Below are 43877 nucleotides of genomic sequence, written 5' to 3' on the forward strand. Positions count from 1 at the left end.
CTGAAGATCGTCACCAAGCGCCAGCCTACCCCTCAGGAGATCGAGGACATGCTGTTCGCCTTCACTATCGCCAAGCACGTGAAGTCCAACGCCATCGTCTTCGCCAAGGACGGCCAGACCGCCGGCATCGGCGCCGGCCAGATGAACCGACGCGACAGCGCCCGCATCGCCGCCATCCGCGCGGCGGAGGCCGCCGAGACGGCGGGGCTGAAGCAGAGCCTGGCCCTGGGTTCGGCCTGCGCCTCCGAAGCCTTCTTCCCCTTCCCCGACGGCCTGATCCAGGCGGCCGAAGCGGGCGCCACGGCGGTGATCCAGCCGGGCGGTTCGATGGGCGACGCGGCGGTGATCGAAGCGGCCGACGCGCACGGCCTGACCAAGCCGAAGTAGGGGGCGGGGCCACCTCCCCCAGCGGGGGAGGTGCGCGTTTTCCTAGTGCCGGAACACCCGCACGCCGGTGAAGGCCATGGTCACCCCGGCCGCATCGGCGGCGGCGATGACCTCGGCGTCGCGGATTGAGCCGCCGGGCTGGATCACCGCCGTGGCCCCGGCTTCCGCCGCTTGGATCAGGCCGTCGGCGAAGGGGAAGAAGGCTTCCGAGGCGCAGGCCGAACCCTGGGCCAGGCTCTGGGGCAGGCCGGCGGTTTCAGCGGCTTCCGCCGCGCGGATGGCGGCGATGCGGGCCGAGTCGCGACGATTCATCTGGCCGGCCCCGATGCCGGCGGTCTGGCCGTCCTTGGCGAAGACGATGGCGTTGGACTTCACGTGCTTGGCGATGGTGAAGGCGAACAGCATGTCGGCCACCTCGGCCTGCGTCGGCTGGCGCTGGGTGACGATCTTCAGGTCGGCGGCGGTCAGGTGTGAATTGTCCCGGCTCTGGACCAGGAAGCCGCCGGCCACCTGCTTGAAAAGGTCGCCGGTGCTCAAGGGGTCTGGCATGCCGCCGGTGATCAACAGGCGCAGGTCCTTGCGCCTCGCGAACATGGCGATGGCCTCGTCGTCGGCCCCCGGCGCCACCACCACCTCGGTGAACACCTTGACGATCTCGCGGGCCGCCTCGGCGGTCAGCCGCTGGTTCACGGCGACGATGCCGCCAAAGGCCGAGACCGGATCGCATTGCAGGGCGCGCTCATAGGCCGTCTTCAGGTCGGCGCCGAGCGCCACGCCGCAGGGATTGGCGTGCTTGATGATGGCCACGGCCGCGCGATCATGGCCCGCGAACTCGGCGACCAGCTCGATGGCCGCGTCGGTGTCGGCGATGTTGTTGTAGCTGAGCGCCTTGCCCTGCAGCTGGCGGGCGGTGGCGACGCCGATGCGCGGGTTCTCCTCGCGGTAGAAGCTCGCCGACTGATGCGGATTCTCGCCATAGCGCATGGTCTGGACCAGCGTCCCGGCGAAGGCCCGGCGGCGCGGGGCCTCATCGCCCAGTTGCTTGGCGAACCAGGTGGAGATGGCCGCGTCATAGGCCGCCGTGCGGGCATAGGCGCGGGCGGCCAGCCGCTTGCGCAGCTCCAGGCCCGTGGTCCCCTGGGTCTTCAGCTCCTCCAGCACCTCTTCGACATCGGCCAGCTCGGTGCAGACGCAGACATAGCCGTGGTTCTTGGCGGCTGAACGGATCATGGCCGGGCCGCCGATGTCGATGTTCTCGACGGCGGTCTCGAAATCGGCCCCGCCGGCGACGGTCTGCTCGAAGGGGTAGAGGTTCACATAGACCAGATCGATGCCGCCAATGCCGTGGTCGGCCATGGCCTTGGCGTGGTCGGGCGCGTCGCGGACGCCCAGGAGGCCGCCATGGACGATGGGGTGCAGGGTCTTGACCCGGCCGTCCATCATCTCGGGGAAGCCGGTCAGGTCGGAAATGTCCTTCACCGCCAGGCCGGCGGCGGCCAGGGCGGCCCGCGTGCCGCCGGTGGAGATCAGCTCGACGCCGTGGGCGGCCAGCACCTTGGCCGCCTCGATCAGGCCGGTCTTGTCGGAGACCGAGATCAGGGCGCGGCGGATCGGCGCACGGTCGGGAGCTTGCGGGAAATCGGGGGCGGCGGGCATGGCGTTCTCCTGGGAAACCAACACGGAAACGCCCAGGCGCGCGGCAGAAGACCCCGCGCTCCCCGGTGGTGTCCCACCTTCAATCGCCAGTTACGCGGATGGCGGGGGTCTAGGCCCAGCCGAGGGTCGCGTCAATGCGGCGAGGCCTCAGTGCGGCGGGGGCCAGGCCTCCGCAGCGGCGAGCTTCCAGCGCACCCGGGCGCCGGCGTCGAGCCGGGCGTGACCGCGCAGCACCACCTGGTGGGCGCGGCGGGGCTGGCCGTCCTGGAAATAGACCGAGGTCTCGACCGACACCTCCTGGGCGTCGTTGCGCAGCCACCAGCCGGTCTCCTGGCCCTCGGCGCGCAACAGCACGCTGCGGCCGTCCCGGGCCAGGCTGGCGCGGACATCCGGGTGGACGTGGAAGCGCAGGAAGAAGGGGGCGAAGCGCCGGGCGCCCTCTGCGGCGGCGGCGTCGGTCAGGGGCGTCAGCCGGTCCTCGCCGCGCAGCTCGTCGGCGCCCAGGTCCAGGAACAGCCTGCGCTCGTGGCGCAGGCGGAAGGCCTTGGCCCAACCGTCGTGGGACAGCTCGAGCCACAGCCCGCCCTCGCCCTCGTGCTTGCGTTGCTCCACGGCGTCATAGACCCGGGCCAGACGCGCGCCCAGGGCGGCGGCCTGGAAGCCGCGCAGGGGATCACCGCAGCTGGCGTCGGCGATCGACAGGGTCGAGGCGCCGTCAGCCAGGCGCAGGCCCTGGGGCGCGGCCGCGATCGGCGACCAGGCGCAGGAGGTGATCAGCCGCTTGCCGTGGGCCAGCACCTCGACGGCCAGGGGCTGGGCGCAGGCGGTGACGCTCCAGGGTCCCTCGGCCGGCGGGGCGGCGTCGGCCAGGAGCTGCAGGCTCTTGCTCTCCATCCGGTGATAGCCGTTGCGGGTGGCCGGCAGGCGACCCTGCTCGTCCTCGCTGGCCCGGGCGGCGGCGACATAGGACCGGGTCAGGGCCTCGCCCCCCTGCAGGGCCGGCAGGCCGCCGTCGGCCAGGGTGAAGAACCGCACCGCCCCGGCCAGCCGGTCCATGGCCCGCATCATCTCGTCGGGTCCGGCGACGCCGCGCTGGACCAGGGCGTCGTCCAGGGTCTGCAGGTCGAACAACAGCTCAAGCGCGGCGGCCGGACAGCGGGATGCGTGGCCGCCATCGGGCAGGACGGTGGCCTGCAGGGCGCGTTCCAGCCGGATCAGGCCCCGGTCCATCAACTGTTCCCCGGCCTCTCCCGCCAGGGCCGCGCCGGCCAGGGCCACGGAGACCGCCCGCTCGGCGGCGTGGACGGGCGCGTCCAGCGCGTCCAGCAGGCAGCGGGCCTGGCGGGCGAGATCGAGGGCGATCTGGGCCTTCTCGGCGTCGGAGGCCAGCGCGCAGATCGGATGCGCCGCGCAGGCCAGGTTGAAGACCCGCCGCTCCAGGAGCTCCGGGTCCCAGGAAAAGCCGTTCCAGCGGCCGAACACCCGGCTCCAGTCCAGCGCCAGGCGCAGGCCCTCGGCGCAGCCGGCCTGGCCGGTGGCGATCAGGTCGCCCATCCAGTCCAGCCCGTGCAGGGACTGGGCGAAGCGTTTGGAGGGGCTGGGCCGGTCCCAGGGATCGCCGCGCACCCCGGTGTCCAGGGTGACGCCGCCGAACTGGAAGCGCCCGGCCAGGACGCGACGTCCGGATTCCAGGTCGACGGGACGCGGATCATGCGGCGTGGCGGCCAGGCCGGTCGGCCGGGGACGGGTCAGCCGCCAGCGGTGCCAGGGATTGCCGGTCCATTCGCGGATCAGCTGCCGGCGCGCGCCCAGCGCCAGGGCGAGCGCGAAGGTCCCCCCGGGCAGGCGCGTCAGAGCCGGAAGCCCGCCCGCCATGGCCAGGTCCTATCCGCCGCGCAGGGCGGCGATGTTGGCGGCGTAGGCCTGCGCCCCGCCCTTGAACACGGCGGTGCCGGCGACCAGGGCCGTGGCCCCGGCGGCAATACAGAGCGGCGCGGTCTCCGGCGTCACCCCGCCATCGACCTCCAGTGGAATATCGCGGCCCGTGGCGTCGATCATCTCCCGCAGCCGGGTGATCTTGGCCAGCTGGGAGCGCATGAATTTCTGGCCGCCGAAGCCCGGATTGATCGACATCACCAGGATCAGGTCGACCTCGTCCATCATCCACTCGATCACCGAGGGCGAGGTCGAGGGATTGAACACAACGCCGGCCTTGGCGCCCAGCTCGCGGATCCGCTTAAGGGTGCGGTTCAGGTGGGGGCCGCTTTCCGGGTGGACACTGATGATGTCGGCGCCGGCCTCGGCGAAGGCTTCCAGGAACGGGTCGACCGGGGCGATCATCAGATGCACGTCCATCGGGATCGAGACGTGGGGCTTCAGCGCCTTCACGATGTCGGGGCCCAGCGTGATGTTCGGCACGAAGTGGCCGTCCATGACGTCGATATGCAGCCAGTCGGCGCCCGCCGCCTGGACGGCCCGCGCTTCCTCCCCCAGGCGCGCGAAGTCCGCCGCCAATATGGAGGGCGCGATGATCGGGGTGCGTGCGGTCATGTCTCCGGATTAACCGCGCCGCGCGCCCCGGCCAACCCCTCTATTGACCGCTGCGGTGGAAACGCACGGCATAGAAGCCGTCGCAGCCGCCTGGACGCTGGTGCGGCAGCAATCTGAGCGCGCCATTGGGCGCCAGGCTCGCCTCGGGCGCGCCGGCCTCGCCCGGCGTGGCGGGCTGAATTGTGAACTCAGGATGGCGGGCCAGGAAGCCTTCCGTCTGGGCCTCGCCCTCCTCGGGCTCCAGCGAACAGACGCAATAGACCAGCCGTCCGCCGGGCTTCACATGGCCGGCGGCGGCGTCCAGCATCCGCGACTGCACGGCGGCCAGCGAAGCGATGTCCCCCGGCCGCGCCGCCCACAGCACATCGGGATTGCGCCGGAAGGTGCCGGTGGCGGAGCAGGGGGCGTCGAGCAGCACGGCGTCGAAGGTCCTGGGATCGCCCCAGGCGCCGGCGTCGGCGACCACGGTCTCGGCGGAAAGGCTCGTGCGCTCCAGGTTCTCCTTCAGCCGCTCCAGCCGGGCGGCGGAGCGATCCAGGGCGGTGACGGTCGCCCCGGTGGCGGCCAGCTGCAGGGTCTTGCCGCCGGGCGCGGCGCAGAGGTCGAGCACGGTCTGGCCGGCCTGGGCGTCCAGCAGGCGCGCCGGGATCGCCGCGCTGGCGTCCTGCACCCACCAGGCGCCGTCATCGAAGCCCGGCCAGGCGGAGACGTCGCCGCGCAGAGCCGTACGCAGCGTGCCGCTAGGCAGGACCTCGGCCTCAAGGGCCTCGGCGAGGCCGGCGTCTGGGGCCTTGAGCGACAGGTCGGTGGCAGGCTCCTGGGAGATGATCGCGGCGATGGCGCGGGCGGTCTCCTCCCCGTGGGCGCTGCGCCAGCGGGCGAACAGCCAAGGCGGAGCCAGGGCCTCGGGGTCGCTCATGTCCGGCGGGTCGCGGGTCAGGGCGCGCAGCACGGCGTTGACCAGGCCCTTGAACGGCCGGGTCGCGGCCTGGGAGGCGGCGAGGCCGACCGTGGCGTCGACGGCGGCATAGGCCGGGGCGCCCATGGCGAAGGCCTGGGTCGCGCCCAGCCGCAGGATGTTGCGCACGGCCTCCGGCGGCGGCTTGGCCAGCTTGGCGTCCAGGGCCCGATCGATGGGGCCCAGATGGCGCAGGGTGGCCAGCGTCAGGGCGCGAGCGAAGCCGCGGTCGCGCGGCTCCAGCCCCCGGAAGGCGCCGGTGCTGGAGGCTTCCTCCAGGCCGGTGCGGCGGGCGAGCGCGGCGGTCAGCAGGTCGAGGGCGGCGCGGCGGGCGGCCAGGCCGCGGATTTCGCCGCCGTCTTCTGAGGTGTTGAGATCGGTCACCGGCGCGGCGTGCCCCCTTCGGAGCCCGGGCGCAAGCCCGCCGGCGTCGAATTCGCCCGCCAAGGTCGCGGCGACGGGGTGGAATCGGCGCGAATCCCGCGTCCCTTCCCCCTGGCCGGCTCCATGCGGAAGCCCTAGATATCAGCCATGACCGAAGAGACCCCGCCCCACGCCGCACCGGACAAGGTGCTGACCCCCGCCGCCCGCCGGGCGCTGGAGGAGGCGCAGACCCGCCGCGCCGCCGCCGCCCTGGCGGCCCCGCCGCCGGAGGAGGGCGGTCCGGCGGGGCCCGAGCCCACGCGCTTCGGCGACTGGGAACGCAAGGGCATCGCCGTCGACTTCTGAGGCGAGTGCGCCTCGCCCCTCAGGGGCGAGCAGTCGCTCCAACCCCCGCGCCCGCCTAGGATTTTGCAGAAATCCGGCGGAGTTGCGGCCCATGTCCCTGTTGAAGTCCATCCTGGCGCGGAGCCTGGCGGTTCTGGCCCTGATGTCGGCGGCCTGGGCGCCCGTGGCCGTCGCCGCCGATCTCTATGTGCCCACCTATGGTTATGCGGCCCAGCACTATGGCGCCCCGCGCGCCTGTTGCGGCGCGCCGCCCTGTTGCGCCCAGGCGGCTCCGCCCCCCTGCCGCGACCCTCGCGCCTGCGGTCCCTGCGACTGCGTCGGCGCCATCACCCTGGGTCCGGCCTTCGGCTATGACGGCGGGGTCGGCCCGATCCCGGAAGGCGGCTATGGCGGTGGCGGCTACATGGTGATGGACGGCGGCTTCGCCGGGTCCGGCGCCTCGTCCAGCGCCAGGGCCAGCGCGCGCGCCTCGGCTTCGGCGTCGGCCAGCAGCCAGGTCAGCATCCGGATGGGCGGCGGCGGACATGGCGGCCACGGCGGTGGGCATGGTTCAGGCTGTGGGTCCTGCTCAGGCCACCCCTGAGGCGCGATGTGCGACAATTCGTCCACAAGACTGCAAAGCCGCGCCGACCTGACAGCAGAGCTTGAGGCCGGGTCTTCGGTATGACCGGGTCTCGCCGCCTACAGTTTCGCCAGAATCGAGAGGTTCGCGCCCAAGACCGAAAATCGACCTCCGTATATTATGGTTCACAGGTATCTCTCGCATCACTCTACGAAGGTAGAGCCGGAAATATATCTTGAATGACCAAAAGTATGACGGGATATATAGTTATACAATACTAAGCCCGTTGCCGCGCACAACCTGCGACAAATTGGGTCGTTAAGTTCCGTTTACCACGCCTATGCGCTGCTATCCGCCAAGTTGAACCACAACAGGGGCGGACAATGCTCATGCCATACAAACGCGTCTTGTGCCTCACCGCCGGCCTCGCGCTGCTGGCCGCCACGCCCGCCGCGGCGCAATCCATCGACTATGGCTCCCTGCAGGAGCTGTTCGGCGAGGCTGTGACCACCTCGGCCACCGGCTCGCCCCAGCGCTCCACCGAGGCGCCGGTCGACATGACCATCATCTCGGCGGCCGACATCAAGCGCTCGGGCGCCACAGACATCCCCACCATCCTGTCGCGAACCGCCGGGGTCGACATCCTGCCCTTCGCGGCCGGCGCCGCCGAGATCAGCGTGCGCGGCTATGATCAGGCGCGCTCGCCCCGGATGCTGGTGCTGGTCAATGGCCGCCAGGTCTATCTCGACCACTTCGGCTACACCGACTGGCACACCCTGCCGGTGGCGCTCGAGGAGATTCGCCAGATCGAGCTGGTGCGCGGGCCCAACAGCGCCCTGTTCGGCTTCAACGCCGTCTCCGGCGTGGTCAATATCATCACCTACAACCCGAAATTCGACCAGGCCAACAGCGCCTCGGTCCAGGCCGGCGGCCTGGGCTACGCCTCGGCCAGCCTGGTCCAGACGGTGGCGATGGGCCCAGGCGTGAGCGGCCGGCTGTCGATCAGCGCCGACAAGCAGGACGAGTGGTCCAACTCCAACCCGGCGATCCTGGCGACCCAGCTCTCCAATCCCTGGGCGACGCGCGCCGCCGCCGATGTGGTCGCCGAGATCGCGCCCAGGACCGACCTGCGCATCGAGACCTCCTGGTCCAATTCCGGCCAGACCGAGATGCTGTCGAGCTATTCCTATGTCGCCCACCGGGTGAAGACCGGCTCGGTCAAGGCCACCCTGGACGCCGACACCGCCTATGGCTCCCTCCAGGCCCAGGCCTATATCAACCAGCTGGATTCCCTGGCCGCCCCCCTGCACTACAAGAACACCATCTGGGTGGCCAAGCTGCAGGACCTGCTGAAGATCGGGACCGCCCACACCGTGCGGCTGGCGCTCGAATATCGCGACAACAAGGTCAATACGACGCCGGTGGTCGGGGGCGAGGTCGGCTATACGGTCCTCGCGCCCTCGGCCATGTGGAACTGGCAGGCCAGCCAGAAGCTCGCCCTGACCGCGGCCGTGCGCCTGGACAGCCTCAAGCTCAGCCGCACCGGGACCTTTCCCGTCGGGGTCAAGGTCACCAACAACGCCGCCTGGGACAAGTCGATCGACAAGGTCAGCGCCAATCTGGGCGCGGTGGTCGCCATGACCGATGTCGACACCCTGCGGCTCACCGCCGCCCGAGGCGTCCAGGCCCCGACCCTGGTCGAACTGGGCTCGCGCCAGGTGCTGCCGACCACCGCCCCGCCCAAGGGTGTGGCGACCCTGGGCAATCCCAACCTGCAGCCGGCCCTGGTGACCAGCTATGAGATCGCCTACGAGCGCGAGCTGCCCCAGATCCGCGCCCGGGCCGGCCTCAAGGCCTTCGCCCAGACCACCGAGGACGTGAAGAGCGGGGTCTCCAAGCTGCAGATCGACATTCCGGCGACGGCCACGACCTATCCGGCCATCACCTATCTCAATATCGGCAAGTCACGGATGAAGGGCTTCGAGCTCCAGGCCAGCGGCAAGCTGGGCCAGGGGTTCCGCTGGAGCGCCGACACCACCTATGTCGACATCGAGGACAAGCCGATCGCCGGCTACAATCCGATCACGCGTCTGGCGGCCTTCGGCGAGACCAGCCCCAAATATCGCAGCAACCTGTCGCTGGGCTGGACCAACACGCGCTGGACGGTCGACACCTATGTCCACGCCGTCTCGAAGTTCAACTCCTACACCGCCACCCAGACCCTGGAACCCGTGGCCGGCTACACCTCCGTGGCCGCGCGGGTCGGCTATCAGACCGCCTCGGGACTCACCTTGGCGGTCAGCGGCCAGAACCTGCTGGATGACGGCCAGTTCCAGGCCAAGTCCACCGGCCTGGCGGCCCAGCGCCGGATCCTGTTCTCGGTGAGCCGGAGCTGGTGAGCGCCCTGGCGGGGGTTCAGGCCCCCGCCATCTCCGCGATGATCCGGCGCGCGGCGGTCTGGGGATCGTTGGCGCCGGTGATCGGCCGGCCGCAGACGATGTGCGAGGCGCCGGCCTTGATGGCGTCGGCCGGCGTCGCCGCCCGGGCCTGGTCGTTCTTGGCCGCCCAGTCGGGCCGCACGCCCGGCGTCACCACCAGGAAGTCCTTGCCGCCGATGGCCCGGGCGAGCGCCGCCTCATGCGGGCTGGCCACCACCCCGTCGCAGCCGGCGTCCAGCGCCTGGTGGATGCGGCGTTCGACCAGGGCCTTGGCGGTCGCGGCATAGCCCATCTCGACGAGGTCGGCGTCCGACAGGCTGGTCAGCACGGTCACCGCCAGGATCTTCAGGTCCGATCGCCCGCGGCCGCGCACGGCCGAGGCCATCACCTGCGGCTCGCCATGCACGGTCAAGAGGTCACAGCCGGTGTCGGCCAGCACGGCGGCGGCTCGCTGCACCGTGGTGCCGATGTCGTGCAGCTTCCAGTCCAGGAACACCTGCTTGCCTTGGGCCTTCAGCGCCCGGGCGAGCGCCATGCCGTCGGTCGCGAACAGCTCCAGCCCGACCTTGTAGAAGCTGACCGCCTCGCCCAGGGCCTCGACCACCGCGCGGGCCTCGTCCGTGGTGGGCAGATCGAGCGGCACGATCAGGCGGGGATCGGCCTTGACCGGCAGGTCGGCGACGAGGCTGGACATGGGCGGGCTCCAGGCAGGATGAGCCCGCCTCCAGCAAGAGGTCGGCGGGCGCGGCGAATTGGGCTAAGAGCGACCCATGAGCCCTCAGAACTTCGCGGTCAACTTTTTCGTCGCGCTCTTCGCCCTGATCGATCCGATCGGAAACGTGCCCCTGTTCGCGGCGGCGACGGCCGGCGTGCGCGGCAAGGATTCACGGCTGATCGCCATCTATATCGCGATCTTCGTGCTGTTCTTCCTGACCTTCTTCTACTTCACCGGCGTCAGCCTGCTGGCCTTCTTCGGCATCTCCATGCCGGCCTTCCGGATCGCCGGCGGCATCATCCTGTTCCTGCTCGGCCTCGACATGGCCCGCGAGGACTTCGTCGCCACCTTCTCCGGCGCGGGTGACGGCGAGGTCGGCGAGGGCCGGGCTCATGCGCGCAAGCGCTTCGAGCGGATGATCGTGCCCTTCGCCATGCCGCTGCTGATCGGCCCGGGCGCCATCTCCACCGTGGTGATCTACGCCAGCGAGGCCAAGGACTATGGCCTGGCCGGCGCGGCCGTGGGCCTGGGCGTCATCGCCGCCATCTCGCTGTCGGTGATGCTGTCCTTCTGGGCCAGCCCCTTGATCAGCCGGGTCATGGGCCGCATCGGCATGACCATCGTGGTGCGGGTGCTGGGCCTGATCCTCTGCGCCATGGCGGTGCAGTTCGTCATGGCCGGGATCGCCGACGCCACCCACGGGGTGATCCTGAAGAAGGCCTCGGCCCCCTATCAGGACGCGCTCTGACCCTCGCCCCGTCCCAGCGGCGCCTCGAACCGGTTATAGGGATACTGGTCGCAGATCTCGTCGGCGAAGAAGTCGTCGCGCGAGCCGGCGTCCAGGAAGCTGCGGTGCACCTCGCCCGGCACCCCCACATAGATGTAGGCGCAGCCGTCCTCGAACTGGATGGTCAGTTTGGCGCGCCCCGCGTCATAGGCGATCGCCGCGATCGAAAGGGACTCGGGTTGCATCCGGGACCTCCTGGATGGCCGTGGGTTTGAAGGAAAACGCCCGGACGCCGCAGGAAGGTTCCCGCGAGACGTCCGTTATGCGAACTTCACCATCAAGCGGCCGACACTCAAATCCAGGGCCGAAACAGGGGGAACATATGGAACCGCACTACGAAGTCGCGATCGTCACGCTTTTGGCGCTGCTTGTCTATTTCTGGATGGGGATGCGGGTGGGCGGCGCCCGTCAAAAAACCGGCATCAAGGCCCCGGCCATGACCGGCGACCCTCATCTGGAGCGAAATGTCCGGGTCCAGGCCAACACCTTGGAGTGGCTGCCCATCTTCCTGCCCAGCCTGTGGTTGTTCGCGGTGTTCTGGGATGACCGGATCGCCGCCCTCGCCGGTCTGGTCTGGATCGTCGGGCGCATCCTCTACGCCCTCGGCTATGTCGCCGATCCGGGCAAGCGCGAGCTGGGCTTCCTGGTCCAGTCCCTGGCCGTGGCCGTCCTGCTGTTCGGGGCGCTGGGCAAGATCGCCTGGACGATGGTCTCGACCGGCACCTACTGAGCAAGCCTTTCGGACGCGGCCCGGGCGGTCTATCTGGCGGGCGACATGACCGCGCCACCCGTCGATCCCGCCCGCTACGCCGCCTTTCTGGGGGTGATGGTCGTCATGGCCATCACCCCTGGACCGGCCAATGTCTTCGCCATCGCCACCGGGGCTGAAAAGGGCAAGGCTGCGGCCCTGACCGCCGTGGCGGGGATGAACGCGGCCACCCTGGTCTGGTTCTCCGCCGCCGCCCTCGGCCTGGGCGGACTGATCCTGGCCTTTCCCCGCGCCTTCCACCTGATCGCCCTGGCCGGCGCGGCCTATGTCGCCTGGCTGGGCCTGAAGACCCTGATCGCGGCCCAGAAGGGTGGCGGCGGCCTGGCCCGGCTGAGCGTCAGGCCCGGGCGTTCGGCCTTTCGCGACGGCTTCACCGTGCAGATCTCCAACCCCAAGGCGGTGCTGTTCTTCACCGCCGTCCTGCCGCCCTTCCTGGACCCGGGCCGACCCCTGCCGGCCCAGCTCCTGGCCTTCGGCTGCGCCACCATCGGCTTCGACATCATCTCGATGAGCGCCTATGGCCTGGGCGGCGCCGCCCTGGCCGATCGCATGACCGAGCCCCGGTTTCGGCGGATCTTCCAGACCGGAGTCGGGCTTCTGTTATGCGCGGCGGCGACGCTGATGGCGCTGCGCCACTAGTCGCCAGCCCTTGGCCGCACCTCCATTTTGGGGGCAACATCTTGAATAAGCGCACGAAAGACCCGATTTGGGTCCGGCCCGAAACGGGTGCGTCAAGATGTCCAGCCAAGTCTAGCCCCGGGGGGCGGACGAGAAATTCCCGCCGGCCCTACCGCGCCTGAACTTGCTTAATGCTCTAAGTCATCCGGCCGGAACGCGAGTGTTCACCAAAAACACTCCGCGCAGGATTGTCCAAAATCGTGATCATCATTGCTAACGCACCCACCATCCTCTGGTATGGCCGGCACAAATAGCTGTTTAACCGAAAGTATGGCGAGATATGGTGTCAGTAATGGAGAAACTATATTTGCTATTTGAGTGTAGAAACGTCGGGCATATTTGAATTTCGCTTTAGGTCGCGTCATGTTTCCGCTCATCGGCCTGTCATGGGCGAGGGGAACAGATGCACACTCAATTCAAGACATCGCTGACGGCGCTCGCCGCAGCGCTGGCGCTCGCGGCGCCAGGGATCGGCCACGCCGACGCGGCCAAGGACCTTGGGGTGGCGGGCCGCGCGCTCACCTTCCTGGAGAACGGTCCGACGGGGAAGGCCACGCTGGGCGTGGTGTTCGATCCGTCCAAGCCAGCCTCGGTAGCCGAGAAGAACGCGGTCATGGCCGCGATCGGCGCGGGCTACGCAGCCGGGTCCCTGACCCTGGTGGGCAAGCCGATCGAAGCCGGCGACGTGGCCGGCGCCAGCGGGGTCCAGGCCCTGTTCGTGACCGGGGGCGTGAACTACGCCGCCGTCGGCGCCGCAGCCAAGGCCAAGAAGCTGATCGCCATCGGCTCCGATCCGGCCTGCGTGCGTTCGGGCGGCTGCGCCATGGGCGTGTCGACCGATCCGAAGGTGGACATCACCGTCAACCGGGCCACGGCCGCGGCCGTGGGAGCGAGCTTCAAGGCCGCCTTCCGCATGATGATCAACGAAATCTGAGCGGGGGCCCAGACATGAACAAGACCCATCTTCTGACTGGCGTCGCCGCCAGCTTCGCGCTCATGGCCGCCATGCCGGCGGCCGCGCAATCCATCGACTACGGCTCCCTGCAGGAGCTGTTCGGCGAGGCCGTGACCACCTCGGCCACCGGTTCGCCGCAGCGCTCGACCGAAGCTCCGGCCGACATGCAGATCATCTCGGCCGATGAGATCCGCCGCTCCGGCGAGACCAGCCTGCCGGGCATCCTGCAGCGGGTCGCCGGCATCGACGTGCTGAACCACTCGGCCGGCCAGTCGGACGTCAATGTCCGTGGCTATGACCAGGTCTCCTCGCCGCGCCTGCTGGTGCTGGTCAATGGCCGTCAGGTCTATCTCGACCACTATGGCGTGACCATCTGGGCCACCATCCCGGTCCAGCTCGACGAGATCCGCCAGATCGAGGTCGTGAAGGGCCCGAACAGCGCCCTGTTCGGCTTCAACGCCGTGTCCGGCGTGGTCAATATCATCACCTACAATCCGAAGTTCGACCCCACCAACGTGGTGACCGCCCGTGGCGGGACCCTGGGCGCCAAGAGCGGCTCCCTGGTCAGCACCTTCAAGCTCGGCCAGGCCGTCTCGGCCCGCCTCACGGTGGGCGGCAGCAGCCAGGACGAGTGGGCGAGCACCCGCGCCCAGCCGACCAAGGACCAGCTTCACGATCCCCGGTCGGCCTCAGCCAATCTGGACGTCGTGGCCCAGCTCGCTGAGAAGACCGAACTGCGGATGGAGGGCTCCTGGTCCAACATCCAGGAAGACAGCCGCGCCGCCGGCGCCTCCTACTCCGTGGTCAAGATGATCACCAATTCCGAGAAGGCCACGGTCACCTCGGACACCCAGCTCGGCTCGATCCAGGCCCAGGTCTATCAGAACCAGCTGACCGCCAAATACTCCATCGCCGGCGGCATTTTCTGGAAGAACACCATCACGGTGGCCAGCCTGCAGGACCTGTTCAAGGTCGGCACGGCCCACACCTTCCGGCTGGGTGGCGAATATCGCCACAACACCTTGAATGTCGCCCCGGTCAACAAGGCCGACGTCAGCTATGACGTGGCGGCGCTGTCGGGCATGTGGAACTGGCAGGTCAATGACAAGCTGACCACCACTGCGGCCATGCGGGTCGACAAGATGTCGCTGGACCGCTCCGGGCCCTTCCTGCCCCGCGCGCCGAACGGCAATAACGCCCTTTGGAACCGCGACATCACCGCGACCAGCGCCAACGCCACGGTCGCCTGGCGGCCGACCAGCGCGGACACCTTCCGGCTGTCCTATGCCCGCGGCGTCCAGGCGCCCAGCCTGATCGAACTCGGCGGCCTCGAGCTGCCGATCGCGGCGGGTCCGATCACCCTGGACATCGTCGGCAATCCCAAGCTGCGGCCCTCGATCGTCACCAACTACGAGCTGGCCTACGACCACGACTTCGCCCCGATCAAGGCCAAGCTGGGTGTGCGCCTGTTCAACCAGGACTGGAAGGACATCAAGACCGGCATCAGCACCGGCTCGTTGGACTTCTATCCCAGCGCCACCACCAATGGCGGCTTCACCCAGATCAACGGCCTGGACTCCAAGCTGAAGGGCGCGGAAGTGACAGCCACCGGCCGGTTCACCCCCGAGCTGGGCTGGCGCGCCGACTACACCGCCACCAGCGTGAAGGACTCGCCGTTCGCGGGCATCAACACCTTCGCCCGGGGCGTCGCCTTCCAACAGACCACGCCGAAGGCGCGCGGCAATATCGGGATGGACTGGGAGCATGGGGCTTGGGAGGCTGACGCCAACCTGCACTATGTCGGCGACTACAAGTTCCAAGATGTGGTCACCAGCGCCCTGACCCCTGTGAAGGCCTATGCCAGCCTCTCGGCTCGGCTTGGCTACAAGACCGCCAACGGGATCACCCTGGCGGTCGCCGGACAGAACCTGCTGAGCGATCGTCAGAACCAGACCAGCGGTCTCGCCGCCGAGCGGCGCGTCCTGCTCTCCGTCAGCAAGGCTTGGTGACCCCCCGTCGCCTAGCCTGACCTGGAGCCGGCTCCGCAACCCCCCCTGCGGAGCCGGCTTTTCCTTCAGATCCTCAAGGGCGCGGCTGATTCGATCGGGTCGCGGGCCCAGCGGAACTCACATCCCAGCGGTTTTCGACCCCTGCGACAAACTGTCCAGAACCAGTATTGGCCCCAAGCTCAGTCATGACTTCAGGGGCTGTCCTACCCAAGTCATGCCAATTGAACCCATCGGACATGACAAATACAAATTGCGACAACGGGCGATCGATCTAGCTATTACCAAAGCAAAATCGCTCCTCACTCGCATCACGTTCCCAAACAATCACGTCACTGTTCGTGGTATGGCCGCGATCAACCCGGTATTGCCGGGATTGAGTACCTGTCTGTAGGGCGTTTATATTTGTCCAAATTGTCGCAGGCGGGCCGCTGTTAACTTACATTTACCCTTAACAAGACCATCACTTGCGTCTGTGAAGCCCAGAAGGGCGAGGGGATAAATATGTTCGACAGATGCAAGACACCGTTGGCGGCGGCGGCCGCGGCCCTGGCGCTCGCGGCGCCGGGGATCAGCCACGCAGACGCCGCCAAGGACCTTGGGGTCGCAGGCCGCGCGCTCACCTTCCTCGAAAACGGACCCACCGGCAAAGCCACGCTGGGCGTTGTGTTCGACTCGTCCAAGCCGGCTTCGGTCGCTGAGAAGAACGCCATCATGGCGGCGATCGGCGGCGGCTACGCGGCCGGGGCTCTGACCCTGGTCGGCAAGCCCATCGACGCTGGCGACATCGGCGGCGTCAGCGGCGTCCAGGCCCTGTTCGTGACCGGAGGCGTCAACTACGCCGCCGTCGGCGCGGCGGCCAAGGGCAAGAAGATCATCGCCATCGGCTCCGACATGGCCTGCGTGCGCTCCGGCGCCTGCGCCATGGGCGTCGAGACCGAGCCCAAGGTGAACATCACCGTCAATCGGGCGACGGCCGCAGCCGTCGGGGCGAGCTTCAAGGCCGCCTTCCGCATGATGATCACTGAAATCTAAGCCCGTAGAAAACGGACAGGGAACCTCCCATGAAGAAGAACTTCCTCCTCGCCAGCGTCGCCGCTGGCCTCTCGCTCGCCGCCGCCCTTCCGGCCGCTGCGCAATCGATCGACTACGGCTCGCTTCAGGAGCTGTTCAACGAACCGGTCACCACCTCGGCCACCGGCTCGCCGCAGCGCTCCACTGAAGTTCCGGTCGACATGACCATCATCTCCCAGGCGGACATCCACCGCTCGGGCGCCAAGGACCTGCCGACCATCCTGGCGCGGGTCGCCGGCGTCGACGTCCTGAACTTCGCCGCCGGCCAGTCCGATGTCGGCATCCGCGGCTACAACCAGGCGCGCTCGCCGCGCCTCTTGGTGCTGGTCAATGGTCGCCAGGTCTATCTCGACCACTTCGGCTACACCGACTGGTCGGCCCTGCCGGTCCAGCTGTCGGAGATCCGCCAGATCGAAGTGGTCCGCGGACCCAACAGCGCCATCTTCGGCTTCAACGCCGTGTCCGGCGTGGTCAACATCATCACCTTCAATCCGAAGTTCGATAATGTCAGCCGCGTCGAGGTCTATGGCGGCACCGGCCAGAGCAACGGCGCCTCGCTGGTTGAAACCTTCCACGTCGGCAGCAAGGTCTCCGTCCGGGTCTCCGGCGGCGCCGACCAGCAGGACGAGTGGAGGAACACCTCCACCACCGTCACCAAGGCCAACATCTTCAATCCGTCCGCCGTCCACGCCAACCTGGACGCCATCGTTCAGCTGACGCCCAAGGCCGAGCTGCGGCTCGAAGGCTCCTGGTCGAACCTGGAATCGACCCAGGTGATCTCGACCTTCGCCTATGCCGCTCACCGGGTGAAGACCTGGTCGGAAAAGGCCACCCTGACGGCCGACACCGACTACGGCTCGATCCAGGGCCAGGTCTATCAGAACCAGCTGGACGCCCTGACCCCCGGCCGCCGGTACCTGAACACCATCACGGTCACCAGCCTGCAGGATCTGTTCAAGATCGGCGCGAACAACACCATCCGGGTTGGCCTCGAGCACCGCGACAACCAGCTGGACACCGCCTCCTATGTCGGCGGCGTGGTCCGCTACACGGTCTGGGCGCCCTCGGCGATGTGGAACTGGGCGGTCAATGACAAGCTCGCCCTCACCGCCGCCGTCCGCTACGACCAGCTGAAGCTGGAGCGCAACGGCACCTTCCCGGCCGGCTTCCCGCTGATCCAGAAGAACAACAGCCTGTGGGATCGGGACATCAAGGAGACCAGCGTCAATCTCGGCGCGGTCTACAAGCTGACCCCGGCCGACAGCCTGCGCGGCACCTATGCCCGTGGCGTCCAGGCGCCGACCCTGCTTGAGCTGGGCGGCCTGGTCATTCCGCCGGCGACGCCCGCGCCCACCGGCGTGCTGATCACCGGCAACCCGTTCCTGAACCCGGCCATCGTCACCAACTACGAGCTGGCCTATGACCACGACTTCGCGCCGCTCAAGATCAAGGCCAGCCTGAAGGCCTTCGCCCAGCGCACCCAGGACGTGAAGGGCCAGTTCTCCACCGCCGCCATCGACATCCCGGCCACGGCGACGACCTGGACCACCTTCTCCTACAAGAACGTCAGCGACTCCAAGATGTGGGGCCTCGAAGCCTCCGCCTCGGGCAAGTACGACAACGGCGTCCACTGGAGCGCCGACACCACCTACACCGACGTCAAGAACGAGCCCTTCACCACGGAAGCGGTCCTGATCCTGCGCAAGGTGGCCTTCGCCCAGACGACGCCGAAGTATCGCAGCAACCTGGCCATGGGCTGGGCGAACGACAAGTGGGCCGTGGATGGCTTCCTCCACAGCGTCACCAAGTTCGACTCCTACAACGGCAACCTGCTTGAGCCGGTCAAGGGTTACACCTCGCTCGGCGGCCGTATCGCCTATCAGGCGCCCTACGGCATCGAACTGGCCCTGAGCGGCCAGAACCTGCTCGACGCGCGGCAATCTCAAGCCAAGGGCCCCTCCGGCCTGATGGCCGAGCGCCGCGTCCTCTTCACCGTCGGCAAGTCCTGGTGATCTGACTAGGTCCCGCGGCTTGGCCGCGGGACCGCCTCTCTTTGGAGATACGTGATGAAGAGCTTCCGTCTCGCCGACCTCTCACTTGTCGTGAAGATGGCCGTCGCCCCGGCCTTCGCCGTGATCATGCTCGCGCTGGTCGCGGGCGGCGCGGTGGTGAGCCAGCAGCAGCAGTCCAAGGCCATCGACAACATCGTCGAACAGGACATGACGATCAGCCTTGAACTGGCGCGCATCTCCAAACAGATCACCGCGGTTCACGGTGATCTGTATCTGTTGATGACCAACCAGGCTGCGGGCAGCGACCTGGCCGCCATCCCTGAAAAGCTCAACGCCCTGATGGCCCGGGTCGACACGATCAAGGCCGACCTCGTCAAGGTGCGCGGCAAGATGCCCGCCGAGCAGCAGAAGACCTTCGACGGCCTGATCAAGGACCTGACCGACTATCGCGGCGGGATCGAGGTCGTGGGTTCGATGATGGGCATGGACTTCGCGACGGCCGCGACCTTCGTCGCGCCCTTCGAGAACCAGTATTCCCGCATGACCGCCACCCTCGACGACGCCACGCATAAGGTTCAGGTGGCCGCCGCCGAGCACGCCAACGCCTCCGCCGCCGCCGCCGCCCTGCAGGGCAAGATCGCCATGGGCGGCGCCCTGATCACCCTGCTGGCCGTGGCCGGCATCTCGATCGGGGCCATCCTGGGCGTCAAGCGCGCCATCGAGGGCATCGCCGGGGCGACCGGCAAGCTGGCCTCGGGCGACATCAGCCAGGATCTGGACAAGATCGCCCGCGGCGACGAGCTGGGCGCGATCGTCTCCTCCCTGACCATCTTCAAGGAGAACCAGGCCCGCCTGGCCGCGCTCCACGACGAACAGCGCGAGATGGAAGCCCGCGAGGAAGCCACCCGCGCCTCGGTCGAGGCCGAGCGCGCCAAGACCCAGGCGGCCCAGAACGCCGTGGTCGCGGCCCTGGCCGACGGCCTGTCGCGCCTGTCCAACGGCGACCTGACCCACCGGATCGACCAGGCCTTCCCGGCCGACTACGAGGCCCTGCGCACCGACTTCAACGCCGCCATGGAGCGTCTGCAAAGCGCCATGCAGGTGATCACCGTCAACGCCTCGCAGATCAACGCCGGGGCTGATGACATCGCCGGCGCCTCCGACGACCTGTCGCGGCGCACGGAACAGCAGGCGGCCAGCCTGGAAGAGACCGCTGCGGCTCTCGACCAGATCACCGCCACGGTCAAGAAATCGGCCGAAGGCGCCGCCCACGCGCGGGTGGTGGTGGCCAATGCCCGCACCGGCGCCGCCGACGGCGGCGAGATCGTTCGCCAGGCCGTCACCGCCATGGGCCAGATCGAAAGCTCCTCCAGCCAGATCAGCCAGATCATCGGGGTGATCGACGAGATCGCCTTCCAGACCAACCTGCTGGCCCTGAACGCCGGGGTCGAGGCGGCCCGGGCAGGCGAGGCCGGCAAGGGCTTCGCGGTCGTCGCCTCCGAAGTGCGGGCGCTCGCCCAACGTTCGGCGGAAGCGGCCAAGGAGATCAAGGGCTTGATCACCGCCTCCTCCACTCAGGTGGGGCAGGGGGTCCAGCTGGTCGGTCGCACCGGCCAGGCCCTGGAAGCCATCGTCGCCCAGGTCGCCGAGATCGACGCCCTGGTCACCGAGATCGCCGCGTCGTCCAAGGAACAGGCCACCGGCCTCAACGAGGTGAATGCCGCGGTCAACAAGATGGACCAGGTCACCCAGCAGAACGCCGCCATGGTGGAGGAATCCACCGCCGCCACCCACGCCCTGAAGGGCGAGGCCGGCGAACTGTCGCGCCTGATCGGCGAGTTCCGCACCGGCGACCACCAACCGATCTCCCGGCCGGCTCGCTCCTCCCCGCGACCCGCCACATCGGGCGCTCGCCCGGCGCCTTCCGCGCCCAGGCGAATGGCTGAGAAGCTGAAGGCCTCCTACGGCGGCGCCGCCGCGGCGAGCGCGCCTTCAGGTGACGACTGGCAGGAATTCTGATCCGCAGACGGACCCTTCCCGCTTAGACGTCCAAAGCGCGTCCGGCCTCCCCGCCGGGCGCGTCTTTGTTTCTGGACATTGCTGGAGCGCTTGGCCGCCACCACAATTAGGTCCATCTGTTGCGGCAGCTTATTCAGAGTTCGTCTGTTCGAGGGCCGCCCCCATGTCCGCCAAAGCCTTAGCCGCCCTGGGTGTGGGCCTGGCCCTCACCCTGTCCGCCTGCGCGACGCCCACCCCCTATCAGCCGGCTGCGCCCGGGCAGGCCTCGGCCGGCGGCTTCTCCGAGACCAAGATCGAGGCCAATCGCTTCCGGGTGAAGTTCGCGGGCAACAGCCTGACCTCCCGCGACACGGTGGAGGGCTATCTGCTCTATCGCGCCGCCGAGCTGACGGTGGCTCAGGGCTTTGATGTGTTCTCGGTGGTCGAGCGCAAGACCGACAAGTCCAGCCGCACCTATGTCGATCCCGACCCGATGTTCCATCCCTGGTACGGGCCAGGCTACGGCTACTGGCGCCCGTCCTGGCGCTATTACGGCGCGGGCTTCGGCTGGCGCAGCTGGGATCCGTTCTTTGGCGGCCCGTTCTGGGGCGACAGCATGGATGTCCACACGGTCGATCGCTTCGAGGCCAACGCCGAGATCGTGATGTCCAAGGGGCCGAAGTCGGACACCGACACCCAGGCTTTCGACGCCCGGGCGGTGATGACCAATCTGGGCCCGAAGATTCAGCGCCCGCCGGCGAGCTGACGGCTCACGCCGCCCGCGCCCGCCGTCCCTTGGGCGGCGCGGCGGCGGTGTTGATCCAGTCGCCCAGCGTCTCGACCGGGGCGGGCCGGCCCACCGCGAACCCTTGAATCTCCGCGCAGGCCTCGGCGCGCAGGAAGGCGATCTGGTCCTCGGTCTCCACGCCCTCGGCGGTGACCGGGATTTCCAGGCTGCGGCCCAGGCCCAGTATCGCCCGGACGATCACCTTGGCGCGGTCGTCGCGGTCGATGTTCTCCACGAAGCTCTTGTCGATCTTGATCTTGTCGAAGGGAAAGGACTGCAGGGTCGACAGCGACGAGAAGCCCGTGCCGAAATCATCCATGGCGATCCGCACCCCCAGCGCCTTCAACCGGCGCAGATTGTCCAACGCCCGCTGATAGTCCTTGAACAGGGCGCTCTCGGTGATCTCCAGCTCCAGGCGGCGCGGCGACAGGCCGGTGCGGACCAGGGTCTCGCGCACCAGGTCCGGCAGGTCCGGCTGGTGCAGCTGCACCGGCGACAGATTGATGGCGATCCGCAAGGGCTTGGCCCAGGCCGCTGCGGCGGCGCAGGCCGCCCCCAGCACCCATTCGCCCAGCGGCACGATCAGGCCGCTCTCCTCGGCGATGGAAATGAAATCCCCGGGCTGGATCAGGCCGCGCTCGGGATGGCTCCAGCGGACCAGGGCCTCGAAGCCCAGGACCTCGCGGTCCTCGGTCCGGGCCTGGGGCTGATAGTGGACCACCAGGTCCCCGGCCGAGATCGCCGCGCGCAGGTCGCGGGCCAACAGCCGGCGCTCGCGCACCCGGTCGTCCATCTCCCGCTTGAAAAACCGATAGCCGCCGCGGCCCGCCGCCTTCGCCCGATAGAGCGCCAGGTCGGCATTGGCCAGCAGGGCTGTGGCCGTGGCGCCGTCCTCGGGGAACAGGCTGACCCCGATGCTGGCGCCCACCGCATGGGTGTGATCCTCGAACCGCACGGGCTCGGCCATGGCGGCGATCAGATCGTGGCACAGACGGATGGCGTCGCGCGGCTGGCGCCCGCCGATCTGCACCACCACGAATTCGTCTCCCCCCAGGCGGGCGGCGAAGGACGGCGCCGGGACCAGGGCCTCCAGCCGCCGGGCGACCTCGATCAAGATGGCGTCTCCGGCCGCGTGGCCGTGGGTGTCATTGGCCTCCTTGAACTGATCGAGGTCGAGGCAGAACACGGTCAGGCTCTCTCCCGTCGCCTCCGCCCGCTCCAGGGCGTGGCTCAGCCGGGTCTGCAGGGCGGCGCGATTGAACAGGCCGGTCAGGCCGTCATGCTCGGCCATGTGCCGGATGCGCGCCTCCGCGGCATGGCGTTCGCGCAGGTCGCGCACCGCCACCACCCGCAGATCGCCCTCCTCGTCACCGGCCCGGGTCTCCAGGGCGCGGCCCAGCACCTCGACGGGGATCGCCGCCCGGTCGCCCTGAGGCTGCAACAGGCCCTCGCGCCGGGTCTCCGGACCTTCGCTCTCGGTCTCCAGGGTCAGGAGGCCGCCTTCCAGGATCTGGCCGATCAGCTCCTCGATGGGTTGGCCGGCCAGGGCGCAGAAGGCGGCGTTGGCGTCGACGATGACGTTGCGCTGGACCACGGCTATGCCCTCGTGGGCGGCGTCGACCAACCGGCGGATACGGGCCGTGGCCCGGGCGTTGGCGCTGGTCTCCACGATGCCCACCGCCAGCCCGCCCAGGATGATCAGGCTGACCACCGCCGCCGTGGCCGCCGCCAGGCTGGCGGGCGCCAGTCCCACGGTCGGGGCGGTCAGGCTCAGGTCCGGGGTGATGGTCACCGCCGCCATGGCGGTGAAGTGCAGGCTGACAATGGCCAGGGTCAGCAGCAGGCCGGCTCCGGCCTGGCGCGCGAGGGTGGCGGCGCGACCGGCGGCGCAGAGCGCGGCGACGCCAAAGCCCAGGCCCAGCGCCAGGGCGGTGACGATCAGGTCCGGGCGCCAGCTGATCCGGCCCTGGATCTCATAGGCGCCCATACCGGCGAAGTGCATGGCCCCGATGCCGGCGCCGATCAGCACCCCGCCCGCGATCCGCGCGCCCAGGCCGCGCCGGGCGGCGACGGCGAAGGCCGCGGTCATGAACAGGCCGGCGATCAACAGCGAGGCCAGGGTGCCGACCGGGGCGAAGCCGGTCCGGATGCCCGGCGAAAAGGCCAGCATGCCGATGAAGTGGGTGGCCCAGACAGAGCCGCCGGCCACGAAGCCGATCAGGGTCAGCCAGACGGCGCGGGCCCCGCCTCGGGATCCCCGCAGCCGCGAGAACAGCCGAAGTGTGGTGAGCGACCCACCCAGGCAGACGGCCGCCGCCACCAGCACCAGCCGCAGATCATGCTCTGTCGCCAGACAGGTCAGCAGATTCAACATTCGTCCCTCGGACCAGCCCGAAACATCGGCGCCAGTCTGAGGTCTCCAGCGTAAACAAAGCGGCCCCCGGAGGCGGGGATGCGACGTCTCGCCTCACCCCCCAGCCTCCGTGCCGGGTCAGGCGGTCTCGTCGACGAAGGTCAGGCCGGCGTTGTCGACCAGCCGTTTGATCAGCCGGTCGCCCATGGCCGCGCCCGGCGTCCAGATCCCGCCGGCGACCTCGGGGGCATCCTGCACCAGGCAGATGGCGGCCTCGGCGATCATCTTGGAGGTCGAGCCATAGCCCGGGTCCTTGTCGCCGGTGACGGCGGCCCGCACCTTGCGGCCATCGGCGGCCACGCCGACGAACAGCACGTCATAGAAGCCGGTCTCGCGCTCTTCCTTGCTAGGCCCCTCGCCCGGCTTGGGCGCATTGGGGCCGCCCAGGCTGGCGGGCGGCGGGCCGTTGGGGTCGATCACCGCCATCTCGTCATAGACGAAGTCGGTCCCCCAAGCGTGGCCCAGCAGGGCGTTGGCGCGGTGGACATTCTTGGTGTTGATCGTGGCCATGACGAAGGGGCCGACATCGGCGCCCAGGTCGGCGTCATGTTCCGGCTTGTCGCCGCGCGGCTGGTCCGGGCCCTGGAAACCGCCGGCCAGGGCGAAGGGATTGGTCAGATAGGCGATGATCGACGGGTCCCTGCCGGCTGCAGCCATGGTCGCGGTCAGGCTGGCGGCGGTGCCGCCCGAGAAGCCGCCCTTCATCTTGCGCACCCGGCCCTTCACGCGCGGAACCGGCGCGCCGAGCCTGGCCTTGGCCACGCCCTCCAGGAAATAGACGCCCAGCTCGAAGGGAATGGAGTCGAAGCCGCAGGAGAACACGATCCGCGCGCCGGTCTTCTGGGCGGTGGCGTGGTGGGCGTCGATCATCTGGCGCATCCAGGCGGGCTCGCCGCACAGGTCCAGATAGTCGGTTCCGGCCGCGGCGCAGGCCGCCACCAGGTCCGAGCCATAGAGCTGATAGGGTCCGACCGTGGTCAGCACCGCCTTGGTCCGCGCGACCATGGCCGCGATCGATGCCGCGTCGGCGGCGTCGGCGACCACCAGCGGCGTGTCCTTGGGTGCGCCGATCTCGTCTCGCACCTGCGCCAGCTTTTCCGTGCTGCGCCCGGCCATGGCCCATTTGACCGCGCCGCCCACGCCATATTGGCGGGCCAGATACTCGGCCACCAGCCGGCCGGTGAAGCCGCTGGCTCCATAGACGATGATGTCGAATTCAGCGTTCGCGGTCATGGCGCGGCCCTTCTTTACTTGCCTGGGGCGGGACCATGCCGGGAACGGCCGTCGGGATCAAACACCGATCCACGAACCCCGTTCGCTCATACAACCATGGGTCGCGACGTTCTGACGCACCTCAGCGCGGGGCCCCGGGGTGCGACATAATGGACCAGGACCGTACCCGCCGGGGGCGCGGATTTCCGCCAGCTGGACGCTGCGGCGCCGCCAGCGTTGGGCCCGTCCCCCGCCGCCAGGGCGGGGGACCGCTCCATCCGGCGCGCCGGCCCGGTAGGACCGCCCATGGTCACGAATTCAGGGCCATTGGAAAACGCCATGGAAACAGCTGCGTAATACCGAAGCCAAAGTAGTGTTGCGCGGTATGGCCAATTCACCACGGCAGGTATGGCTGAATTCGCGGGATGATTGTGCGATGCGGCATGTAACGCCCAGGCCCAATAGCGGCGATATCGGCGTCATATATAAGGTGTGAACGACGTCTCGGGGCGTCAGGAAAGCGTTTACTCTAATTTAAACGCCTCGCGCTGGGATTGTATCCAAGTATCCACTTGCGAAAACAGTGTGCGGTGAAGACGTTGAAGCCCCGAGCGAAATCAAAACAGGCGATGTCCTGTTCTGTCGAACTGCCGACGGAACTGAATATCCGCGCGATCACCGAGGTCCACGCCCAGCTGCGCGAGGCGTTGAAATCTGATGCGCCGGTCGTCGTCACTGTGCCGCTCGACGCCACGACGGACCTGACCTTCGTGCAACTCATGGAGGCGGCGCGCCGCTCAAGCGCCGAGCGCGGGGGCGCCTTGTCCCTGTCGCGCCCGGCCGACGGCGGGCTGCTGGAGACCCTCCGCCGCGGCGGATTCCTCGAGGCGGCCGAGAGCCGCCAGTTCTGGCTCATGACTTCGGGAGAACAGTGATGGCGGCCATTCTCACGGTGGACGACTCGGTGAGCATCCGTCAGGCGATCAAGATCGCCCTGACGGGCGAGGGCTATGAGGTCGCCGAAGCCGGTGACGGCGCCCAGGGCATCGCCAAGGCCGACGCCGGGCGCTTCGACCTGATCATCACCGACCTCAACATGCCGGTGATGGACGGGCTGACCATGATCCGCCAGCTGCGCACCAAGCCGGCCCACCAGGGCGTGCCGATCCTGTTCCTGACGACGGAGAGCGACGCCGAGATCAAGGCCCAGGCCAAGGCGGCCGGCGCGACGGGCTGGCTGACCAAGCCCTTCGATCCGGAGCAGCTGGTGCGCATCGTCAAGAAGGTCTTGGCGTCATGAGCGACGATCCGATCGACACCTTCCGCCAGGAGGCCCAGGACCTGCTCGAGCAGATCGAGACGGGTCTGCTGGACATGGCCCACCGGCCCGGCGACCGCGACCTGGTCGACGCGGTGTTCCGAGGCCTGCACACCCTGAAGGGCTCGGGCGCGATGTTCGGGTTCGATGCGCTCGCCGCCTTCACCCACCATTGCGAGACCGCCTTTGACCGGGTGCGCAAGGGCGAGGTCCCGGCCACGCCGGAGTTGGTGGCCGCCGTGCTGGCCGCCCAGGATCACATGCGGGCGCTCGCCGAGGGGACGGACGCGTCCGACGCCGAGGGCGAGGCCCTGCTGGCCCGCCTGCGCAAGGCCGTTGACGCCGCCGCCGGCGTCACGGTCGAGACCGCGTGCGTTCCGGGCGCCGCGACCTGGAAGGTGCGCTTCAGCCTGCCCGCCGACGCTCTGGCCAACGGCACCCGGCCGCTGCCCCTGCTGGACGAGCTGCGCGAGCTCGGCGACTGCAAGGTCACCGCCCTTACCGACCAGGTCCCGCCGCTGGAGGCCCTGGTCCCCACCGAGTGCTGGCTGGGCTGGGAGGTGATCCTCACCACCGCCCATCCGCGCTCCGCCATCGAGGACGTGTTCATCTTCGTCATCGACGAGATGACCCTGGAGATCGAGGCCCTGGGCTCAGCGCCGCAGGTGACCCAGGACCATGACGCCCCGCCGGAGGCCCTGCTGGCCGCCGTGACCCGCGAGCAGGCCGCCCCGGCGCCGGAAGCGGCGCCCGAGGCCGTCGAGGCCGCAGAGGTCAAGACCACCCGGGTCGGCGACACCGTCCGGGTCCCGGCCGAGCGGCTGGACGAACTGATGGACCGGGTCGGCGAGCTGGTGATCGCCCAGTCACGCCTCAAGCAGGTGGCGGTGAGCAGCAACGAGCCGCAGCTGCGCGCCGTGGCCGAGGAAATCGAGCGCCTGGCGTCGGAGCTGCGCGACACCATGATGGTGGTGCGCATGGTGCCGGTGGCCCAGCTGTTCGGCCGCTTCCGCCGGCTGATCCACGACCTGGCCCGCGACACCGGCAAGACCATCGCGCTCTCCACCGAGGGCGAGGCCACCGAGCTGGACAAGACCGTGATCGAGCGTCTGGCCGATCCTCTGGTCCACCTGATCCGCAACGCCGCCGACCACGGGCTGGAGACGCCCGACGAGCGGATGGCGGCCGGCAAGCCGGCGACCGGCCACGTCACCCTGGCGGCCCGCCAGGCCGGCGCCGAGGTGATCATCACCATCACCGACGATGGCCGCGGCGTCGACCGCGCCCGGGTCCGGGCCAAGGCCGAGGACAATGGCCTGATCGCGCCGGGCGCCGTGCTCAGCGACAACGAGCTGCTGCAGCTGATCTTCCACCCCGGCTTCTCCACGGCCGCGACCATCACCAACCTCTCCGGTCGCGGCGTCGGCATGGACGTGGTCAAGCGCACCATCGAGGGCCTGCGCGGCGCGATCGAGATGAAGAGCGAGCCCGGCCAGGGTTCGCAGATCTCGCTCCGCATCCCGCTCACCCTGGCGATCATCGACGGCCTGCTGGTCCGGGTGGGTCCGGCTCGCTACGTCATTCCCCTGGCCGCCGTCGAGGAATGCGTCGAGCTCACGGTCGAGCAGGACATGCGCTCCACCGGCCGCAGCCTGCTCACCCTGCGCGACCGCCTGGTGCCCTTCATCCGGCTGCGCGAGCTGTTCCGCACCGGCCTGGCCCCGGATCCGCACCAGAAGGTGGTGGTGGTGGCCACCGGCCAGGAGCGGGTGGGCCTGGTGGTCGATCAGATCCTCGGCGACCACCAGACGGTCATCAAGTCGCTGTCGGCCTTCCACGACGATGTGGAGACCTTCTCCGGCGCGACCATCCTGGGCGACGGCGGCGTCGCCCTGATCCTCGACGTCTCCCATCTCGTCGCCGCCGGTCAACGCCAGGACGCGCAGCTGCGCGCCGCCGGCTGAGAAAGGCCAGACCCATGAGCGAATCCCACACCTCCGACGCCCTCCAGGTCCTGACCTTCGACCTGCATGGCGAGACCTTCGCCCTGGAGGCCGGCTGGGTGCGCGAGGTCCTAGACCTCACCACCGAGACCAATGTCCCGGGCGCCGCGCCCTTCGTCAGCGCGGTGATCAACTTCCGGGGCCGGGTGATCCCGCTGGCCGACCTGCGCCTGGCCTTCGGGCTGGAGCGCAGCGCCCCCACCATCGACAGCCGCATCGTGGTCATCGAGTACGACCTCGACGGCGCTCCGACCCTGGTCGGCCTGCGCGCCGACAAGGTCCATGAGGTCACCTCGCTGGAGGTCGCCGAGACCGAGGACGCCCCGCGCGTCGGCCTGCGCTGGCGGTCCGATTTCATTCGCTGTCTCGCTCGGCGCGACGGCGACCTCATCGTCGTCCCAGACCTCGACCAGATCTTCGCCACCAAGGGCGGCGCCACGGGCGCCGTCATCCAACTTTCCGCCGCCTGAGCTCAGGAACCTCCGATGCGCTTCACGATCAAACTCAAGCTCGGCCTGGCCTTCGGCCTCGTGGTCCTGATGGCCTCCGTCATGGCCGTCCTCGGGATCTACAATCTGTCGTCCCTGAACACCGCCATCACCGACCTGATGAATGGCCCGGTCGCCCAGGCCAGGACCGCCAATGAGCTGTCGGACGATCTGAACCAGCTGGTCCGGACCGAAAAGAACATCATCCTCAACACCGACCCCGCCGGGATCGAGGCCTATGACGCCCAGATCATCGATGTCCGCCAGCAGATCGTCGGCGATCTGCAGGCCGTCGAAAAGGTCGCCAGCCCCGACATGCAGACGGAGGTGAACAACTTCCGCGGCGAATGGCCGAACTACATCGCCAACCAGGACGACATCCGCCGGCTCGCGAAGATCAACACCCCGCAGAGCAATGCGGAAGCCGCCCAGCTGACCATGGTCAAGGCCAAGGCGTCGCGGGCCAAGCTGGACCTGGCGATCAACAACATCCGCCAGATGGCGAACAAGGCCGTCGAGAAGGTCAATAGCGACACCGATGACCAATACGCCGCCGCGCGGAACCTGCTGATCATCGCCACCGTCCTGATCCTGGTGATCTCGATCGCCACGGCCTTCTGGATCTCGCTGACCATCAGCAGGGGCCTGGCCAAGATCCGCGACATCACCGCCGCGGTCGCGATCGGCGACCTGGACCAGCAGGTCCAGGCCACGGCCAATGACGAGATCAAGGACGTCATCGACTCGGTCAATGTGATGACCGGCAACCTGCGGAAGACCGCCGCCCTGGCCGACGCGGTCGCCGATGGCGACCTGACGGTCCAGCCCAAGCCGTTGTCCGACAAGGACACCCTGGGCATGGCCCTGGAGCGCATGGTCGATCGCCTGCGTGGCGTCGTCGCCGACGCCATCTCCGCGTCGGAGAATGTCTCCTCCGGCAGCCAGCAGCTGTCCTCGGCCTCGGAACAGGTCAGCCAAGGGGCCACCGAGCAGGCCTCGGCGGCCGAGGAAGCCTCCGCGGCCATGGAGGAGATGGCCTCCAACATCAAGCAGAACGCCGACAACGCCAGCCAGACCGAGAAGATCGCCCGCCAGTCCTCCAAGGACGCCGAGATCAGCGGCGAGGCGGTGACCCGCGCGGTGGAGGCCATGCGCACCATCGCCGAGAAGATCACCATCGTGCAGGAAATCGCCCGTCAGACCGACCTGCTGGCTCTCAATGCGGCGGTGGAAGCCGCCCGGGCCGGGGAGCACGGCAAGGGCTTTGCGGTCGTGGCTTCGGAAGTCCGCAAGCTGGCGGAACGCAGCCAAACGGCGGCCACCGAGATCGGCGCCGTGTCGACCGAGACCGTCAAGGCGGCGCAGTCGGCCGGCGAGATGCTGACCGCGCTGGTGCCCAATATCCGCAAGACCGCCGAACTGGTCTCGGAGATCAGCGCCGCCTGCCGTGAGCAGGACATTGGCGCGTCTCAGATCAATGAGGCCATCCAGCAACTCGACAAGGTGACGCAACAGAACGCCTCGGCCTCCGAGGAAATGTCGGCGACCTCCGAGGAACTGGCCGCCCAGGCCGAGGAGTTGCAGGCTTCGATCTCCTACTTCCGGATCGAATCCGCCGGCGCCCGCCGCGCGGCGCCCACGGTCCTCGCCCCCAAGGCCAAGCCCAAGGCCGCCGCCGGCCGGGCGCCGCCCGCGCGTTCCATCCCCGCCCGCCGTCCCACCCGTGGCCCGGTCGCCGCCCAGCAGGCCCTTGCCCAGGGCTTCGCCCTGGACATGGCCCAGGGCGGCGCGGACCCGGCGGACGACGACTTCACCGACTACTGACCCCGTCCGCCCCCCGTCCGAAGACTGTGAGACTGAGCCATGCGCTTCACGATCAAACTTAAGTTGGGACTGGCTTTCGGCGCGATCATCGCGCTGCTGGCCGTCACCACGGTCTTTGGGCTGGCCAGCGCCGCCAAGTCGAACGCCGAGTTCGACGAGGCGGTGGGCGGGCCGGTGGCGCGCATCCGCCTCGCCCAGCAACTGCACATCCATCTGGTCAATGTCGCCAACGCCGAGAAGGACGTCATCCTCGACGCCTCCGGCGAGCAGCGCGACGAGATGGAGCGCAGCGCCGCCCAGGAGCGGGACGCCTTCAACGCCGACTATGACAAGGCCCGCAAGATCGCCACGCCCGAGAGCCTGGCCAAGTGGGATGCGGTGCACCAGGCCTGGGCCGGGCTCACCGATGTCAACGACAAGGTCAATTCGGCGATGAACGCCGGGCGCCGGGCCGAGGCCGCAGCGCTGTCCTCGGGCGAGGGCCGCCGTCACGCCGCCGAGGCCGCCCTGGCGGTGAAGGACCTGGAGGCGCTGGAGCAAAAAGAGCTCGACGACACCAACGACCGCACGGACGTGGCCTACGCCAATACCCGCCTGGTCATGATCTCGGTCGCCATCGCGTCGCTGCTCGCCGCCATCGGCCTGGCGATCTGGCTGTCCCTGACCGTCAGCCGCGGCCTGCGCAAGATCGCCATGATGGCCGAGGCCGTGTCGATCGGCGACCTCTCCAGCACCGTCACCACCACCGCCAATGACGAGATCAAGGACGTCATCGACACCGTCAATGTCATGACCGCCAACCTGCGGGCCACGGCCCAGGTGGCCGACACCATCTCGGTCGGCGACCTCACGGTGCAGCCCAAGCTGCTGTCGGACAAGGACACCCTGGGCATCGCCCTGGAGCGGATGGTCGCCAATCTGCGCGCCGCCGTCGCCGTGGCCGACACCATTTCGGTGGGGGACCTCTCCGTGGAGCCCAAGCCGCTGTCGGACAAGGACACCCTGGGCCTGGCCCTGGAGCGGATGGTCAAGAACCTGCGGACCACGGCCGCCCTGGCCGATGCGGTGGCCGATGGCGACCTGACCGTCCAGCCCAAGCCGCTGTCGGACAGGGACACCCTGGGCCTGGCCCTGGAGCGCATGGTCGACCGGCTGAGCGGCGTGGTCGCCGACGCCATCTCGGCCTCCGAGAACGTCTCGGCCGGCAGCCAGGAGCTGTCGGCGGCCTCCGAGCAGGTGAGCCAGGGCGCCACCGAACAGGCCTCCGCCGCCGAGGAGGCCTCGGCCTCGATGGAGCAGATGGCCGCCAATATCAAACAGAACGCCGACAACGCCAGCCAGACCGAGAAGATCGCCCGCCAGTCCTCCCGGGACGCGGAAGTGTCGGGCGAGGCGGTGACCCGGGCGGTGGAGGCCATGCGCACCATCGCCGAGAAGATCACCATCGTGCAGGAGATCGCCCGCCAGACCGACCTGCTGGCGCTGAACGCGGCCGTTGAGGCCGCCCGGGCCGGGGAGCACGGCAAGGGCTTTGCGGTCGTGGCTTCGGAAGTCCGCAAGCTGGCGGAACGCAGCCAGACCGCCGCCACCGAGATCGGCGCGGTCTCCAGCGAGACGGTGAAGGCCGCGCAATCCGCCGGCGAGATGCTGACCAGCCTGGTGCCCAATATCCGCAAGACCGCCGAGCTGGTGGCCGAGATCTCGGCCGCCTGCCGCGAACAGGACATCGGCGCCAGCCAGATCAATGAGGCGATCCAGCAACTCGACAAGGTGACGCAACAGAACGCCTCGGCCTCCGAGCAGATGTCGGCGACCTCCGAGGAGCTGGCGGCCCAGGCCGAGGAGCTGCAGGCCTCGATCTCCTACTTCAAGACCGTGACCCAGACCGCCCAGGGCCGCCGCGCGCCGGCGGCTCGGTCAAAGGCCAAGCCCCCCATCCGGTCGGCCGATGTCCGGTCGGTCAGCGCCCGTCCCGCGCCCCGCGCGGTTGGGCGCGGCCCGATCGCCGCCCAGCAGGCCCTGGCCCAGGGCTTCGCCCTGGATCTGTCCCAGGGCGGGGCTGACCCCGCCGACGACGAATTCACCGACTACTGACGCCGCCCCGCCGGAAGATCGAGAGACTGAATCATGCGCCTGACCATCAAGCTCAAACTCATCGTGGCCTTCGGGCTTCTGCTCACGCTCCTGGTCGGCGTGGCCGGCTTCGGCATCTTCCAGGTCTACAAGATGGGCGATGGCGAGGATGACATCGTCACCGGACCGGTCGCCCGGCTCGAACGGGCCGAGGCGCTGGAGGTCTCCCTGCTGAAGATCCTCCGGAGCGAAAAGAACCTCGTGCTCTCGAGCGATCCTGAGGCGCATCGGGCGGAGATCGCCAAGCTCGAGGAACAGAAGAAGGCTTTCGGCGACACCCTGGCCGCGGCCATCCAGATCGCCACGCCCGAGGGGCGTCCGAAATGGGAGGCGCTGCAGGACAACTGGAACCAGTTCCTGCCCCTCGACACCGAAATCCGCGCCCTGGTCTCGGAGGGCAAGTCCCCGCAGGCGGTCGCCATCATGCTCGGGCCACAGCGCGAGATTAACAACCAGATCATCAAGACCTCGGAAGACCTCGTGGATCTCAGCCAGCGGCAGGTCGCGACGGCCGATGAGCAATATGATGCGACCGCCTCCACCACCCGGATGACCTTCATCGCCTTGACGGTCGTGGCGGTCCTGCTGGCGGTCGCGGCGGCGTTCTGGCTGTCGCTGACCATCAGCCGGGGCCTCGCCGTGGCGGGGGCGGCGCTGCAGAGCGTCGCCGAAGGCGACCTGACCAGCACCATAGAAGTCACCACCCGCGACGAGATCGGCGATCTCCTCGGCCTGCTGAACGGCATGGTCGAGCGCTTGCGCGGCGTGGTTTCCGACGCGAGATCGGCCTCGGACAATGTCTCCTCGGGCAGCCAGGAACTGTCCTCGGCCTCGGAACAGGTGAGCCAGGGCGCCACCGAACAGGCCTCGGCCGCCGAGGAGGCCTCGGCCTCGATGGAAGAGATGGCCTCTAACATCAAGCAGAACGCCGACAACGCCAGCCAGACCGAGAAGATCGCCCGGCAGTCCGCCAAGGACGCCGAGATCAGCGGCGAGGCGGTCAATCGCGCGGTGGAGGCGATGCGCACCATCGCCGAGAAGATCACCATCGTGCAGGAGATCGCCCGCCAGACCGACCTGCTGGCCCTCAATGCGGCGGTGGAAGCCGCCCGGGCCGGGGAGCACGGCAAGGGCTTCGCGGTCGTGGCCTCGGAAGTCCGCAAGCTGGCGGAACGCAGCCAAACGGCGGCCACCGAGATCGGCGCCGTGTCGTCCGAGACGGTCAAGGCCGCGCAATCCGCCGGCGAGATGCTCACGGCGCTGGTGCCCAATATCCGCAAGACCGCCGAGCTGGTGGCCGAGATCAGCGCCGCCTGCCGCGAGCAGGACATTGGCGCGTCTCAGATCAATGAGGCGATCCAGCAGCTCGACAAGGTCACCCAGCAGAACGCCTCCGCCTCCGAGCAGATGTCGGCGACCTCCGAGGAGCTGGCGGCCCAGGCCGAGGAGCTGCAGGCCTCGATCTCCTACTTCCGCACCGAGGCGCCTGGCGCCGCCGCCCGCCGCCCCGCCCCGGCCCGCCGTCGTCCGCCCGCCGCCGCCCGCCCGGTCGCCGCAGCCGCGCCCGCCCGGCCCAAGCCCAAGTCCGCCCCGCGCACGGCCGTGGCCGCCCAGCAGGCCCGCGCCCAGGGGTTCGCCCTGGACCTGGCCCAGGGTGGTCCTGACGCCGATGACGCCGATTTCCGTGAGTACGCCTGATGACCCACGCTTCGGGGGAAGCCCAATTCGTCACCCTGGGCCTGGGGGCCGAGGTGTTCGCGGTGCCGGTGGAATATGTCCGCGAGATCCTCGACTACCAGCCGCCCTCGGCCCTGCCTGAGGGACCGGTCTATCTGCTGGGCCTGACCGATGTCCGTGGCCGGGCGACGCCCACCCTGGACCTGCGGCTCAAGCTCGGCCTGGCCGCCGCCGCACCGACGCTCAGCACCCGCATCCTGGTGCTGGACGTGCCGGTCGAGGGCCGCCAGCTGTCGCTGGGCCTGGTCGCCGACCGGGTGATCGAGGTGGTGGCCTTCACCGCCGACCAGGTCGAGGCCGCCCCCGACATCGGGGTGCCCTGGCGCTCGGACTATATGCGCGGCGTCGTGCGCCGCGACTCGGGCTTCGTGGTGGTCTTCGATCTCGCCAAGCTGCTGACCAGCCAGGAAGCCGCCGCCCTGCCTGTCGACCGCGCGGCCTGAGGCCGATGTCGATGGAAGCCCTCCAGACGCGGCCCAGCGTCGACCAGCTGAGCCCGCGCAATTTCACGCGGCTGGCCGAGCTGATCCAAAGCTATAGCGGCATCAAGATGCCGTCCAACAAGCGCACCATGCTGGAAGGTCGCCTGCGCCGGCGGATGCGCATCGTCCACATCGACAACCTCAACGACTATTGCAGCTATCTGTTCGAGGGCGACGGCCTGGCCACCGAGATCATTCATCTGATCGACGCGGTGACCACCAACAAGACCGAGTTCTTCCGCGAACCGGCCCATTTCCGCTTCCTGCAGACCGAAGCCCTGCCGGCCCTGGCCGCCAGTGGCCGTCGCGCCATCAAGGCCTGGAGCGCCGCCTGCTCCATGGGCGCCGAGCCCTATACCCTGGCCATGGTGCTGGAGGAGAACCGCAAGCGCAGCCGCCAGGACTATTCGATCCTGTGCACCGATCTCTGCACCCAGGTCCTGGCCCAGGCGATCTCGGGCGTGTTCCCCGAACAGATGATCGAGCCGGTCGAGATGGAGCTGCGCCGCCGCTATGTGATGCGCGCCAAGGCGGCGGATCGCGGCCTGGTCCGCATTGTGCCGGAACTGCGCGCCAAGCTCAGTTTCGCGCGGCTGAACCTGATGGACCAGACCTATCCGGTCGAGGCCGACATGGACCTGATCTTCTGCCGCAACATCCTGATCTATTTCGACAAGCCGACCCAGTCGAAGGTGCTCAGCCAGCTCTGCAACCATTTGCGGCCGGGGGGATATCTGTTCCTCGGCCACTCCGAATCCATCGTCGGGATCGACCTGCCGGTGGACCAGATCGCCAACACCGTCTTCCAGCGCCGATAGGCCCATGACCGCCCCCCGCAAGATCCGTGTCCTGATCGTCGACGACTCCGCCACCGTGCGCCAGACCCTGGCGGCGGTGCTCAGCGCCGATCCCGAGATCGAGGTCCTGGGCGTCGCCTCCGACCCCTATGTCGCCGCCCAGCGAATCCGCGACGAGATCCCCGACGTCATCACCCTCGACGTCGAGATGCCGCGCATGGACGGCATCACCTTCCTGCGCAAGCTGATGAGCCAGCACCCGATCCCGGTGGTCATGTGCTCCTCGCTGATCGAGGCCGGGTCGGAGACCCTGATCCAGGCGCTGGAGGCCGGGGCGGTCGACGTGATCCTCAAGCCGAAGATGGGGGTGGCCGAGCATCTGGCGGAATCGCGCATCCGCATCTGCGATGCGGTGAAGGGCGCCGCCCGGGCCCGGGTGCGCGGTCGCCGTGAAGGACCAGCGCCGACCTTCGTGCGCAACCGCGAGCCGGAGAAGAAGCTCACCGCCGACGCCATGCTGGCCCCGCCCTCCGGCCGGGCCATGGCGCGCACCACCGAGAGCATCATCTGCATCGGCGCCTCGACCGGCGGGACCGAGTCCCTGCGCGAGGTGCTGGAGTCCCTGCCGGCCGACGCTCCCGGCATCGTCATCGTCCAGCACATGCCCGAGAAGTTCACCGCCTCCTTCGCCAACCGGCTCAACACCCTGTGCGAGGTGGACGTGAAGGAGGCCGCTGATGGCGACGCAGTGCTGCGCGGCCGGGTGCTGATCGCGCCGGGCAACCTGCACACCATGATCGAGCGCTCGGGCGCCAACTATCGGGTGTCGGTCAAGGAAGGCCCGCTGGTCTCGCGCCACCGGCCCTCGGTCGATGTCCTGTTCCGCTCCGCCGCCCGCTCGGCCGGCTCCAACGCCGTCGGCGTGATCATGACCGGCATGGGCGACGACGGCGCCCGGGGCCTGGAGGAGATGAAGACCGCCGGCGCCCGGACCATCGCCCAGGACGAGGCCACCTCGGTGGTGTTCGGCATGCCCAAGGAAGCCATCGCCCGGGGCTGCGTCGACCGCATCGTGCCGCTCAACCACATCGCCCAGGAAATGCTCCGGGCCGCCGCGCGGTAGGCGGCATCACCTTCTCCCCAACCGGAGGAGGGACGCCTCAGAACAGCATGTCGTCGTCGGCCTGGGCTTTCGCCGGGGCTTCGATGACCGCGTCCAGGTCCAGATGTTGGGTCGCCTGGCGCTGGGTCTCGCGTTCCTGGGCCATGGTGTAGGTCTTGGCGATGCGGGCCAGCAGCGGGCCCAGCACCTCGATCAGGTCGTCGGTCCAGGGGGTCTCGTCCCCGGCCATGTCGTCCAGGACATCGGCGGCCTCGTCCAAGGTCGCGCCGATCTCGCGCTGGAAATCCAGGCGGGTGGCGGCGCGGCGCAGGGCCTCGACCACGGTCTCGCCCTGGCGCGCCAGGCTGATCAGGTCGGCTTCCACCGATTTGTTGGCGCCGCGCAGGCGTGCGGCGGCGTCGGACAGCGCCTGGCCAGCCCCGGTTTCCACGCCCGTGCCGTCGCCCAGACCGCCCGCGTCAGCGGCCAGGCCTTGCAGAGCAGCGAGCGCCTGATGGGCGGTGATCTCCAGATGTCCGGCCTGGGTGCGCAGCTCCACGGCGATGACGGCCAGCGGCTTGCCGGTCTCGCCGATCCGGCTGCACTTCAATGTGGTGTTCAGCGCCATCTGCTGGACATCGGTCTTGATCGCCTGCAGGCCGGCGATCTGGGCGGACAGGTCGCCCACCGCCGCAGCCGCGGCCGCCCCGGTCTGACCGGCCGCCGTGTCGGCGCGCTCGACCTCGCCGACCAGGTCCACGGCCTGGGCGACATGGGTCTCCAACTGTCCGAGGAAGCCCCCGGTCCCATTGTCGGCCCGGCCAAAGGCCAGGTCGCGCAGGCGCAGGATCTCGCTGGCGTCGGCCGCCATGCCCGACATGCTGGTCCCGATCCGGGCCACGTCGCGGTGGAAGTCGGCGCCCGCCGCCCGCAGCTGCGCGGCCATCAGGCCATGGATGAAGGCTTCCAGCCGCGCCCTGGGTTCAGGCGCCAGGCCGGTGACCTCGTCCAGGGCCTCCAGGCCTTGCTGCACATGCTCGATGCGTTGGCGGGTGATGTCGCCGATCTGCAGGGCGGCCAGCGCCGCGCCGACCTTCTTGTGCACGGCGCGGGCCAGCGCCCCTACCTCGGCGGCGGCGCGGGAGACCTGGACGTGGTGGGCGGTCAGGGCCTCGGCGCTGCTGGCCAGGCCGTCCGGCACTTTCGGCAGCAGGCTGTTGCAGCGCTCGGCCAGGCCCTGCTCATGGGAGAAGGCGGTCTTCAGCTCGCCGCTCAGGGTCCGCAGGTCCCGGTCGAAGGTCGCCAGCTGGGTGCGGCCCAGCTCGATGCAGTCGCAGATCTCCTGGGCGAACAGGCCGAACTCGGTCCCGGCTGCGGCGACGCCGCCGGCGGTGATCTTGATATTGATCGCGAAGACCCGGAGATAGGCCAGGTTGCGCTTCATGTCCTCAATGCAGCCGGCCAGGTCGTCGCCTCGGCGGGCCAGGCGCGCGACCACGTCGCGACGGCCGGAATGGCGTTCGGGCAGGGTCAGCAGGCTGGCGGCCGCGGTCTTCAGCTCCGCCGCCGTGGCCTCCACCGTCGCCGGATCGAGGGTCTTGGTCAGGTTGTCGAGCGAGCTGATCAGCTTGCCGACCCCGTCCACGGCCTGGGCCAGCACCTCGCCGGCCTCCAGGAATCGGCCTTCGACGACCCGCCGCGCCGCCTCCAGGCGACCGGTGACCGGCGAGGCCGCGCTGACATGGGCCAGGGCCAGGGAAGTTCCATAACTCATTGAGACGCCAAGCTTCCTATGGATTTCCACTCTTACGCGACAGGTCCGAAGTTCGCGTAAACAGCCTCGTCTTTCGCGGCCGGATCGGCCAGGGCCGCCTCCATGGCTCCAAACAGGGCCTGGGTGGTCACGGGCTTGCCCAGATGCAGGTCGGCGCCGGCCGCCGCGCTCGCCGCCTGGTGTTCGGGCAATGTGTTGGCGGTCAACATGATGATCGGCGTGCGCGCGGCGCCGCTCTGGGCTTCCAACCTGCGCAGCTCGGCCACCGCTGTCAGCCCGTCCATGACCGGCATCTGCATGTCCATCAGCACCAGGTCGAAGGCGCTGCGGCGAAAGGCCTCGACGGCCTGAGCGCCGTCTTCCACGGCGGTGATCTCGGCCACCGCGCCCAGCATCAGCCCCACCACCTGGCGGTTGGTCGGATGGTCGTCGGCCAGCAGCACGCGCAGGCCGGTCTCGACCTCGAGCTCCGGCTCGGCCTCGGCGGCGGGCAGGTCCAGGGCGCCGGCCGGCAGCGGAATCTCGAACCAGAAGCAGGCGCCTTGGCCGGGCTGGCTCTCGGCGTCCAGCGCGCCACCCATCAGCTCGACCAGCTCGCGGGAAATGGCCAGGCCCAGGCCGGCCCCGCCGAACTGGCGGGTGAAGGTGTCGTCGGCCTGCTGGAAGCGTCCGAACAGCCGGGTCTTGGCGGCCGGATCGAAGCCCACCCCGGTGTCGCGCACCGTGAACCGCGCCCGGCCGTCCGCCGTCCGTTCGGCTGCCAGCACGATGCGGCCGGCCTGGGTGAATTTCACCGCATTGCTCAACAGATTGCTCAGCACCTGGCGCAGCCGGCCCATGTCGCCGACCACCGGGGCGTCCAGCGCCTCGGCCAGGTCGAGCTCCAGGCTCAGCCCCTTGGCCTCGGCCGACAGTCGGAACAGGGCGGCGGTGGACCGCACCGCCTCGCCGGCGTGGAAGGGTTCCGCCTCGACCTCAATACGACCGGACTCGGCGCGCGCCAGGTCCAGGATGTCGGACAACAGCCGCTCCAGGGTCTCGCTGGAGGCGCGGATCATCGACACCAGGGCGTGGGACCGCTCCGACAGGGCGTCGCGCGCCAGCATGTCGGCCCCGGCGATGATGCCGTTCAGGGGGGTGCGGATCTCGTGGCTCATATTGGCCAGGAAGGCGCTCTTGGCCTCGCTGGCCTGCTCGGCCGCCTTCAGGGCCGCGCCCAGCGATTCCGCCGTCGCCCGTCGCTCGGTGACGTCGTCGGCCAGGGTGATCAGGTGGCGGGCGCCCTGGTCGTCATGGGTGGCCAGCACCTTGATCGCGAAATGGCGGGGATTGAGCGGGTCGGCGGTCGAATGGTCCATCCGGGCCATCTCGCCGGCGCTCAGCACTCGGTCCTCGACCTCGCGGAAGCGCGGATCGAACCCGCCGGCGCCGAAGGCCTCGGCCCCGGTGCGGCCCAGCAGATCCTCGGCGGGCAGGCCGAACACATCCTCCGCCGCGCGGTTGACCAGGACGAAGCGCCGGTCGGCGACATTCTTGACGGTGAGCGGCGAGGGCAGGAGCTGGATCACGGTGTCGAGGAAGGCGTGGGTCTCGACCTCGGCGGTGACGTCGCGGCCCACCGCCAGCATGTGACTGGGCACGCCGTCACGCGGACGGATCGGCGAGATCACCGTCTCCCAATAGGCGCCGGCCTGTTCGCCGCCCCGGAAGAAGGCGCGGAACTTGAAGACCTGGCCGGAGCCGGCGGCCGCCAGGGCGCGGTCCAGGCTGAACCGGCTTTCCTCTGGCCACAGGGCGCGCAGGGCGGGCTGGGGCGCTTCGCCAATCCGGCCGAGCAGGGCCTGGGCGCGCGGGTTCATGTAGCGGACCTCGCCGCCGGGGTTCAGCACCCAGATGCAGTCCTGGCTCGCCTCGGCCATCGCCCGGAGCATATCCCCGTCCCAGGCGATGTCGTCTTGGCTCTCTGGCGGGCGGGTCGGCAATCGGGGTCCTCGGCGTCGCGGTTCTGCGCGCGAAGCGGGACCATGCCCAATTAGGGTTGAAAGCGGGGTTAAGGCGCCCGGAAAAGAGTCACCAGCGGCCAAACCCGGGCCCACAAACGCAAAACGCGGCCCCTGGGGGGCCGCGCTGCTGGTCTCGACTTAATTGGAGCGGGCGAAGAGATTCGAACTCTCGACCCCAACCTTGGCAAGGTTGTGCTCTACCACTGAGCTACGCCCGCACTCCATGGAGCTGACCAGCTGGCCCGCCCCGAAATTCGAGAAGCGGGCTTATGGCAGAGGGTCAGGGTCTTTGCAAGCGGGTCCGGCGCGGATTCCTGAGCCGGGGCTCAGCGTCCGAAGCGGGGGGCCTTCAGCCGGCGCTTGTTGACATGCTCCTTCGGGGGCTCGGCGGAGTCCTCCGGGAACTCGCCCTTGAAGTAGAACCGCTGCCAGGCGGTCTTCACCGCCTCGGGGTCGGCCTGGAAGATCTTCTTGTTGAAGGCCGAGCGGTGCTTTTCCCACAGGCCGTACTGCTCACGCAGCTCGGGGTTGGAGGCCATGGAGCGGATCACCGGCTGCACGTCGTCCAGCACCCGGTCCTGGACCAGGGTGATGAAGCAGAAGGGCTCGCCCTTTTCGAACCGCACCTTGCCCGGCCGGGTGAAGATCCAGTTCATGGTGAAGGGGAAGGGCAGCCATTCGGTCTCGACCAGGCCAGCCAGGGGCTGGATGCCGTCCTTGACGTGGTTGGGCGGGCCCTGGGCCATCATCGACCAGCCCGGCGAGGTGCGGAACAGATAGCCGGCGTGGAAGGTCATCACCCCATGGCTGAAGTGCGACTTCACCAGATTGTGGAAATCCGGATTGGGCCGGTCGGGGGTGAGCTTGATGTCCTCCTGCATCAGGCCGCCGTTCCATTCGGCGGTGAAGGCGATCGGATTGAGGATCTCCCAGCCGGTGGTGTTGGCCATGGAGAGCGGCAGGCAGCGATAGGCGTGGCGGTCATGGAACGAGTCCATCCAGGCCCGTTGCGGGCGGCCCGGCACGATCTCCGGCGGCCGCTCGGCGGTGGGGTAGCACTCAAGCTCCATGGAAGGCTCCTTCCTCGAACAGATATGACGTCAAGCTGTAGCGACCGTGGCGCGGTCACGTCCAGTTCCGCTAAGAGATCGGCATGCTGAGCCGCGCCGACCTGATCGCCCTCCTTGACGCCCACGGCGTCGATCATCTGACCACCGAGCATGAGGCCGTATTCCGGGTAGGGGAGGGCGAGGAGGTCAAGCACGCCCTCCCAGGCGCCCACAGCAAGAACCTGTTCCTCAAGGACGCCAAGGGCCGGCTGTGGCTGATCTCGGCCAAGGACGACACGGTCATCGACCTGAAGCGGCTGCACACGGTGATCGGTTCGGCCCGGCTGTCCTTCGGGTCCGCCGAGCTGATGGTCGAGGTCCTGGGCGTCACGCCCGGCTCGGTCACCGCCTTCGCGCTCGCCAACGACCCCGATCACCGCGTGACCTTCGTGCTGGACCGGGCCTTGGCGGAGGCCGCCCAGGTGAATTTCCATCCGCTCGTCAACACCGCCACCACCACGGTCAGCCAGGCCGGCTTCCGGCGGTTCCTGGCCGGGGTGGGCGTCACGCCCCTGGTGGTGGATTTTCCGGCCATGACGGTGGTGGAGGACGTCTTCCCGCGTTGAAGACCGGCCCCAAAGCGCCCATTTTAGCCGCCAAGATGTTTTGAGCCCCGCTGCGGCGGGCACGGGAAAGCGACCATGACCCTGATCGGCGAAACCTCGGCCAAACCGGCCGCCGACCTCATCAAGGACGGCAGCGACGCCGGATTCATGGCCGATGTGATCGAGGCCTCCAAGACCACTCCGGTGATCGTCGACTTCTGGGCGCCGTGGTGCGGCCCCTGCAAACAGCTCGGCCCCGCCATCGAGAAGGCCGTCCTGGCCGCCAAGGGCAAGGTCAAGCTGGTCAAGATCGATATCGACAAGCACCCACAATATGCCGGCCAGCTTCGGGTCCAGTCGATCCCGGCGGTGTTCGCCTTCGTGGACGGCCGGCCGGTGGACGGCTTCATGGGCGCCCTGCCCGACAGCCAGGTGAAGCAGTTCGTCGACCGCATGGCGGGCCAGGGGCCGGCCAATGAGACCGACGAACTCCTGGCCATGGCCAAGGAATCCCTGGAGCTCGGGGACCTCGGCGGCGCGGCCCAGGCCTATGCCCAGATTCTCCAGGGCGACCCGACCCATGTGAAGGCCCTGGGCGGCCTGGCCAAGTGCTACCTGACCGGCGGGGACGCCGAGCGCGCGGCCGAGATCGCCGCCATGGCTCCGGCCGACGCCCGGGACCCGGACCTGGAAAGCGTGCGCGCCACCCTGGCGCTTGCCGAGGAAGCCCCGGCCGAGACCACCGAATTCGAGCGCCGCCTGGCCGCTGATCCCGAGGACCACGAGGCCCGCTTCGAGATCTCCAAGGCCCTGGCCGCCGTAGGCCGCTGGCAGGAGGCCGTCGACCAGCTGCTGACCATCATCGAGAAGGACCGGACCTGGAACGAGGATGCGGCGCGCAAGCAGCTGCTCACGGTCTTCGAGGCCGCCGGCGGGGCCTCCGACATCGCGCGCCAGGGACGTCGCCGCCTGTCGGCGATCCTGTTCTCCTGAGACCGCCCAAGATGACCAGTTACCGGCGCGCCAGCGACCTGCCCCAGGTGATCCCGGTCTTCCCGCTCGACGGGGCCCTGCTGCTGCCGGGCGGCGACCTGCCCCTGCGCATCTTTGAGCCGCGCTATCTGAACATGGTCGACGACGTCATGGCCGGCGACCGGATGATCGGCATGATCCAGACCCGGGCCGGCGGCGAGCGCGAGCGGCCCAATCTCTGCGCCGTCGGCTGCGCCGGCCGGATCACCAGCTTCAACGAGACCTCGGACGGCGCCTATCTGATCACGCTCACCGGCGTCTGCCGCTTCGCGGTGGGCGAGGAGCTGTCGTCGCGCCTGCCCTATCGCCAGGTCCGCGCCGCCTTCACGGCCTTCGCCGAGGATCTGGAGGACGGCGGCGACGATCTCGGGGCCTTCGACCGCAAGCGCTTCGCCCGGGCGCTGAAGACCTATCTCAACCGCCGCGAGCTCGACATCGACTGGGAAACCGCCGAGAGCGCGCCCCTGGAAAGCCTGGTCACCAGCCTGTCCATGGGTCTGCCCTTCGCCACGGTGGAGAAACAGGCCCTGCTGGAGGCGCCGACCCTGGAGGCGCGCTGCGAGGCGCTCACCACCCTGCTCGAGATCGACGCGCTCGAGGACGACGGTGACGAACCCCACAGCATGCAGTAGGGGTGGCCCATGACCGCCGACCTGCCCGCCCTGACCGCCGAGATCGATCCCCGACTGCTGGAGATCCTGGTCTGTCCCCTGACCCACGGGCCGCTGGACTATGACCGCAAGGCCGGCGAGCTGATCAGCCGCCAGGCCAAGCTCGCCTATCCCATCCGCGACGGCGTGCCGATCATGCTGCCGGAAGAGGCGCGGCCGCTGGAGGGGTGAGG

Annotated in this window: 37 protein-coding genes, 1 tRNA gene, 1 pseudogene and 1 riboswitch; of the genes and pseudogenes, 27 read left to right on the forward strand and 12 right to left on the reverse strand. The window is 68.9% G+C overall.

The features are described from left to right. Positions 1-387, forward strand: a pseudogene (gene purH / locus Q7P21_RS02380) (bifunctional phosphoribosylaminoimidazolecarboxamide formyltransferase/IMP cyclohydrolase); the annotation flags it as partial. 42 nt (positions 388-429) lie between these two features. Here the strand turns inward: purH (Q7P21_RS02380) and purH (Q7P21_RS02385) are convergent. The 4 genes from purH (Q7P21_RS02385) to Q7P21_RS02400 form a co-directional block, all read right to left on the reverse strand. Next, positions 430-2043, reverse strand: coding sequence for a bifunctional phosphoribosylaminoimidazolecarboxamide formyltransferase/IMP cyclohydrolase (purH, locus tag Q7P21_RS02385; RefSeq protein WP_304175573.1), 1614 nt, complete (start codon positions 2041-2043; stop codon positions 430-432). Between the two features lie 23 nt (positions 2044-2066). Then, a riboswitch (ZMP/ZTP riboswitch) is annotated at positions 2067-2147 on the reverse strand. 43 nt (positions 2148-2190) lie between these two features. Further along, complete coding sequence (locus Q7P21_RS02390; RefSeq protein WP_304163868.1) at positions 2191-3918, reverse strand: heparinase II/III family protein; 1728 nt, start codon at positions 3916-3918, stop codon at positions 2191-2193. Positions 3919-3927: 9 nt separating this feature from the next. Then, positions 3928-4593: a ribulose-phosphate 3-epimerase gene (gene rpe, locus Q7P21_RS02395; protein WP_304163867.1), complete on the reverse strand. Its 666-nt coding sequence runs from the start codon at positions 4591-4593 to the stop codon at positions 3928-3930. Positions 4594-4633: 40 nt separating this feature from the next. Continuing rightward, complete coding sequence (locus Q7P21_RS02400; protein WP_304175575.1) at positions 4634-5935, reverse strand: RsmB/NOP family class I SAM-dependent RNA methyltransferase; 1302 nt, start codon at positions 5933-5935, stop codon at positions 4634-4636. Between the two features lie 147 nt (positions 5936-6082). Between Q7P21_RS02400 and Q7P21_RS02405 the strand changes: the two genes are divergently transcribed. The 3 genes from Q7P21_RS02405 (at position 6083) to Q7P21_RS02415 (ending at position 9241) form a co-directional block, all read left to right on the forward strand. Beyond that, positions 6083-6280 carry a DUF1674 domain-containing protein gene (locus Q7P21_RS02405; RefSeq protein WP_304175577.1) on the forward strand — a complete coding sequence of 66 codons (198 nt, stop codon included), beginning with the start codon at positions 6083-6085 and terminating at the stop codon, positions 6278-6280. Between the two features lie 91 nt (positions 6281-6371). Next, complete coding sequence (locus tag Q7P21_RS02410; protein WP_304163862.1) at positions 6372-6863, forward strand: hypothetical protein; 492 nt, start codon at positions 6372-6374, stop codon at positions 6861-6863. A gap of 368 nt (positions 6864-7231) precedes the next feature. After that, on the forward strand, positions 7232-9241 hold the full coding sequence (locus tag Q7P21_RS02415) for a TonB-dependent siderophore receptor (RefSeq protein WP_304175579.1): 2010 nt from the start codon (positions 7232-7234) through the stop codon (positions 9239-9241). Positions 9242-9257: 16 nt separating this feature from the next. Here the strand turns inward: Q7P21_RS02415 and pyrF are convergent, their stop codons facing one another. After that, positions 9258-9974: an orotidine-5'-phosphate decarboxylase gene (gene pyrF, locus Q7P21_RS02420; RefSeq protein ID WP_304163858.1), complete on the reverse strand. Its 717-nt coding sequence runs from the start codon at positions 9972-9974 to the stop codon at positions 9258-9260. A 76-nt stretch (positions 9975-10050) separates the two neighbouring features. Between pyrF and Q7P21_RS02425 the strand changes: the two genes are divergently transcribed. After that, positions 10051-10743, forward strand: coding sequence for a MarC family protein (locus tag Q7P21_RS02425; protein ID WP_304163857.1), 693 nt, complete (start codon positions 10051-10053; stop codon positions 10741-10743). On the opposite strand, the gene Q7P21_RS02430 is transcribed toward Q7P21_RS02425, so the two are convergent. Next, positions 10728-10967: a KTSC domain-containing protein gene (locus Q7P21_RS02430; protein WP_304163855.1), complete on the reverse strand. Its 240-nt coding sequence runs from the start codon at positions 10965-10967 to the stop codon at positions 10728-10730. The genes Q7P21_RS02425 and Q7P21_RS02430 overlap by 16 nt on opposite strands. A 137-nt stretch (positions 10968-11104) precedes the next feature. On the opposite strand from Q7P21_RS02430, the gene Q7P21_RS02435 reads away from it, so the two are divergent. The 8 genes from Q7P21_RS02435 to Q7P21_RS02470 all read left to right on the forward strand — a co-directional run bounded on the left by Q7P21_RS02435 (position 11105) and on the right by Q7P21_RS02470 (position 21040). After that, positions 11105-11512, forward strand: a complete 408-nt coding sequence (locus Q7P21_RS02435; RefSeq protein WP_304163853.1) for an MAPEG family protein — start codon at positions 11105-11107, stop codon at positions 11510-11512. Positions 11513-11557: 45 nt separating this feature from the next. Continuing rightward, positions 11558-12190 (forward strand): LysE family translocator, encoded by a 633-nt coding sequence (locus Q7P21_RS02440; protein WP_304163852.1) that lies wholly within the window; start codon positions 11558-11560, stop codon positions 12188-12190. Between the two features lie 442 nt (positions 12191-12632). Further along, on the forward strand, positions 12633-13163 hold the full coding sequence (locus Q7P21_RS02445) for a hypothetical protein (protein WP_304163850.1): 531 nt from the start codon (positions 12633-12635) through the stop codon (positions 13161-13163). Positions 13164-13177: 14 nt separating this feature from the next. Then, complete coding sequence (locus Q7P21_RS02450) at positions 13178-15193, forward strand: TonB-dependent siderophore receptor (protein WP_304163848.1); 2016 nt, start codon at positions 13178-13180, stop codon at positions 15191-15193. Between the two features lie 501 nt (positions 15194-15694). After that, complete coding sequence (locus Q7P21_RS02455) at positions 15695-16225, forward strand: hypothetical protein (RefSeq protein WP_304163846.1); 531 nt, start codon at positions 15695-15697, stop codon at positions 16223-16225. Positions 16226-16254: 29 nt separating this feature from the next. Further along, positions 16255-18276, forward strand: a complete 2022-nt coding sequence (locus Q7P21_RS02460; protein WP_304163845.1) for a TonB-dependent siderophore receptor — start codon at positions 16255-16257, stop codon at positions 18274-18276. A 54-nt stretch (positions 18277-18330) separates the two neighbouring features. Continuing rightward, a complete protein-coding gene (locus Q7P21_RS02465) occupies positions 18331-20295 on the forward strand; it encodes a methyl-accepting chemotaxis protein (RefSeq protein WP_304163844.1) in 1965 nt (654 codons plus the stop codon). 163 nt (positions 20296-20458) lie between these two features. Continuing rightward, positions 20459-21040 carry a hypothetical protein gene (locus tag Q7P21_RS02470; protein ID WP_304163843.1) on the forward strand — a complete coding sequence of 194 codons (582 nt, stop codon included), beginning with the start codon at positions 20459-20461 and terminating at the stop codon, positions 21038-21040. A gap of 4 nt (positions 21041-21044) precedes the next feature. Here the strand turns inward: Q7P21_RS02470 and Q7P21_RS02475 are convergent, their stop codons facing one another. Further along, the gene (locus Q7P21_RS02475; protein ID WP_368670068.1) at positions 21045-23435 is read right to left on the reverse strand and encodes an EAL domain-containing protein; all 2391 of its coding nucleotides are present in this window, start codon (positions 23433-23435) and stop codon (positions 21045-21047) included. A gap of 117 nt (positions 23436-23552) precedes the next feature. Then, positions 23553-24707 (reverse strand): trans-acting enoyl reductase family protein, encoded by a 1155-nt coding sequence (locus Q7P21_RS02480; RefSeq protein ID WP_304175582.1) that lies wholly within the window; start codon positions 24705-24707, stop codon positions 23553-23555. A gap of 608 nt (positions 24708-25315) precedes the next feature. Between Q7P21_RS02480 and Q7P21_RS02485 the strand changes: the two genes are divergently transcribed. The 10 genes from Q7P21_RS02485 to Q7P21_RS02530 are packed head-to-tail and all read left to right on the forward strand — an operon-like array spanning position 25316 to position 36591. After that, positions 25316-25621, forward strand: a complete 306-nt coding sequence (locus Q7P21_RS02485) for an STAS domain-containing protein (protein ID WP_304163841.1) — start codon at positions 25316-25318, stop codon at positions 25619-25621. After that, positions 25621-25986: a response regulator gene (locus tag Q7P21_RS02490; protein WP_304163840.1), complete on the forward strand. Its 366-nt coding sequence runs from the start codon at positions 25621-25623 to the stop codon at positions 25984-25986. The genes Q7P21_RS02485 and Q7P21_RS02490 overlap by 1 nt, the downstream gene beginning before the upstream one ends. Beyond that, the gene (locus Q7P21_RS02495; protein ID WP_304175584.1) at positions 25983-27968 is read left to right on the forward strand and encodes a chemotaxis protein CheA; all 1986 of its coding nucleotides are present in this window, start codon (positions 25983-25985) and stop codon (positions 27966-27968) included. The genes Q7P21_RS02490 and Q7P21_RS02495 overlap by 4 nt, the downstream gene beginning before the upstream one ends. Positions 27969-27982: 14 nt before the next feature. Further along, complete coding sequence (locus Q7P21_RS02500) at positions 27983-28477, forward strand: chemotaxis protein CheW (RefSeq protein ID WP_304169287.1); 495 nt, start codon at positions 27983-27985, stop codon at positions 28475-28477. A 15-nt stretch (positions 28478-28492) separates the two neighbouring features. Further along, on the forward strand, positions 28493-30319 hold the full coding sequence (locus tag Q7P21_RS02505) for a methyl-accepting chemotaxis protein (RefSeq protein ID WP_304175586.1): 1827 nt from the start codon (positions 28493-28495) through the stop codon (positions 30317-30319). 39 nt (positions 30320-30358) lie between these two features. Further along, a complete protein-coding gene (locus tag Q7P21_RS02510; RefSeq protein WP_304175588.1) occupies positions 30359-32413 on the forward strand; it encodes a methyl-accepting chemotaxis protein in 2055 nt (684 codons plus the stop codon). A 33-nt stretch (positions 32414-32446) separates the two neighbouring features. After that, positions 32447-34150: a methyl-accepting chemotaxis protein gene (locus Q7P21_RS02515; protein WP_304175590.1), complete on the forward strand. Its 1704-nt coding sequence runs from the start codon at positions 32447-32449 to the stop codon at positions 34148-34150. Beyond that, complete coding sequence (locus tag Q7P21_RS02520; RefSeq protein ID WP_304169295.1) at positions 34150-34632, forward strand: chemotaxis protein CheW; 483 nt, start codon at positions 34150-34152, stop codon at positions 34630-34632. The genes Q7P21_RS02515 and Q7P21_RS02520 overlap by 1 nt, the downstream gene beginning before the upstream one ends. An 11-nt stretch (positions 34633-34643) precedes the next feature. Beyond that, a complete protein-coding gene (locus Q7P21_RS02525) occupies positions 34644-35489 on the forward strand; it encodes a protein-glutamate O-methyltransferase CheR (protein WP_304175593.1) in 846 nt (281 codons plus the stop codon). A 4-nt stretch (positions 35490-35493) separates the two neighbouring features. After that, positions 35494-36591: a chemotaxis response regulator protein-glutamate methylesterase gene (locus Q7P21_RS02530; RefSeq protein WP_304169301.1), complete on the forward strand. Its 1098-nt coding sequence runs from the start codon at positions 35494-35496 to the stop codon at positions 36589-36591. Positions 36592-36628: 37 nt separating this feature from the next. Here the strand turns inward: Q7P21_RS02530 and Q7P21_RS02535 are convergent, their stop codons facing one another. The 4 genes from Q7P21_RS02535 to Q7P21_RS02550 form a co-directional block, all read right to left on the reverse strand. Beyond that, positions 36629-38344 carry a hypothetical protein gene (locus Q7P21_RS02535; protein WP_304169303.1) on the reverse strand — a complete coding sequence of 572 codons (1716 nt, stop codon included), beginning with the start codon at positions 38342-38344 and terminating at the stop codon, positions 36629-36631. A 32-nt stretch (positions 38345-38376) separates the two neighbouring features. After that, positions 38377-40275: a PAS domain-containing sensor histidine kinase gene (locus Q7P21_RS02540; protein WP_304175595.1), complete on the reverse strand. Its 1899-nt coding sequence runs from the start codon at positions 40273-40275 to the stop codon at positions 38377-38379. Between the two features lie 215 nt (positions 40276-40490). Then, a tRNA-Gly gene (locus Q7P21_RS02545) sits at positions 40491-40565 on the reverse strand. A gap of 108 nt (positions 40566-40673) precedes the next feature. Further along, positions 40674-41417, reverse strand: a complete 744-nt coding sequence (locus tag Q7P21_RS02550) for a DUF6065 family protein (RefSeq protein WP_304169309.1) — start codon at positions 41415-41417, stop codon at positions 40674-40676. A gap of 83 nt (positions 41418-41500) precedes the next feature. Here Q7P21_RS02550 and Q7P21_RS02555 point away from each other — a divergent pair, with 83 nt between their 5' ends. From Q7P21_RS02555 to Q7P21_RS02570, 4 genes are all read left to right on the forward strand, one after another. Next, a complete protein-coding gene (locus Q7P21_RS02555; RefSeq protein ID WP_304169312.1) occupies positions 41501-42022 on the forward strand; it encodes a prolyl-tRNA synthetase associated domain-containing protein in 522 nt (173 codons plus the stop codon). A 75-nt stretch (positions 42023-42097) separates the two neighbouring features. After that, positions 42098-42994 carry a co-chaperone YbbN gene (locus Q7P21_RS02560; RefSeq protein WP_304169316.1) on the forward strand — a complete coding sequence of 299 codons (897 nt, stop codon included), beginning with the start codon at positions 42098-42100 and terminating at the stop codon, positions 42992-42994. An 11-nt stretch (positions 42995-43005) separates the two neighbouring features. After that, positions 43006-43665, forward strand: a complete 660-nt coding sequence (locus Q7P21_RS02565) for an LON peptidase substrate-binding domain-containing protein (RefSeq protein ID WP_304169319.1) — start codon at positions 43006-43008, stop codon at positions 43663-43665. 9 nt (positions 43666-43674) lie between these two features. Next, on the forward strand, positions 43675-43875 hold the full coding sequence (locus Q7P21_RS02570) for a Trm112 family protein (RefSeq protein ID WP_304169321.1): 201 nt from the start codon (positions 43675-43677) through the stop codon (positions 43873-43875). The last annotated feature ends 2 nt before the right edge of the window (positions 43876-43877 follow it).

The organism is Phenylobacterium aquaticum (assembly GCF_947378715.1).
In the GTDB taxonomy this organism is placed as follows: domain Bacteria; phylum Pseudomonadota; class Alphaproteobacteria; order Caulobacterales; family Caulobacteraceae; genus Phenylobacterium; species Phenylobacterium aquaticum_A.

Bases quoted from the DNA above. Each gene is read 5' to 3' on its own strand.
- purH (WP_304175573.1), bottom strand. From the start codon at position 2,043: ATGCCCGCCGCCCCCGATTTCCCGCAAGCTCCCGACCGTGCGCCGATC.
- Q7P21_RS02390 (WP_304163868.1), bottom strand. From the start codon at position 3,918: ATGGCGGGCGGGCTTCCGGCTCTGACGCGCCTGCCCGGGGGGACCTTC.
- rpe (WP_304163867.1), bottom strand. From the start codon at position 4,593: ATGACCGCACGCACCCCGATCATCGCGCCCTCCATATTGGCGGCGGAC.
- Q7P21_RS02405 (WP_304175577.1), top strand. From the start codon at position 6,083: ATGACCGAAGAGACCCCGCCCCACGCCGCACCGGACAAGGTGCTGACC.
- Q7P21_RS02410 (WP_304163862.1), top strand. From the start codon at position 6,372: ATGTCCCTGTTGAAGTCCATCCTGGCGCGGAGCCTGGCGGTTCTGGCC.
- Q7P21_RS02415 (WP_304175579.1), top strand. From the start codon at position 7,232: ATGCCATACAAACGCGTCTTGTGCCTCACCGCCGGCCTCGCGCTGCTG.
- pyrF (WP_304163858.1), bottom strand. From the start codon at position 9,974: ATGTCCAGCCTCGTCGCCGACCTGCCGGTCAAGGCCGATCCCCGCCTG.
- Q7P21_RS02425 (WP_304163857.1), top strand. From the start codon at position 10,051: ATGAGCCCTCAGAACTTCGCGGTCAACTTTTTCGTCGCGCTCTTCGCC.
- Q7P21_RS02430 (WP_304163855.1), bottom strand. From the start codon at position 10,967: ATGCAACCCGAGTCCCTTTCGATCGCGGCGATCGCCTATGACGCGGGG.
- Q7P21_RS02435 (WP_304163853.1), top strand. From the start codon at position 11,105: ATGGAACCGCACTACGAAGTCGCGATCGTCACGCTTTTGGCGCTGCTT.
- Q7P21_RS02440 (WP_304163852.1), top strand. From the start codon at position 11,558: ATGACCGCGCCACCCGTCGATCCCGCCCGCTACGCCGCCTTTCTGGGG.
- Q7P21_RS02445 (WP_304163850.1), top strand. From the start codon at position 12,633: ATGCACACTCAATTCAAGACATCGCTGACGGCGCTCGCCGCAGCGCTG.
- Q7P21_RS02450 (WP_304163848.1), top strand. From the start codon at position 13,178: ATGAACAAGACCCATCTTCTGACTGGCGTCGCCGCCAGCTTCGCGCTC.
- Q7P21_RS02455 (WP_304163846.1), top strand. From the start codon at position 15,695: ATGTTCGACAGATGCAAGACACCGTTGGCGGCGGCGGCCGCGGCCCTG.
- Q7P21_RS02460 (WP_304163845.1), top strand. From the start codon at position 16,255: ATGAAGAAGAACTTCCTCCTCGCCAGCGTCGCCGCTGGCCTCTCGCTC.
- Q7P21_RS02465 (WP_304163844.1), top strand. From the start codon at position 18,331: ATGAAGAGCTTCCGTCTCGCCGACCTCTCACTTGTCGTGAAGATGGCC.
- Q7P21_RS02470 (WP_304163843.1), top strand. From the start codon at position 20,459: ATGTCCGCCAAAGCCTTAGCCGCCCTGGGTGTGGGCCTGGCCCTCACC.
- Q7P21_RS02475 (WP_368670068.1), bottom strand. From the start codon at position 23,435: ATGTTGAATCTGCTGACCTGTCTGGCGACAGAGCATGATCTGCGGCTG.
- Q7P21_RS02480 (WP_304175582.1), bottom strand. From the start codon at position 24,707: ATGACCGCGAACGCTGAATTCGACATCATCGTCTATGGAGCCAGCGGC.
- Q7P21_RS02485 (WP_304163841.1), top strand. From the start codon at position 25,316: ATGTCCTGTTCTGTCGAACTGCCGACGGAACTGAATATCCGCGCGATC.
- Q7P21_RS02490 (WP_304163840.1), top strand. From the start codon at position 25,621: ATGGCGGCCATTCTCACGGTGGACGACTCGGTGAGCATCCGTCAGGCG.
- Q7P21_RS02495 (WP_304175584.1), top strand. From the start codon at position 25,983: ATGAGCGACGATCCGATCGACACCTTCCGCCAGGAGGCCCAGGACCTG.
- Q7P21_RS02500 (WP_304169287.1), top strand. From the start codon at position 27,983: ATGAGCGAATCCCACACCTCCGACGCCCTCCAGGTCCTGACCTTCGAC.
- Q7P21_RS02505 (WP_304175586.1), top strand. From the start codon at position 28,493: ATGCGCTTCACGATCAAACTCAAGCTCGGCCTGGCCTTCGGCCTCGTG.
- Q7P21_RS02510 (WP_304175588.1), top strand. From the start codon at position 30,359: ATGCGCTTCACGATCAAACTTAAGTTGGGACTGGCTTTCGGCGCGATC.
- Q7P21_RS02515 (WP_304175590.1), top strand. From the start codon at position 32,447: ATGCGCCTGACCATCAAGCTCAAACTCATCGTGGCCTTCGGGCTTCTG.
- Q7P21_RS02520 (WP_304169295.1), top strand. From the start codon at position 34,150: ATGACCCACGCTTCGGGGGAAGCCCAATTCGTCACCCTGGGCCTGGGG.
- Q7P21_RS02525 (WP_304175593.1), top strand. From the start codon at position 34,644: ATGGAAGCCCTCCAGACGCGGCCCAGCGTCGACCAGCTGAGCCCGCGC.
- Q7P21_RS02530 (WP_304169301.1), top strand. From the start codon at position 35,494: ATGACCGCCCCCCGCAAGATCCGTGTCCTGATCGTCGACGACTCCGCC.
- Q7P21_RS02535 (WP_304169303.1), bottom strand. From the start codon at position 38,344: ATGAGTTATGGAACTTCCCTGGCCCTGGCCCATGTCAGCGCGGCCTCG.
- Q7P21_RS02540 (WP_304175595.1), bottom strand. From the start codon at position 40,275: ATGCTCCGGGCGATGGCCGAGGCGAGCCAGGACTGCATCTGGGTGCTG.
- Q7P21_RS02550 (WP_304169309.1), bottom strand. From the start codon at position 41,417: ATGGAGCTTGAGTGCTACCCCACCGCCGAGCGGCCGCCGGAGATCGTG.
- Q7P21_RS02555 (WP_304169312.1), top strand. From the start codon at position 41,501: ATGCTGAGCCGCGCCGACCTGATCGCCCTCCTTGACGCCCACGGCGTC.
- Q7P21_RS02560 (WP_304169316.1), top strand. From the start codon at position 42,098: ATGACCCTGATCGGCGAAACCTCGGCCAAACCGGCCGCCGACCTCATC.
- Q7P21_RS02565 (WP_304169319.1), top strand. From the start codon at position 43,006: ATGACCAGTTACCGGCGCGCCAGCGACCTGCCCCAGGTGATCCCGGTC.
- Q7P21_RS02570 (WP_304169321.1), top strand. From the start codon at position 43,675: ATGACCGCCGACCTGCCCGCCCTGACCGCCGAGATCGATCCCCGACTG.